The sequence below is a fragment of the Stenotrophomonas sp. genome (assembly GCF_059505245.1).
The window spans coordinates 186,142-238,554 of sequence record NZ_JCACKF010000037.1 but is presented as its reverse complement, the minus strand read 5'-3'; the positions used below and the strand labels follow the sequence as shown (position 1 = coordinate 238,554).

Here is a 52,413-nt window from a genome sequence, read left to right as displayed (position 1 = left end):
CTCGACCAGGAGGATCGGCCGCAGGTCCCTCATGGGTGATCTCCTGTGGAACGGGGTAGGGTGAAATGGATCGTGGCGCCCTTGCCGGGTTCGCCCTCGGCCCAGGTGCGGCCGCCGTGGCGGCCGATGATGCGGCGCACATTGGCCAGGCCGATGCCGGTGCCTTCGAATTCCTCGACGTGATGCAGGCGCTGGAACACGCCGAACAGCTTGTCCACGTAGCGCATGTCGAAGCCGCAGCCGTTGTCGCGCACGAAGAAATGATCTTCGTCGTCGTTGCGTTCGTGGCCGACCTCGATAACCGCCTGCTCGCGCTCGCGGGTGAACTTGATCGCGTTGCCCAGCAGGTTCTGCCAGACCAGGCGCAGCATGGTCGGATCGGCCTCGACTTCCGGCAGCGGCGCCAGCGTCCACTGCACCTCGCGGCCGGCATAGTCCAGGGCCAACGTCCTGCGTACGTCCTCGGCCAGCGCAGCCATGTCCAGCCGCACCCGGCCCACCGTCGAGCGGCCCATCTGCGAGAAGCTGAGCAGGTCATCCACCAACGTGCCGGCCGATTTCGCCGATTCCACGATGGTGTCGAGGAAGCGGCGTTCGGTGTCGTTGAGGCGCTCGCCCGCAGAGCTGCCCAGCAGCTCCGAGTAGCCGACGATGTGGCGGAAGGGAGCGCGCAGGTCGTGGCTGACCGAATACGAGAACGCTTCCAGTTCCTTGTTGCTGCGCACCAGCTGTTCGTTCAGCTCCGCCATTTCCTCGGCCTTGCGCAGCACGATGTCGACAATGGCGGTGCGCATTTCGTGCGCGGCATCGCAGTCGGCATCACTCCACGGCAGGCTGCGCTGCTGCACGGTCTCCTTCCACGCCTCGAACGAGTTGCGCGGCGACAGGGCCACGCCGGGTGCCTCGGTCTTGCGCGGGTCGCCCCCCCAGCGCACGGTGCGCACGACCTCCGGCCGGAACCACATCAGGTAGCTGTGATGGAGCTGCGAGATCGACACCGCCAGCAGGCCACTGGCCACGTCGGTCAGGCACGCGGCAGGCGACCAGTCGGCGGCGAGATGATCGGTGCAGTACATTTCCTGCCCGGCGTGCTGGTTGGCCAGCCAGTCGGCCAGGGCCAGCACCTCGCTGGGGGGCGGGCACTGCCCCACGCGCATGCAGTCCCCCTTGTGCACGATGGCCGCGCCGGCCGCGCCGGTCAGCGACAGCAGGCTGGCCTCATCGTGGCGCAGCGCCGCCATGAACTCTTCGTCCCCGGCCATGCGTGCCAGCAGCTTGACCAGCACCGAGCGACGGGCCACGCGTTCCTCGATCGCGCGCGCGCGCTCCTTCAGCGCGATCTGCAGTGACAGGATCTGGCCCATGAACTCACAGGCCGTACGCACGTGGTACGGCAGGCGGCGCGGCTGCACCGCGTGGCAGGACACCAGGCCCCACAGCCGCCCTTCGTGCACCAGCGACACCGACATTGATGCCCCGGTGCCCATGTTGCGCATGTACTGCAGGTGCACGGGCGAGACGCTGCGCAGCACGGCCAGGCTAAGGTCGGTGGGAGGCGCGTCGCGATGCGCTTCCGCGCGCAGCAGCGGTGCAGGGGTGTAATCGCTGTCCGCAATCAGGCGCACCCGGTTGCGGCGGTACAGCTCACGCGCCTGGGCGGGGATGTCCGATTCGGGGAAGCGCAGGTCCAGATAGGATGGCAGCAGGCCGTTGCCGTCCTCGGCCACCACCGTGCCATTCCAGCCTGCATCGAACTGGTAGACCAGGGTGCGGTCGAAGCCGGTGAGGCGTCGCACATGCGCGGCGGCCAGCCTGCACAGGTCTTCCACCGTCGTGGCGGTCTCGATGCCGGACATCAGCTCGCGGATCGCCGGGTACAGCTCTTCCAGCGAACCGGGCTGGCCCGGAACCGGCGCCTCCAGTTCAACCAGAAGGTCGGTTGCAGACCGGTGCACGAGCAGCTGGTGGCGGCCATGGCCATCCAGATGCACCGCGCCCACGTGTGCGCTGCTGCCAACCGTGGCCTGCTGCAACACCGCCTGGAACGGCGCCAGCACGCCACCCATCACCTCGGCGACGTGTTGCATCAACGGCTCGCCGAACTGCTGCAGCAGGGCGGGGTGGCTGATGGCGCGCTCACGCACCTGCAGCGAGTGCGGTTCCACCACCAGAAGCACACCGTACGGCTGGATCGCGCCGGGGGTATGGATCGGTTCGCGCGCGCAACGCGACAGGGGAGCGTCGTGCGTGGGCTCAGCAGAAGGCATCAAGGGCGGGACTCATGATTCGTGAAGGGCAGGAACGACCCAGCGGTGTATCCGGTAACCATGGATGGTGAAGCAAAAGAGCGTATCCGCCTACCTCCCTGTGCATGTGGCGTGTCCTCCATCTGAAACTGAATTCTTCATACAAGCAGCGATGCGCATGCGGCAGGCGTCTCTGCCGGCTTCGCGGCCAGTGCATCTGCGCTGCACGCCGGCTCGACAGCGGCTGCCCTAGGGTGGCTCGACTTCCGTCGGATACCACGCCCGTGAACCTGCAGACCCTGCCTTCTACGCCGTACCGCATGCTGGCTGACAGTTGCCAGTTCGAACTGCTGGATGTGGATGCCCTGCAGGACCCCGCCAGTGGCCGGTTGCTGCACCTGTATTCGCTGGTGGCCCGTTGCCTGTCCTGCGAGACGGTGTTCAAGGCCGAAGAAGGACAAGGGCTGGTCAGCCATTCGTCGGCGCGTGTGGTGCGTTGCCCCACCGGCTGCGGGCAGCAGGCGTTCAAGCCGGCGCTGTTGAGGAACTGGCGCCCACAGGTCGTGGCCCAGGCGTAAGCGATGCGGCGCGCTATCACAGCAGCCCGGGGTTGGCACGCCAGACTGCGAAGTTGAGCGCCGAGGCGAAGCAAATCCAGGCCAGATAGGGCAGCAGCAGTACGGCTGCCATCGTGCGGACGCGCACGAACGCGAGCATCGTCGCGCACACCAGCGCCACCAGCACCAGGATGTCGGCGAAGGCGAGGGCGCCCAGCTTCCAGCCGAAGAACAGCCAGCTCCACAGTGCATTGATGGCCAGCTGCACCAGATAGAGCCACAGCGCAGGCCGCGCGCCGCGCCAGCCGCGCTCCCGCCAGACCAGCCACGCCGCAATCGCCATCATGGCGTACAGCAGGGTCCATGCCGGGCCAAACACACCGGCAGGCGGCGCCCATGCAGGCAGGACGAGGGTGGCATAGAAGCTGGCGGCGGACGTCGAGGCCCACGCGCCCAGTGCGGCGGCGGCGAAGGTGATCGCCACCCATCCCAGAAAGCCATAGGCCTGTGTGCGCTTGTTCATTGCGTGCAACTCGTCAATTGGGGCGTCGGTGTATACGCACCGGGGCCGGCAATGGATGCAGCCGCTTGCCTTCAGTGCGACGAGCCTGCAGCTCCCGTGCCCTGGCCCGCTGGCAGCAGCGAAGGCTGCTGGTCAAACCACTCGCGTGCCTTGACCAGATGCCATTGGCGCTGGTCGCCGTCCAGCTCGATGCCCGCACCCAGCAGCCCCCACCGTAGATAGAGATCACCGCGCTTGCGCTGTTCCAGCAGATCCAGCCGCGCGCGTACCGACAGGCGGTCGTTCTCGGCCTGCAGGCCATCGATGACCAGATGGCCAGGGCGCCAGCGCAGCGTCGCCTGCGCCTGTACCTGTCCGGAATCCAGCAGGGACAAGGTCCAGCGCGGGTAGTCGGTGCGCTCCGCGAACAGCGCCAGCAACGGTCGCGCATCGCTGAGATCGAGGTCCGTGGTGGCATCCACCTGGAACGGCGACTGCGCATCGATGCGCCCACGCCTGAAGTCCACGCGGCCTTTCCATGCCGTCGAGCCCTGCGTGCCCGCCACCTGCACGTTGCGCAGCTCGACCGTGGTGCCGGACAGATCGAAATGACGCTGGTTGAAGTCTCCCCGGCGCAGTGTTGCGTTCACGTCGATATCGCCGCCCATGTCCAGCCCTGCCACCTTTGCACTGGCGTTGCGCCCCAACAGCCGGGCCGTGCCATGGCCGACGCGCCCGTCGGTATCGAGGGTCGCATCACCACTTACGGTGCCGGTGCCACGGAGCAGTCGCACCTGGGGCGAGCCCAGGTAACGGTTGTAGGCGGTCAGATCAGGGATGGTGGCTTCACTGAAGCGCAGCTGCGCGCGGACGCCTTTGCGCAGTTCCTGCAGGCGGCCATCGCCGGTCAGGTCCAGGGCCAGATCCCGGCCGTCGAACAGGCGTACGTCCTTGGCATCGCCTGGCCGCGCGGTGAAGCGGGGCAACCGGACGGCCAGCCGCGCCTGGCTGGGCGTGCCGGCCTTCAGTTCGCCGTGGGCACTGGCCGTGCCCGCCAAGCGCACACCCGCCACCTCGGCCACGGCTTCGGCTGCAGGAATGTCCACGGTGCTGCCTTCGGTCAGCTCGCCGTTGCGAAGGCGCAGGTCCGCCTTCAGCGTGCCGCCGCCATCCAGCTGCAGCCACGGCTTGCGCAGGAACAGGGCAGGGATCCAGTTGAGCGAGGTGAACGTCCATTCGCCGCGCACTGTGCCAGAGCTGCGTTCCAGCAGCTGTGCGGGCTGTTGGAAGGGAATGTCCCGGCCACTGATATGCAGATCGGCATCCACCTCGCTGCCTGAACCGGACTTTGGCGGCAAGCGGGCCTGCAGGCGCATGTCCTTGGCCACATTGAGTTGCAGCGCCAGCATGCCGCGATCGGGGGCGCCGTCGCCCAGGTAGAGCGGCACCTGCCACAGCGCGTGGTCGCCGGGCTGCAGTTGGCCATCGATCAGGTGGAGTGCTGCCTGCAGCCGTCCGGGCACTGGTGCGCTGGAGATCTTCGGCGTTGTGGCATTGGTGTCCATGCGCAGGCCCTGGCTGCGGGCATCGACCTCGAGCTGGGCATGCAGCAGCTTCAACTTGGCCAGGCCGGGCGCCTGGTCCCGATAATGGCGCGGATAGCTGAAGCGCGCGGTGAGATCCATGTCGCCCAACAGCTGCACGCCGTCAAAACTGGTGTCCGCATCGCTGAATGCAACCTCGGATTCGAACAGTTCCGACGGCCCGCCGCGCAGCTGCTTGAGGAAGCCCACCGTGCCCTGGCCCTGGCCGATGATCAGCAGCTTGCCGAAACGTACGCTGCGGATACTATCGCTGTGGATGGCGTCGAAGCGCAGGGTCCAGCCCCGGTCGCTGCGCGGCGGTGGCGGGATGGCCTCTTCCACGCGGCTGATCTCGGCCGAAACCCCGGTGGCCTGCAGCCGGGGCACCCGCACCTCGCGCTGGAACAGGGGCAGCACCGCCAAGCGAGCGCTGGCGCGGTCGGCGTGCAGCACGTAGACCGTGTGGTTCACATGGCCGCGCATGTGCACGTTCCAGGCGATGACATGGCCTGGCAGCACGGTAATGGCCGGCCCAGTGGTCATCACGAACTTGTGCGGCTTGCGGTTGGTGACCTGGTCAAACAGCGGTGTGTTGAGGAAGATGTTGCCGGCCAGCAGGTACAGCAGGTAGATGCCCAGCAGGACGCAGGCAGGAACACGCCACCGTCGAAGCCGGTGCGGGATGTGCGCGGAAACAGGGGGCATCTACTGCTCTGAAGGCCGGAATATCTGCAACTATTGCCGAGCCGATGGCGGTGGCGCGTGAAGCAGCTACGGAGCAGGCGTTGGATTCTGGTAGTGTCCGGCCTGGTCACCACCACAGATCTGCAGGAGTCGCATGGATATCCGGCCCGCCCGTGCAGGCGATTTCGACGTGATGTGGGGCATGTTCGAGCAAGCCATTGCGACGCAGGATGCGCTGCCCTTTGCTGGCTCTTTCGCTGTCGAGACGTTTCGCGCGCATTGGTTCCAGGCCCAGGCACCTCATGTAGCTGTGCTGGAGGGCCGGGTTGTGGGCATGTACAAGATGGGCCCGAATTTCCCTGACCTTGGGGCGCATGTGGCCAGCGCCACGTATGTGGTCGACGCCGCGACACAGGGGCGGGGCGTGGGCCGAGCCCTGGTGGAACACAGCCTGGAGCGGGCGAGGGCGGAAGGGTTCCTGGCCATGCAGTTCAATTACGTGGTCAGCACCAACGGCCCGGCGGTGGCGCTGTACCGGAAGCTGGGGTTTGCGGTGGTTGGAACGCTGCCAGAGGCCTTCCGGCATGGCAGGCGCGGGTTGGTCGATGTCTTCGTGATGCACAGGTTCCTGTAGTGCCGTCGCCAGGTCGGCCGCATCAATCAGCATTCTTCGGGAGTGTGATGACGAATGAGGTGCGGCCATCACGCCATCGTCCATGGACAGTGCCGCGGTGCGCGTGGCAGATTTCCCGCACCAGGAACAGGCCGAGGCCAAGGCTCGCGTGTTCTCCCTGTGACGCGTTGTGCGAGCCTCGGCGCAAGGGATCGAACAGGCTGTTGAACGCTTCGTCCGACAGTTCGGCCCCCGTGTTGCTCACCGTGATCAGGATCTGGTCGGCGAGGCCCTCAAGGCTGATCCGCACATCGGTGCCGTGTTCGCCGTACTTTGCGGCGTTGGTCGTGAGGTTGTGAACCGCCTCGCGCAACGAAGAGGCATCGAAGCAACCGCGGGCATCGCCTTCAACCTCATACGTGATAGGGACGTGGGGCAGGGCAGCGCGAAGCAATTCGACTTCCTCGCCAAGCGATTGGGCAAGATCGCAGTCCACCGGATGAATGGCCATCCCATCGCCCAGCTTGCTGCGGCTGTAAGCCAGCAGGTCGTCCAGCAGCTTTTTCATGCGCATGCTGCCGTTGATGATCCGCTCGACCTGCTTGGCCAAAGCTGGGTCCTGCAGCCCACTGGCCAGGGTGTCTGCCGAGAAGATGATCGCTGCCAAGGGGCCTCGGAGATCATGCCCGAGCGCCGCGAGGAAGATCTGCCGCCAGGATTCGACCTCGGCAGAGAACTGAGCAAGGGATTCGGCCACCGCCTGGTCGATGGCCTCATTGAAACGAAGGATGTCATCGATCGATGAAGTGACCAGCCGCTGGTCGGATGCCCATCGCCGAAGTACCGAAGCCCGAAGCGCTCGATACTCAGCCACCATCTGGTTGAGGCCAAAGCCGGCGATGGCGCGGGTTCGGCCATGATAGGACGCGGCGGACTCGGGGCCGGGTTTCAACGGTGCAAGCCCGTGGGACTTTGCGAGCTGCTGGGAGTCTGTCTGCGGCGATCTGAGATCGTCTATGACCGCCTGAAGAATCTGGGGAAGATGATTCCGAAGTTGCTTTGCGCTGAACTCGACGGTATCGGGTGCCTGCGTTTCGGCGAATGCCACCGCGTCGTCGAGGATTTCCCGCGCATTCCGTTCGATAAAATCAGCCAGGCGCATCGCCAAACCCGTCCTTAAGTGGTGCGCCGAGCCTACACGAGGGCGTTTGGATACGGGGTGAGAAAGGCTCGGCGTGTGGGGCGCGGTTCTGCCGGTGTTGGGGCGGCCATTTGAAGGGGGAGCCTGCAGCGCGGGTTGGGCCCGGGCGGCCGGTCGCCCGGGCCAGTCTGGCTAGAACATAATATACATTATGCGAAATGACGTGTCGGGCTGTTGCGGCGTTCGTCTCCTCTGCGTGGCAATGGCTGGGCCTCTGGCTCGGCTCTTGCCTGCGCCCTCAATCCCCGGCCAAGGATGAGATCGCGGCATGATTGAGTTCGACCCGCACCACCGCATTGACTGACCGGCCCTTGGGCTGGATTTTCTGTCCTCGGTGATCGTCTGATCACGCCCGAAGGCCGCGAGCTGCTTCCCGAATATCTGGCCTCGCTGTCGCTCACCGCCTGCCAGGCACAAGAGCGGCTTACTCCCTTACGCTCTCGATGAGCATATGGCGAATAGTCCGATTCTCCAGCTTAGAAACAATGGGGCTACTGTCATCTACGTTTTCGTGAACGTGCATGCCCTCGTTGTAGATAATTCCCAGGAGGTAGATCGTGTCGTCAACGTCGACGCCGTTCTCGACGGCAAAATCCAGCTTCTTCTTCGTCATGAACTTGTCGAGGAAATCCGCTTTCCGAGCCTGACCTTGGATCGCGTCATGGGTAATCTTCTCAATTCTGACACGAACAAAGCAGCAGACGGCAAATGGATCATAGTTGTCCGATTCGTTGACGTACTTGTTCCACTCCGCTTCTGTGTAAGCATGAAATGCGATCGAATCTCCCCAGGACTCCTTCAGGCCAAGAGCCTGGAACTGTGCCGTTACGTCAACCGGCGACGGATCATAGTGCAGATAATGGCGGCCAATGTCTTCTTTAATGGATGGATCTTCACGCTTTGCGATAAGGGCGCGAAAGTCCTTGTTGATGGTCGGTTTGGACTTCTTTAGGAAATAGATCTTCTGACTAGCGAACGTGAAGTTCTTAAAGTAGTAAGGATTCAGGTGCGTAAGAATCAATGGATACATGTTCCTTTGTTTCTCGCGGACCTTCTTGATAAGCCTGGTGATGTAGTACTGAACCGCTACGAGATTGGCGTCGTCCAGGTAGTCAAACACCTCGTCAATAACGAGGATGATGTCGCGCGACGAGATGGATCGCTCAATCTTCCTCAGCTCCGCCGCAAAGCACAGAGAGTCACGCTGGCCATTAGATATATGCAGGGCTGGCGGGAAGGAGACGACGAGACTCCCATTGCGCTCAGCAGGCCTGACCCTCTTCCATGTGGAACCGAACGCCTTGATGATGTCCTCAAAGCTCTCCTTTTCGTTGACATACGAGAGATACTTGCACGCTTCCTTGAAGGCCTTCTTGTTACCCAGGTAGGTCAGCGCCACTTGCAGGCCCGAGAGCAGAGCGTCGATACGGGCTTGGGCGGGGCCGGCAGCCATTGCCAAGAGATCAGCCAACGCCTTGACGGCGTCGATCGCTTCAAGGCGTAGCGCGAGGGCATCACTAGCCCATGCTCGTATTTCGTCGACGGTTCCGGCCTGAGCCTGAAGCAACGCAGTTACCTCTTCTAGGTCATTTTGAATGCGGACACCCGTCATCTTGTCCATCACGCCATACAGATCAATCAAGCCGTCGGCTAGCGCTGGGTTCCCGAGTGTCTTGCTGAGGTTCTGGAAGGCCTTGCCGGATGGCCCAAAGCGAGTGCGCATCTCCGTTACGTCGTAGGCGTGTTTTGCCTTGGCGGGAATGGTCTGGACCAGCACCAAGTCGCTGATATCCAGTGACGCTGTTGCGGTCGTGAACCTGCCTAAGTTGTGCTTGGTGACCTTCGCCCGAAGCCGGCTGGCGATCACATGGACATCAAAGGATGCCGCAATTCCGTTGCAGCCCCCATCTGCAACGAGGGTGGAAATTTCGCCATTCTTCCTAATCGTGAGGGTCAGTTTTGGGGCGAGCGATTCATCTCCAAGGTGGAACTGATCTTTTGGAAGCTCTAACCTCTTGGTCTTGAGCGCGGCGAACGCCGCGGCAAGCGAGCTTTTGCCGAATCCATTTGGAGCGACAAGGAGTGAAGGCTTGTTAGGAATAATGTCGAGTTGAAACGTGGAGTCCTTGATGCCCCTAATGTTCTCTATGGCTACAGATTTAATCATCGCCCCCTCTCTGTGAATGACGTAAGCCTTCGGTCCAACTATCGCGTGTCAGGCCTTCATTGCAACAAAAGATAGCCAGAACGCGCCGCCATAAATTCCTCAAGGGCGCGATAGGCGCTCATCCCCAAAACGCCGATCGCCTCGAGCCCTCAGAGTGGCCTGTCTGCTACGGTTCGACAGAGCCCCTTACCTACCCCGATAGATCTTGCTAACCCCCTGCCCGGCCAGGACTTCCCTGCCCAGCTAAGAGCCTATTGCCTTAAAGGTGAGTAAAGAAGAGATGCTGCGGAGCAATGGCTAGGTGCCGTGCCACTCGCCATCAACGAGCGAAGTGAGTCACGTAGTCTTGCCTCTTCTCGTTCCACTCAAAGCTGATACTGGTGGCCGCAGACGATTCATCAGCAAATACGCTGAAGATGCATATAAGGTCTTCGATCAAGAATTCGTAGGCCCACTTGTGCCGCATGTAGTCGGAGAAGACGAGCATGCCCTTGAATTCAGTGCCCTCTGACCATGTCTGCATCCAGTAGTAGTGAATAAGCTGATTGCAAACATCGAGAACGCCTAGATCAACAGCCTCAGGGTTCGCAATATCAAATCCATCTTCCGGAAATCCTGCGCCTAAAAATGTGAATGGCTTGATGCCGATCTTCTTGTAGCGAATTGCAGGTAGTCGAACGCTTCGAGCACAATCGTTGACCTTGGGGCGCTCAAGCAAGGAGCGGACCTGGAAGGCTACTAGCATTAGACGGCGTTCATACAGGACCAGCTGCTTCTCGGACCATCTTCGATAATTTCGATGCCGCTTAAGCCACAGCACTTCTGCGCGCAGCTCTTGCCGCCAATAAGTTGACTCGATCATCCGTTTGAGGCCTGAGGTAGTTCCAGCTAGATTGTCACCCATTGCAGAGTTCATCAACGGGAAATGCCATCAGTCAGTGGCGTCGTCGGCCAAGTGCGATCTCAAGCCTTGATTCTGGCCTATTCCCCGTACCAGCGCAGTCGGCTTGAAACATGATGTCTTCGACACTCCCAATAAAATCCCCTATCGCGACTGAGCTGATTTGGCAGGCGGAACGGATTTTTGCGCAATCTCCAGCCTATTCACGTCTTCCACTGGCATAAGAACTGCAGCTTTCTGTACCGGGTCCCAAAGCACATAGCTATCACCCAAACGCCCCACTAGGCCCAGGCCGCCTTGCACATTCTCATCAATAGTCACATTGACCGTGTACTTGCTGCCGCCAGAAGTAATCGCCTTGGCGCGCTCGAAGCCAAGCCAGTTTGACGAGATCGGGACATAGACAATCATCACGAGCGCATAGACCAGCCAGGGCGACTCCTTCACGGCGGCCGGCAACACTGGAGACAGGCGTACTGCCATTGCACATATGCCCGTCAGCGCCACACCTATCAAAACGGGCCAGGCATTTGACCACCAAAGCAAGGCACCCATTCCAACAAGACAAAGAGTCAGGATCAGCCACATCAGCAGATTGGCTTGGGACGGCGTCGTTGTCACCTTCCCCTCGACCCACCCTCCAAGCAGCAGCGCAATCAGTATGAAGAACAACACCATGCCGATCCCCGCAAGCCCTGCCAGCGCAAGCTCACTCACCGCAACAAACTGAAAGGGATCCAGGCCGAAGTGGCCCCAATACGCCTTCAGGTAGAAGGCGCCTTGAATCAATCCAAACGTGACGAGCGCCGAACCCCATCCAGCAACATCAGCCATCGTTAGCGTCTTCTGCGTACGTTCCATGTATCCCCTTCCATCAATGCAGCCCCGCCACATAGTGGCATGCAGCGCTCCACCTCGCAGAACCCACCCTATTAACGTGACGCGTCACGCCCGATCACCCCGCCCATTGGCGCCCCACCCCACCCCCACTATAGTTCCACCCCTCACAAGGACGAGGCGGCACACATGCCCTATATCGGAATCGGACTCCACGTACTGGCGGCCATCTACTTCGCGGTACACGCCATCCGCTCGGGCCAGAGCCTCTATTGGCTCATCCTGCTCTTCTCCTTCCCACTGCTAGGCAGCATCGTCTACTTCCTGGCGATCTACTTCCCGGAAGCCCGCAACTCGCGCGGCGCGCGGCAGGCAATCCGCTCCGCCAAGCAGCTCATGGACCCGGGCCAGGACCTGCGCAACGCGCGTGCCGAACTGGCGCGTACGCCCACCGTGCAGAATCGGGTTCGCCTGGGCATGGCACTGCTGGCTGCCGGCCAGGCCGAGGAAGCCAGGACCCTGCTTGAGCAGGCAGCCAGCTCGCCGCTGGGCGACGATCCCTACATCCTGACCGGCCTTGCCCGTGCCCGCCTCGAGTCCGGGCAGCCCGCGCTTGCGGCGGAGACGCTGGACGGCCTGTTCGCCCGCCATCCGGATGTGCGCCGCAAGCCGGAACAGACCCTGCTTTACGCGCAGGCACTGGCGGCTGCCCAAGCGCCCGGCACCCGTGCCGCGTTCGAGCGAGCCGTGGAATGCGGAAACGATGCGGCCGCCCGTTGCCTGTATGGCGAGTGGTTGATGGCACAGCCGCAGCCCGACGATCGTGAGCAGGCCCGCAGCCTGTTCGCCAGCATCATCGATGATGCCCAGCACTGGTCGCGTCACGCACGCAGCCACAATGCCGCATGGCTGGAGCGGACCAAGGTCGCGTTGAAGGGCTACTGACGCCTGGCGGCCTTTGGCAACCCTGTCGCATCCGCCTCGTTCACGGCCTCGCCGGGCGGATGCCGACACTCGTCAGGCGTGCACCGCCGAAATCGCCGACAGCCTTGCGGCGCAAGGCTCCAGCGCCGTTGCGCCATATGCAACGATTCTGAAAATGTTGAATGTGGTGACGGCATCGGCCTTACTGCATTGGCATCGCGCACAGCCGGGCGTATTCCTCTCCGTGCCACCGAAAACAGGTGGCCGGGATTCGAAACCCCGGTAGTTCGCTGAAGTAAACGCTTGCCAGCCGGCATCACCCTGTGTGGTGCCGGCTGGCAATCCGTCGGCCGGCTATGGCGGGCGGTGCGTGGAGGCCTTGTGCCTGCCGGTTTAGCGAACACCGGGTTTCGAACCTCGCACCGTCCGCCACCTTTATCGGTGGCGGCTTCTGCATGCACGCAAGGAGCCCAGCCATGACCCAGCCCCACTCCCCTGCCCCGCACCCGATCCACGACGCGTGCGCGAACAGCCCCGCGCTGGACCCGAACACGCTCATCGCCCTGCTGCACAGCATCGGCGCCGGTGTCGCCTCCGATGGTCAGCCGTGGCCGGAACGCCATCAGATGCCCGGCCGGCGCATCGCCCTGGCGGACACCGATTGCTCGCTGGCCGGCCTTCGGGTGGTGCTGGAGATCCTGCTGGCCGCGCAGCGCGCCCGCGAGAACGGCGAACTGGAACAGTACGTTGGCCCGCGCGTCATGGAGGGCCTGATCATGGCCGGAATCGGCCTTACCGCACACGCCAGTACCCGACTGCATCCGGAGGGCTGAGTGGCGTGGTGCCGCTGGGCGGCCAACGCGCTCTGTCTTGTGGTGGTGGTTGCGGCACAGGCGCAGTGGCCGGCGACGCCGGCGCCCTCGCCTGTCGCGTTCCAAAGCATCAACGACGATCGATTCTCACAACTGCGCCGCCAGGCGATGCAGTTCGTGGACTCTCGGCCACGACAGGGCTTCCAGTTCGTCGAGCGGCGCCGAGATGCCGAGTTCCAGGTTCATTGCCGGGGCATACCCGTGCTGTGGCTGGAGGGGCGCTCGCACCATCTGCTGTTGCAGGTCTCACTGGACGCGGAGCAGCGGGCGCCCGCCATTGTGCAGCTTGGTACGTTGCTTCAATGGCAGCTGGAGCCGGTGGGCTATCTGGAGCAGGTGCTGGCTGACGTGCCGGAACCTGTTCTGTTGGATCGGGTGCTGCAGATGTTCGGGGGCGAGGTGCCTGAGGGCGCGCGATGTGGCCCGCACTGGTCACCTGCGCGACAGGCATTGGCCAAGTGACCATGCGGGTCACCTCCCGGCATCGATCCAGCCCGCATCGCGCGCACGCGCAAGATCTTCTGGCGTATCAATATCCAGGCCCAGTTCCGGTGCCTGCAGGACATGCACCGTATCGACAGGAAGTTGCCGCAGGCGCGCTCCGAAGCCGCGGTCACCGGATGCACCGACAGGGGTGAACCAGGCGCGCGGCACGACTGCGGGAACGCCAAGCGCATTTCCGTGGCGGGTGCCCGCGCACGTTGACGCTGCGGCGCGGGCACCGGAAAGCAGCGCCTGCAGATGGGAGCGCTCGATTGCGGGCTGGTCGCATGCCACGATCATCACCGCGGTCACCGTGGGCAGCAGGTGTGCGCCGGCAACCTGCAGACTGCTCGCCAGGCCACGCTCCCAGTGGTGATTGGTTACCGGAGTGGCATCCAGCCCGGCAATGCTGGATGTCACGCCCTGTGCGTTCGCGCCCACCACGACCAGGACCTGCGCTGGCGCGAGCTCCCGCGCTAGCCGCACTACGCGGTGTACCAGGGTCTCGCCCTGCCGGGTCAGAAGCTGCTTGGGCTGGCCAAGTCGGGTGCTCCCGCCGGCAGCAAGCACGATGACCGCATGCGCGTCAGTCACCTGCCGTGCGCGCTTCGCCATTGCTGCAGCTGCGCGGCGATGCTGAGCGAAATCGCCTCTGGCCCTCGGCCGCCGATGTCCAGGCCGACCGGTGATCGAAGTCTGGGGGAAAGGCGGTGGCGCTGATCCGGTGTCAGCAGCTTGAACAGGTCCTCGCGCCTTCGCCGCGGCCCCAGAAGTCCAATGAAGGCAACCTCGGTATCGGTCAGGGCCACCAGTGCCTCGCGGTCCAGCTCGAAGTCGTGGTGCATCACCAGTACCGCGTCGCACGGGTCGGCATGAAGGGCCTCGGCCGGGCTCACCTGGAGCTGTGCATCGGCGCCCTGCCCCGCTGAGGACCAGCGCGCTCGTCGTTCGGCCACGCTGACCCGCCATCCCAGTCCCCGCAGCAACGGAACCAGGAAGGGCGTTTCTGGACCGCCACCCAGCACCAGAGCCCGCGGAAGCCGGGGCAACGGCAAACGCCATGCGCCCTCGCCAAAGGGCTGCGCCCCGTCCATCGGATGCAGCTGCCATGCCTGCTCGCAATTGCCGGCGCGGAAAGCGACCTGCCCCGACGTGCGAAGGTCGCGCTGGAGTGACACGCCCTCGCGGAGCCAGACCTCGATGACGTTGTCGATGCCGGCCATGGCACGCAACGGCAGCAGCGCAATCCGCAGCCGGCCGCGGCAGCCGAGCGCGGACCCGCTCAACAGGTCGTCGTCACTGCGGGTGTCGATCTCGATCCAGTCGACCCGCCCTGCCGCGCTCACCTGCTCCGCGCGTCGCGCGAGCTCGGGCTCCAGGCATCCGCCGCTCAGCCAGCCGACCTGGCTGCCGTTGTAGAACAGCACCATGTCGCCGGCACCGGCGTAGGTGGAGCCATCGGTTTCCAGCACCAGCGCGAGCACGGCGTGCTCCCCCGCGCGCATGCGCGTCAAGGCCGTCTCGAGTACGCCGCGCGGGCTGCCCTCGGTGAGGAAGCCCGGCGCTGCGGACAGGTCCTCGGCAAGATCGCCGGGCTCCCCTCCGCCTGCGGCGGAGACCTCCAGAGTGGGCGAGGCTACGGGTCGGTCCATGCGCAACGTCAGCCTATGTCGGGCAAGCCGGGCAACAGCTTGTCCAGGGTGATGGGATAGCTGCGCACGCGCACGCCGGTTGCGTTGTAGATCGCATTGGCGATCGCGGCGCCAACCCCGCAGATGCCCAGTTCACCCACACCCTTGGCCTTCATCGGCGAGATCACCGGATCCAGCGTGTCGAGGAAGACCACCTCCTGGTACGGGATGTCGGCGTGCACGGGAACCTCGTAGCCGGCCAGGTCGTGGTTGATGAACAAACCAAGCCGTTTGTCGACCACCAGCTCCTCCATCAGGGTCGCGCCCGCACCCATCACCATCCCGCCGATGACCTGGCTGCGTGCGGAGAGCGGATTGAGGATCCGGCCGCCATCGCATACGGCAAGCATGCGGCGAATGCGCGTTTCTCCAGTGTAGGCATGCACGGCGACCTCGCAGAAATGCCCTGCATAGGTGCCGACGTCGTAGCCTTGTTTGAAGTCGCCGAAGGCAATGCCGTCCTCCGCCGACAGCGTGCCCGCCTCCGCCAGCTTGATGGTCCGCCCACCCGCCTGGATGCGGCCATTGGCGAAGTCTGCGGTGTCGCCGTCGAAGCCGAGTTTCTCGCCCACCTTGCGGCGCAGGCTGACGCACGCCGCGTACACGCCCGCGGTGGAGCTTGCCGCGCCCCACTGGCCGCCGGAACCGGCGGAGGCGGGATGACGGGAGTCACCGAGGGTGACCTGGACCTGGTCCAGCGGCACGCCCATGGTCTCGGCTGCCGTCTGCGCGATGATCGTGTAGGAGCCGGTGCCGATGTCGGTCATGTCGGTCTCGACAATCACCCCGCCCTGGCCGTCAAGCCGGACCCGCGCCGCCGACTTCATCGTCGGTGCGCCACGATAGCCCGCGGACACGCCCATGCCGACCAGCCAATGCCCTTCCCTGACCTGCGCCGGCCGGGCGTTGCGCTTGTTCCAGTTGAAGCGCTCCGCGCCTTCGCGCAGGCAGCGCACCAGATTGCGGTCGGAGAACTTCTTGGACGGATCGCCGGGCACGACCTCAGGCTCGTTGAGGATGCGGAACGCGATCGGGTCGAGACCCAGCTTCTCGGCCATTTCGTCCATCGCCACTTCCAGCGCCATGTGGCCCGGCGCTTCGCCCGGTGCGCGCATCGCATTGCCTTCGGGCATGTCGAGCGTGGCGATGTAGTTGGCTATCAGACGGTTGGCGCCTGCATAGAGCTTGGGCGTCTGCAGGGTGCCGTTTTCGCCATCCTCGCCGTTGATGTTGCCCGACCAGTTCTCATGGGCGATGGCGGAGATCCGGCCATCCTTTCCGCAGCCGATCCGCACGCGCTGGAGGGTGGCGTGCCGGTGCGTGGTGTTGTTGGGCATCAACGGGCGTTGCAGCGCGATCTTCACCGGTCGCCCGACCTGCTTGGCCGCCAACGCGGCCAGCACCGCGTCCGCACGGATGAACAGCTTGCCGCCGAAGCCGCCGCCGACATAGGGCGAGTCCACGCGCACCTTGGCAGGATCGATGCCGAGGATCGCCGCCATGCCCTGCCTGGCCCAGTCGATCATCTGGTTCGCCGTCCACAGCGTGAGCGTGTCACCCTCCCAGGCGGCGATGGTGGCGTGCGGCTCCATCATCGAATGACTTTCGTCGGAGGTGTGATAGGTCTCGTCGAGCTTGACCGCGGCGCTCGCGTAGGCGGTGTCGAAATCGCCCAGCGCCTGCCGGTCGGGCTTGCCGTCACGCCCCTTTGCCAGCGGCGCGGTCGGTGCCAGGGCCGGGAAATCGAAGCGGCCCTTGCTGCGCTCGTAGCGGGTGCGGATCAGCGCCGCGGCGGCGCGGGCCTGCTCGAAAGTCTCTGCCACCACGCAGGCGATGGCCTGGTGGTAGTGGGCCACTTCGGGTCCGCCGAACAACGGCGCGTTGTTCCAGTTCGATTTGCCGACCGGCTTGGTTTCCGGTGCGGTGATGACCGCCAGTACGCCGGGCGCGGCACGTGCGCGGGAGGCATCCATCGAAATGATGCGCCCCTTGCCGATGCCCGCACCGACGATGTAGCCGTAGGCCTGGTTCGGCGCCACGTCATGGCGCTCGTAGGCATAGGGGGCGGTGCCGGTGGTCTTGCGTGGACCGTCGATGCGCGGCGTCGACTTGCCGACGACCTTGGCCTTGTCGAACAGGTTGTCGCCGGCGGGGGCGTTGAATTCAAGGGGCATCAGCGCTCTCCTTCCACCAGCACGGCTGCGAGGGTGCGCTCGGCGAGCGCGATCTTGAACGCATTCTCCCGCGTGGGACGGGCACCGGCGAACACCTGCAGGGCCGCGGCCTTTACGCCGTCGCGCAGCAGCGGTTCGGCTGCCTCGACGCGCCACGGCTTGGGCGCAACTCCACCGAAGGCGAACCGCGCCGAGCCGTCTCGCTGCACGACCGCGGCGACCGACACCAGTGCGAACGCATAGGACGCGCGGTCACGTACCTTGTGGTACACGTGCCGACCGCCCAGGGGCTTCGGCAGCGTGACGTGGGTGATCAGCTCACCGCGCTGCAGCACGTTGTCCTGCTGCGGCCTATCGCCGGGGGAACGATGGAAATCGGCAATCGGGATGCTGCGCGTACTGCCGTCACCGCTGACGGTCTGGATCGAGGCGTCCAGCACCCGCAGGGCCACCGCCATGTCGCCCGGATAGGTCGCGATGCAGCTGTCCGAGGTGCCGATCACGCCCATCTGCCGGGAGAATCCCTCGAGCGCGCCGCAGCCTGATCCGGGCAGGCGCTTGTTGCAGGGCAGATGGGGGTCGTAGAAATACGGGCAGCGCGTGCGCTGCAGCAGGTTGCCGCCGGTGGTGGCTTTGTTGCGCAGCTGCCCGGAGGCGCCTGCCACTATCGCGCGGGTCAGCACCGCGTAGTCGCGGCGCACGCGCTCATGCGAGGCCAGCGCGGTATTGGTGACCAGCGTGCCGATGCGCAGGCCGCCCTCGTCGGTGGTTTCGATCCTGTCCAGGCCGATGTCCTGCACATCGACCAGGTGCGCTGGCGTCTCGACCTCAAGCTTCATCAGGTCGAGCAGGTTGGTCCCTCCGGCCAGGAACTTCGCGCCCTCGGTACCAGCGACGGCCTTGGCGGCCTCGGCTGGGGATTTCGCGCGTTCGTAACTGAAGGCCCTCATGAGCGCCTCCCTGCAGAGGTCACGCCAGCGACCTCTTCCATCGCCTCGGCAATGTTGGAATAGGCACCGCAGCGGCAGAGGTTGCCGCTCATGCGTTCGCGCATTTCCATGTTGGTGGCGCGGGGCCGTGCACTGACGTCTGCCTGTACATGGCTGGGGACACCCCGCTTGATCTCGTCCAGTACCGCCACCGCCGAGCAGATCTGCCCCGGCGTGCAGTACCCGCACTGGTAGCCGTCATGCTTGATGAAGGCGGCCTGCATCGGATGCAGGTCATCGGGGGTTCCGAGGCCTTCGATGGTGGTGATGGCATCACCCTGGTGCTGCACCGCCAGGCTGAGGCAGGCATTGATGCGCTCACCGTTGACCAGCACGGTACAGGCACCGCATTGACCGTGATCGCAGCCCTTCTTGGTCCCGGTCAGCTTCAGATGTTCGCGCAGCGCATCGAGCAGCGTGGTCCGGGTGTCGAGCTCAAGCTCCCGCCGCTTGCCGTTGACGGTCAACGCCACCGTGCTGATGACCGGCGGCCTGGGCGGCGGGGGCGTCGCCAGTTCGGCGGCGAGCGATGACGCCCCCGGTGCGGCGGACATTGCCACGGTCGTGACGCCGCCGGCGATCACCTGGCGACGCGTCAACTTCATTCCTTCATCACAACTTGGCACAGTGACCTCCTGGCGTTCGGGAAAATCCCGTGGCTGGATGGACGCGCTCACACTACCCAAGGGGCACTATGCCCATCTGCGGGGTACAGGCCTGTGAAGTCGGCGAAATGTGCGACCCTGCCAAGGCAGGCAACCGCGACTTTTACTCTTCAGCGCGGCACTCTTGAACCATGCGCATGCCTCATTGGATGGCTCACAGTTCTGCTTGTCTCTCACGGCGCTGGCTTCGAGGGTTCGGGCTCGTGGACGGAGCCCTCCAACAAGGCAACGTAGGTATCCAGCCGGGTGCGAAGGCCGATCAGCATCCAGCCCAGCAGGTACAGCAGCACCATGGCGAAGATAAGCAGTGCGCCTAGCAATCCAACATCGAAAGCGCCCGCCCAGTCGCCCCATTTCCATCCGCGGAACTGCAGGTAGAGGGCAATCAACAGCGGGAATGGCCCGAGCCGCTGCAGCCCGCCATACATCATGCCCATGCGCTCAATCATGTTTGTGCGCAGGGTGCTGACGAATTTGAGTCGCCGCTCGCGCTGGACGCGCGGGAATCCGCGAAGCTCGGTCACCACCGATTGCCAGTGAGCGAAGTCTTCATCCATCTCCCGGGCGTGCGAGAGCCGCGGTTGGCTGAACTGGCGGATACCTCTGCGGGCGGCCAGGACGCCACCGACAATGAACCCTCCGATTTCGATTGCCAGGCAGGCAACAACCACCTGAAGCACTGCGCCAACAGGCAGCCATCGATCCGGAAGCTGGCCAGTGAGAATGCCGATGACCGCCGCCCCCATGCCGATGCGGAACGCCCACGTCTCCACCCTGCCCGCCTTCGGGTAGATGCTGTGCTCAACCAGCCCCTGCACCCGCTGATAGAGCCAGTGGAATGTCAGTTCCTGCGAATCGGTCGTTGCCGGCGGATCGACGCCGCCCCCTGCCTGCATGTCCATTGCACCCCTGCCCCGGCCGGCGCAGATGCCGGCCGCCCCATCGTACCTGAGCACGCTTCGAAAGGCGCCCCAGCGGGAATCACATGCCCAGCTCCGACAACCCCGGGTGATCATCCGGGCGACGCCCCAGCGGCCAATGGAACTTGCGGTCGCTTTCCTTGATCGGCAGGTCGTTGATGCACGAGAAGCGGCGCTGCATCAGGCCGTCCTCGCCGAATTCCCAGTTTTCGTTGCCATAGGAACGGAACCAGTTGCCGGAGTCGTCGCGCCATTCGTATGCGTAGCGGACCGCAATGCGGTTTTCGGTAAAGGCCCAGAGCTCCTTGATCAGGCGGTACTCGAGTTCCTTGTTCCATTTGCGTGCCAGGAACTGCCGGGCTTCCTCCCGGCCGTTGGTGAATTCGGCACGGTTACGCCACTGGGTGTCGAGCGAATAGGCAAGCGACACCTTGTCGGCATCGCGGGAATTCCAGCCATCCTCGGCAAGGCGCACCTTCTGCGTGGCCGATTCGAGGGTGAACGGAGGAAGCGGCGGACGGGGTTGTTCTGCGGACACGGGGAGACCTCCAATCGAAATGGATACACGGGTTGCTTCAAAGGATCTGGCGTACCCAGGCGCTAACGCTTGGCCTGTTCCAACAACAGCTTCGCGACATCCTTCGCGGTGTCTGCGGCGTCGAGATCACCCATCACGCGCGACAGGGTGATGGCGCCTTCCATCAGGATCAGCAACTGGCGGGCCAGGTCCGCCGGCTGCTCCACATCCAGTTGTTCGGTAAGTTCCAGCGTGTAATCGAGCAGCTTCTGCTTGTGATTCCGCGCGATCTGCCGGATCGGATCGGCCGGATCGCCGACCTCCCCCGCGGTATTGATGAACGCACACCCGCGATAGCCCTCGGACTGGAACCAGCTCTTGAGCGCGGTGAACATGCCGAGGATGCGCGCTTCCGGGCTGTCGGCCTTGTCGCACTCCTGCCGGAACCAGGCCAACCAGCGCACGTCGCGCGCCTTCAACGCGGCGGCGGCCACGTCGTCCTTGTTCTCGAAGTGGCGGTAGATGCTCTTGCGCGCCACGCCCGAGGTCTTCACCAGCAGGTCCATGCCGGTGGCATGGATCCCGTTCTGGTAGATCAGCGCCTCGGCCGTGGCCAGGATCTTCTGTTGGGTGTCGGTGGTGACCTTGCTCATGGCTGCAAGGTAGAACGGTCGTTCTACACTGTCAACAGACAATCGCGAGCGATGGGGGCGCGCACATCCATGCAAGACGATCTATCAAGAAATCCGGACACTTCATCACCCGGGCGCCTGATCACAGGCGCAAAGTACGTCTCACCACCCACCCATGAGAGTTCCCGCATGAACACCTTCGCCCGTACGCTGGCGGTTGCCGCCCTCGCCCTCTCGGTCCAGGCCGGCCTGTCCGCGCAGGCCGCCGAACCGGCCAAGCCGGCCCCGGTCACCACCATCGCGCGCACCGCCAGCTACATCACCACCGCCGACGGCGTGCAGCTGTACTACAAGGACTGGGGCCCGAAGGACGGCCCGGTCGTGACCTTCAGCCATGGCTGGCCGTTGAATTCGGACAGCTGGGAGTCGCAGATGATCTTCCTGGCCAACCATGGCTACCGCGTCATCGCGCATGACCGTCGCGGCCACGGGCGCTCCAGCCAGCCATGGGACGGCAACGACATGGATCACTACGCCGATGACCTGGCCACGGTGATCGATACGCTGGACCTGCACGATGTGACCCTGGTGGGCTTCTCCACCGGTGGCGGCGAAGTGGCGCGCTACATCGGCCGGCACGGCACCGGGCGGGTGAAGAAGGCCGTGCTGATCAGCTCGGTGCCGCCGTTCATGCTGAAGACCGCCGACAACCCGAACGGCCTCCCGATCGAAGTGTTCGACGGCATCCGCAAGGCACAGATGGAGAACCGCGCGCAGCTGTACCGCGACATTCCGTCGGGCCCGTTCTATGGCTTCAACCGCCCAGGCGCGAAGGTGTCGCAGGGGCTGATCGACGCATGGTGGGCGCAGGGCATGCAGGGCGGCCACAAGAACACCTACGACTCGATCGCCGCGTTCTCGGCCACCGATTTCCGCGCCGACCTGAAGAAGTTCGATGTTCCTACCCTGGTGATCCACGGTGACGACGATCAGATCGTGCCGATCGATATCTCAGGCCGCCAATCGGCAAGGCTCATCAAGGGCGCCAGGATGATTGTCTACCCGGGTGCGCCGCACGGCCTGACCGACACCCACAAGGACAAGGTCAACCAGGATCTGCTGGCGTTCCTGCAGGAAAAGTGAGTGACCGGGGCTCTGTTGTGATGGCAGAGCCCTTCCTTCCCAGAAGCAGGGCTGGCACCGGAGAAGCGCCAGGTGCCGCGTCAGTGCACGATTGCGGGCGTAGGATTTCAGGCCAACGATGGAGCGTGTTCCGCACTTTGATGAAGGGTTAACCTCCAACGGAGGACACTGCGCCCTCACGGCTCTTCTCCGGCGCAGAATCCTTTGCTCCCGTGTCCAGCCCAAGACGACACGGCCATGCACCCTCCCAATGCCTTCCGGATCCATGCGATCCAGCCCCTTCTTGCGCGCAATGGCGCCATCGTTCGCCTCGATCAGTTGCGATCCACCTGCAAGAGTTGCGGCTTGCGCTCATCAATGACTCAGGACGAGGGCATCAAGACGAGTCCATCGGGCACGACGCTCACGTGCCCAGCGTGCGGTGCCACGGGGCTGATGGACGAGGTGGAGATATGGCACCACTGGCTCGAACAGTGCCGGCGTGAGCGGATGCTGGCGCTCTTCGATCCCGCGCCTGACGAACCACTGGAGCCTGGTGTCCCCGAATGAGAGCGGCTGTCATGGACTCTTCGGCCGGCGCCTCAGCGCCGCGCCTCAGCCGTCGCCCGGGTGCCGCCCCGCCAGGCTGCCCATCGTGAAGGCGTAGCCGGCCTCCTCCAGCAGCGCTCTCATGCGCAGCTCCACGCGCCTGGGTGAAAGCAGGCTGTTGGGCGCATACAAGGCGTAGACGTAGCCGGCGCCGTCGATGATTTCACGGCGCACGGCGCAGTCGTTGGATTCCGCCGCCTCGGACCAGACAGACATCAGCCTGGCCGGACTGATGGACTGCCCGTTGCGAAGGCGAAAGAACAGCCAGCGCACTCCCAGGGAATGGGCTGGATTCAACCTAGCCACTGAGAGCCTCCAATGCGCCGGAAGAGATCCGTGAGAACCTCAGGATCCAATCGTGGATGCTCGTCTTTTGAAGATCGCGGAAGGTCAATGCGCGCGGCACCCTTCACCAGTGCAGGCAGATCGGACTGAAGGTCGATCCACCATCCCGCAGGCAGCCGGAGCCCTGTGCCCGTTCTATCGTAGATGCAGATCGGAAAAGTCATCGCGTTGCTCCTGAATGACTCGAGCATACGCCTGCGCGATGTCAGGTCCGGATGCGACGCCTAGGGAGATGCCACATCGGCGCGCTTTGCGCATTCGAATACGTGTGCTTCGTCCTGCTGGACCCTGCGGAACGATTCCAGCCAGCCGAACGCTGCACCACGATTGTGAATCGTATCGCCGAGCCTGCCGGTCAGGCACCGTGCGCACTCCATCCCGCCAGGGCTGGGCGCGTGGCAGCAACGGCATTGCGCCATTGTTGTGGTTTTCTCCGGGCGACACTGGTACATGATCTTGGTCATCAGGCTGATCGCCTGGCTTTGTGCGGACATGCACGCTCCCTGTCTGCTGCGGAAGCAGCCGCGCGGCGCGCGGCTCCTCCTGTTCCTCAGCGGCGGGTATCGCCGCCGAGACCGCCCTTCTTTTCATCCGCTGGCTTCGGGCTCTCGCGATCCTTGTTGTCCTGCTGCTGTTGCTGTCCTTGCTTGCCGGGCTCCTCCCCGCCGGGTTCGCCCCCCTCGCCCTGCCCCTGCTGTGCAGGCTGTTCTGCTTCAGCGGACGCGTTGGAGCGGTCATTCCTGTTCTGTTCGGGGACGCTGTTCATTTCGATTCTCCGCCGCAGCAAGTCTGCTGCCGATTGACTGTGGGCGTGTCACCGTTACGGGAACGTACGGGGACGCGTCCCATATGAACAAGGGTCATGAACAGGCCCGCAGCAACAAGCGTGTACAGTGGAGTTTCGAAAAGGGGTAACGCCATGATCCATGGAAGAAGCAAGCACGTTGTCGACGTCGAGCGCGAGCTGGCCCACTGGAAAATCGCGTTCAACCTGGGCGCCCTGCCCGCGATGAGCTTCCGATATGAAGTGGCGCCCGTTATCCGGCTTGCCTGCGATATCTATGTGAGAGATCCGCATGGCACCCGGTCGGCATGGATCGACGATCTGCAGGGCAGGCTTGCGAAGCGATCGAGCCTGCGCGGCCATCCTGGCGCAGCGGAGATTGCCGATCGGTGCTGGTCCCTGCTTGGCTGCGCCTAGGCGCGGCTGGCTGCGTGATTCCGCTCGCGCATCAACTCATCATTCAGTACGTGGACAATGGACATCACCGCGTCGGCAAGTCCACGGGAATCGCTTATGGATCCGTAGAAGTAGATCCTGGCGCCTTCAATGCGAACATCCGCCAGCTGGAGCTGGGACGCCAGTGCCCTGCACTTGATGAGGAACATCTCTGTCCAGCGAGCGCCCGGCGCCACATCCAGCAGCGCGGTGATGGCTTCGTCGGTGGATGCGTCTACACGGTCATGCAACAACGGGACATCGAAGCCGACGATTCTTGGGAGCATGGAAGCGTTCACCTGACCATCCTCTCGCTGATGGGCGCTGCGAGTACTCCCACAGTACAACAGAATGCACGCAGCCCCGGATGAGATGGCGTCAGCTGGCCTGCCCCAGCTCGCGCGCAAGGAACGGCGCAGTCCTGCTTCCCTTGGCGCGGGCCACCTGTTGCGGCGTGCCCTTCGCCACGATGGTGCCACCCGCGCCGCCTGCACCTGGCCCGACATCAATCACCCAGTCCGCCTGTGCGACAGAACGCATGTCGTGCTCGATCATCACCACGGTGTTGCCAGCCTCCACCAGCCGTTGCAGCTGCGCCAGTAACCTGTCCGCGTCAGATGCATGAAGGCCGGTGGTGGGCTCATCCAGCACATACAGCGTGCGCCCGCGCTGGCTGCGCTGCAGCTCGGTCGCCAGCTTTATGCGCTGTGCCTCACCGCCTGAAAGCTCGGTGGCCGGCTGGCCCAGCCGCAGGTAGCCCAGACCGATTTCCTGCAGCAACTGCAGCGGGCGGGCAATGGCGTCTTCTTCGGCGAAGAACGCCTGCGCCTGGTCCACCGTCATCTGCAGGACCTCGGCGATGGTGCGACCATTCCACAGCACCTTCAGGGTGGCCTCGTTGTAGCGGGCGCCATGGCAGGTGGGGCACGGCGCATAGACGCTCGGCATGAACAGCAGTTCGACGCTGACGAAGCCCTCGCCTTCGCAGGTTTCGCACCGGCCCTTGGCCACGTTGAACGAAAAGCGGCCCGCGTCGAATCGGCGGCGGCGCGCGTCGGGTGTCGCGGCGAAGAGCTTGCGCACGTGATCGAACAGGCCGGTGTAGGTGGCCAGATTGGATCGTGGCGTGCGGCCGATGGGCTTCTGGTCTACCTGCACTACGCGCTGGATGGCGTCCACGTCGCCGGCCAGCTGGCCCCGCGTGGCTTCGATCACGGTCGGCCCATCCGCGGGCGTGCTGTCGGCGCTGTCGTCCACCGGCTCATGCCCCAGGTGCAGCAGCATCAGCTCGGGCAGCGCCTGCGCCATCAGGCTGGACTTGCCCGACCCGGAAATGCCGGTCACTGCGGTCAGAAGCCCCAGCGGCACCTGTGCGTCCACGCCCTGCAGGTTGTGGCGGTGGATACCCTTCAGCTCCAGCCAGCTGATGACACTGCGCTGCCGGCTGGCGGGCGCAGGCACCTGGTCGAACAGGTACTGCGCCGTGCGCGAATCCTGAACGTCGCGCAGGCCATCGGGCTCGCCACTGTAGAGAACGCGTCCGCCATGCTCCCCTGCCTGCGGGCCCACATCGACCAGCCACTGCGCGCGGCGCATCAGCTCCAGATCATGTTCAACAACGAACACCGAGTTACCGCCGTCGCGCAGCCGTTCCAGTGCGTCGTACAGCGCCTGGCTGTCGGCCGGATGCAGGCCGGCCGAGGGTTCGTCGAGCACGTACAGCACGCCAAACAGCAACGAGCTGAGCTGCGTGGCCAGCCGCAGGCGCTGCAGTTCGCCGGCCGACAGCGTGGGCGTGGCGCGATCAAGTGATAGATAGCCCAGGCCGAGCTCGCGCAGTTGCCGTACCCGCGACATGACCCCGCCCGCCAGGCGTTGTGCCGCCAGGCGCTTTTCCTCAGACAAGGCTGAGGTCAGGCGCACGTCGGGTGCGCCTTCGTGGGTCGCGCGGTCACTTGCTGCCCGCTTGGCGCGATCGCGGGGCGTTGCACGCCTGCTGGAACGCGCGCCGTGGCTGTGTGCACTGAAGTCGCCCCGCGCGATGGGCTCGAGCAACGCCGCCAGCTGGTCCAATGGCAGCCGCATGAACTCGCCGATATCCACACCGGCAAAGGTGACCGAAAGCGCCTCCGGCTTCAGGCGCTTTCCGTGGCAGGCGGGGCACAGCTTGCCTTCCATGTAGCGCGACACACGCTTGCGCATCAGGGCGCTCTGGGTGTTGGCAAAGGTGTGCAGCACGTAGCGGCGTGCGCCGGTGTACGTGCCCATGTAGCTGGGCTCCTGCTTGCGCTTGAGTGCGGTACGGGTCTCGGCCGGCGTGAAGCCGGCATAGACCGGCACGGTGGGCGTCTCCTCGGTGAACAGGATCCACTCACGGTCCTTCTTCGGCAGTTTCTTCCACGGCACATCGATGTCGTAGCCCAGCGTGACCAGGATGTCGCGCAGGTTCTGGCCATGCCATGCCGGTGGCCAGGACGCGATGGCGCGCTCGCGGATGCTCAGCGACGGGTCCGGAACCATCAGTGCTTCAGTCACTTCGTAGACATACCCCAGCCCATGGCAGGTGCTGCAGGCGCCCTGTGGGGTGTTGGGCGAGAAGTCTTCGGCGTACAGCATGGGCTGGTGGGCCGGGTAGGCTCCCGCCCGCGAGAACATCATGCGCACCAGGCTGGACAGCGTGGTCACGCTGCCCACCGAGGAGCGCGCATTGCTGGCGCCGCGCTGCTGCTGCAGGGCGACCGCCGGGGGCAGCCCGTCGATGGCATCCACATCGGGCACGCCCGCCTGGTCGATCAGGCGGCGCGCATAGGGTGCGACGGATTCGAAGTAGCGCCGCTGCGCCTCGGCGAAAACCGTGCCGAAGGCCAACGAGGACTTGCCGGATCCCGACACGCCGGAGAACACCACCAGTGCATTGCGCGGAATGGAGACATCGACATTCTTCAGGTTGTGCTCGCGCGCACCGCGGACCTCGATGCAGCCGCTGGCTGCGGCAGCACATGACGACTCGCCATAGGGGGTGTTGGACATCTCAGCATTCCTGCAATCGGTGGGCGGCTCGCGCATGGTGCGCCCGGTAGGCCATTCTCGCTGTTGCGGGGTGAATGGCGTGAGGGGGTGCGCAACCACGTGCCGCATCAGAACGCCATGGCCGACGCAGACCGCGCCGCCGCGCTGATTGTTAACGCGTATTGCCTGAAGGTTTGACATCACGTTGCCCCGCCCTTGATGGGGCCGCTCACAGCGCATTCCTATGCTGGGCCCGCCACCTGCGAGGTGGTGATCAACCTGGAGATGCACCATGCAACGCGACCAGAAAGACCTTCCCCATCCGGACCCGGAGGCGCAGCGCCCCGATCCTGTCAGTCCGCTGCAGGCGACGCTGCACAACCGCCGCAATCATGACGAGGCGCTGCAGGAAACCTTCCCCGCCAGTGACCCGATCTCCCCCTTCGTCGCTGCGCCCACGCCGGACGAACAGGCCAAACGCCTCGGGGAGCGGGTCAAACTGCCAGACCGTCACACGGATGAGGAGGCCGCGGGAGGTGACCAGTGATCCGGCGCGGTTTCGCCCGCGTCGCGGCGGCGACGGCGCGATTGTCCGGCAGCCTGGGGGCATTTGTCGCAGCGCTGGGGGTGATCATCACCTGGGCTGCCAGCGGGCCGGCCTTCCACTTCAATGACACGTGGCAGCTGGTGGTGAATACAGGAACCACTATCGTGACCTTCCTGATGGTGTTCCTGATCCAGCATACGCAGAACGCCGATACCGCTGCGTTGCACATCAAGCTGGATGAACTGATCCGGGTGAGCAAGGACGCCAACCAGGAGTTGTTGAACCTGGAGTCGATGGAGCCGGCCCATCTTGAAGAGATACGCCAGCGTTACGAGGCACTGGCGAAGACCGCTGCAGACATCAAGTCCAAGAAGGAGCGCTGCATGCCCTGCGATGCGGATGCAGCCGCCGAAGCCTGAGGTGGATGCCTGCGCCTACAGCTGTTCTGGTGTGAGGCCCTGTCTGGCAGGGCCTTCCAGCAGCGCTCCGGTGGCGGAAAAGCGGCTGCCGTGGCACGGGCAGTCCCATGTGCGTTCATGGCCATTCCATTGGACGACGCACTTGAGGTGCGTGCACAGCGCCGACATTGCGTGCAGCTGGCCATCATCATCGCGGTAGATCGCGGTGCGCTCTCCGCCCACGTCCAGCAGCGCACCGCACCCGCGGCCCAGCTCGCTGGGAGCGCGCGACGGCGCGGTTCCAAGGCGATCGCCCACCATGTGCCGCGCAACCGTGGCGTTGGTGCGGGCCCAGCCTGCAGCCGAGCGCAGCGGAGTAAAGCGCATGGGGCTGAGCAGCTGCTCGATCTCGCTGGTCGTTCCCGTGATTCCCTCCGTGATCGCGCGCGCGGCCACGCCCGCCCAGTTCAATCCGTCCGGCCCATAGCCGGTAGCGACCCATACATTGTCGTGCGCGCTGCTGCCGATGTAGGGCAGCTGATCCGCGGCCCGGAACTGCTGCGCGGACCAGCACAGCGGCTCGCCCTGCACGCTGAAGTTGCGACGCGCGTCGGCGACCAGATGCTGGGCCGGATCCATCGCCGGGGTTTCGCCAGTGCGATGTGTCTCACCGACCAGCACCAGCCAGTCGCGGCCATCAGCGCCATGCACCCCGCGCAGCGAGCGGTGCCGGTCGGCGATCCAGTGAATCCCTGCCGCTGGCGGATTGGCCACCGGTACCGCTACGCCGTATTCGCGGTACACCTCCATCTCGGCCTGCACCAGGTTGAATCCTGCTGGCGAGTGGGTGGCCAGCACAAAGTGCCTGGCATGGATGCGGGCACCAGGGGCCGTCGCCACTCCGGCTGAAGCCTCGATGCGGGTGATCCGGGTCCAGTCGTGGATGCGCACGCGGCCCACCAGATGACGGGCCAGTTCCCTGCAGAACGCCGCCGGATGCAACTGCGCCTGGTCGGGAACGCGGAAAGCGTGGCCCAAGGTGAACGGCAGCCCGGATTGGCGGTGCTCGCAATGCAGGCCAACGCGTTGGTAGGCCTGCAGCTCGCGTTCGAACTGCGCCGTGGCCTCGCGCGAACGCTCCTGCACGCCGTACTGCATGGCCACGCGCTCGAAGCCACAGTGCAGATCGTAGCGGTGGACCAGTGTTTCGATGGAACGCACCGCGTGTTGCCGCCACTGCACGACACGACGTGCCGTGTCACCGCCCCAACGCGCGATCAGGTCTGCCAGCCGGGACACGGGAGCGTAAAGATTGCCGGTTGACATCACCGTGTTGCGTCCGCCGATGGGGCCGGCATCCACCACCACCACATCCAGGCCGCTGTCGGCCAAGCGGGCGGCGGTCAACAGGCCCGTCATGCCTGCACCGACCACGAGCACGTCCGCGCGCGTGGTCCCGGCGAGCGGGCGGAAGCCGTGCGGATCGGAATCAGCTGACCATAAGCTGGCGCGCGGGGAAGGGTCGGCCATGAAAAGGATCCTTGCAGGTTCAGCGGAGAGCCTTCCCCGATACGCCCTGCCGGGTGAAACGGCGGTGGCGTGTCCGTGCAGGAAATGCTCACGTGCGTGGCACTGCCGCGGTGAGGATCAAGACGGGGTGAGTGCCGCATGGACACGATGCCAGCGTCGCCTGTGCGAACCGCGACCCTTTGCTTGCAGCGTGATTGCTAACGTGGCTGCATGGAGGGCCAGGCAGTGAGCACGCATCTGGAAATCGACCTGATGATCGCGCAACTGGAGGAAATGCTGCCGACCTGGGCGGCGTTCTATCCCGAGCCGCAGTTCATCCGCATGCTCGCCGAGGCGCTGGACTACATCGCTGCCAGTGCGGACCCGGATGCCCGCCTGCACTGCGTGATGCGCACCGGGCACCTCGATTCGTGCAGCGGCGAGATCCCCTGGGCGGCGCGCTATGGAGGCCGCTAGGCCGATCGATCACGCTGCGACGGCATGGGGTTCCACCAACCTGGCCAGGACATCCATCGCCGTCTCGGTTGGCACATCGTCACCGGTCCGCTGGGCGAACCCTGACCAGTCCGCGCGGGCAAGACTCTTCAACTGCTCGGGTTGCGTCGGCAGCCAGCGCATCGGCCAGAACGGGAGACGCCGGTTGCCTACCCTGCCGCGCTGCAGCTCGATCAGTCCCGTGTGGCTTGCAGCACCGAGTACCCGCGAGTACGCCACGTTCAAGCCATCTTCGGGTCCTTCCATGTACTGCAGGAACCGGGCGCCATCGAACAGCAGTACGCCGGTAACGCCGGCATTCCGGTTGAAGCGGGCGGCATCATCGACCAGGTCGTCCAGCTTCCCGCTGCGCAGGCCCAACGGGTCACCGGCAACGGCCGGGCCCGCCTCACTTATGTATGCGACTGCCCTGATCGGCATTGGCTGCTCCTGTAGCGAATCCCCCCAGATTCCGTACCGCAAGCATAGGCCAACCGCGCCGACGATATGTTCCGGCCCTGTGTATTCTGCGAATCAGTTGGGTTCGGGCTGACAGACGGTACGCAGCACGGGCCTGGGCTACGGGTCTGCCCGGGCCCATCGGGCGAGATTCTGCTTCACTTCCGCGATGCCGGCCCAAGGGTCCTTGCGGCGACGTCTGAGCTTTGCGGGCACGTCCTTGATCGTGAAGGCGTTGGCGCGCTTGAGTTTCGCCAGATCACCCCAGGCGATCGGCAGTGCCACCGGCGCGCCCGGCCGGGCGCGCAACGAATAGGACGCAACCGCCGTCGCACCGCGCCCATTGCGCAGATAGTCGACGAAGATCCGCTTGTTGCGCAGGCTCTTGGTGGCGGTTGCCAGGAACCGCTGCGGTTCGGACTGTGCCAATGCATCGGCGAAACCCTTCGCAAAACGCTTGGTCAGGTCCCAATCGCACCCTGGGTTGAGCGGCACGACCACGTGCAGGCCCTTTCCGCCGGAGACTCGCAGGAACGATTCCAGCTCCAGCTGCGCCAGCAGTTTCCGGATATCGGTTGCCGCTTTCTTGACTTCGGCAAAGGGCACATCCGGTCCGGGATCCAGATCGAACACCACCCGGTCGGCCCTGTCGGGCGCCTCGGCGTGGCTGCCCCAAGGGTGGAACTCCAACGCGTTGAACTGCACCAGTTCCAGCAGGCTGGCTGCGTCCCGCACCACCAGGTAATGGGCGTTGATGCCGCTTTCCTCCTTCAGCCTTACCGAATCGACCAGCGCCAGCCCGGCCGTATGGTGTTTCTGGAAGAAGCAGGGCTTTGCGGTGCCGCTGGGACAGCGGATGATCGACAGCGGACGATCCACCACCTCGGGCAGGAGGTGCTCCATCACTGCTGCGTAGTAGTCCCACACGTCCTGCTTGGTGTAGCCGTCGCCGGGAAACAGGATCTTGCCTGGGGACGACAGCACGGGGGGCGCGCGATCCGTTGCCGGCGCCCTTTCCACCCGGCGCCCACGCCGCGCGGGCGCTTGCGACCGCGCTGCGGCCGGGGCCGCTCCGGCGCGATCGGAATCGGCGAGGTCGGCGATATCCTTGTCCGCCCGCACCGCCTTCAGCGACGCCTGGCGCAACAGTTGCTGCCCACCGATTCCGCGGTAGAAGACCTCCACCACGAAACGCGGTTCGAACCAGGTCGCGGCGCGCAGATCGGTGTCCTGCGTGGGCACGTACGCGGTTGGCTTGCGGCCGCCGCCGCCCTTGATGCGCTTGCTGATGTCGCCAATCAGTTCATCCGAGAACCCGGACCCGACGCGGCCTGCGTAGAGCCAGCCATGCGTTGCGTCTGGCCGGGCCAGCAGCAGCGAACCAAAGCCGGTGCGGCTGCCTTTGGGTGCGGTGTAGCCCACCACCGCGAACTCGTCGCTGGCCAGCTGCTTCGTCTTGCGCCAGTCCTCGCTGCGGCCGCTGTGGTAGCTGCGATCGGCGCGCTTGGAGATGATGCCCTCGAAGTGCTGCTCACCGGCCAGACGATAGGCCTGGTCGCCATCCCCCTGTACATGCGAACTGAAGGCCAATGGGCTGCCCTGCCCCTCCAGCACCGATTGCAGCAGGGTCTTGCGCTCAAGCAGGGGCGCATCGGCCACATCCACGCCATCAAGATGCAGCAGATCGAACAGTGCATACGTCAGGACGCCCTGCCGCTCGCCGGAAAGCGTGGCCTGCAGCAGGTTGAAGTCTTCCTTGGTGCCGGCGCCGGCGATCAGCTCGCCGTCCAGTGCCGCCGAAGTCAGGCCCAGGGCCGCGATCGCGTCACGTATTTCGGGAAGTTTGGCGGTCCATTCCAGCGCGTTCCGTGACCACAGCTGCACGTTGCCCTCAGCCACCGTAGCAAGGATGCGGTACCCGTCCCATTTGATCTCATGCGTCCACTGCCCGCCCTGGGGCGGCGCTTCGCCCAGCTTGGCCAACTGCGGCTCAAACGGCCCGGACGGCGCTGCGGCCCTTTTCGCCTTGCTGAGCGCCAGGGCCTTCTTCGCCCAGTTCTTTCGCCGGGCGCGTCTGGCAGGTACCGCCGTCAGCCGCTTCTTCGCGGCCTTGCCAGCGCCGGCACGCTTCAGATCCTCCGGTGGCGCTTCAGCGACGTCCCCCAGCAGATCGTCTGCCTCGATATCGCTGGCAAATTCGTCGTCGTCCTTGAACAGCAGCCACTGTGGCTGGCGCGCGGGCTTTCCCGACCGGACCAGATGCCAGCCGCCTTTCAACTTGGTACCGAACAGCTCGAAGCGCAGATGGCCCTTGGCGAGCTGGGCTTCCGGATCGCCCTGCGTGGCCCATACACCATGGTCAAACTGGGCGACATGGCCGCCGCCGTACTGGCCCTTGGGAATATCACCCTCGAACGCCGCGTAGTCCACCGGGTGGTCTTCCACTTCCACCGCCATGCGCTTGACCTTCGGGTCGTAACTGGGGCCTTTGGGCACCGCCCAGCTCTTCAGCGCATCGCCAACCTGCAGGCGGAAGTCATAGTGCCTGCGGCTGGCATGATGCAGCTGCACCACGAAAATGGCGCGCTGGCCTTTCGGCAGCGCCTTGCCCGGCTCGGGCTCCTTGGTCTGGTCAAAACGACGCTTGCGGCGATACTCGACCAGGGACATGGCCAGCTCCGCGCTATTTGCCCAGGTGCTTCCGGACAGCAACCGCCGTGGGCCCGACTGCCGCGACGGCCGCGCGAAGTTCGTCGGCGGACACGCCCAGCGTCGTGGTCCAGTACCGCAGTTCGTAATCCTCATTGACGTTGATGCGGTCCCGGTCCGGGCTGCCGGCGTTGTTCTTGTCATCGCTCATGGGAGTCTCCAGCGTGATCGGGGGTGAACTGACCGTACCGGCCATTCCATGGGCACGGAGCGATGCCACTGTGAAGCCATGGCGAAGGCCGCCGGCACGGCGTCTTGCCGATGCGCGAAAGACGCTGCTTCGTGAAGGCAGCGCGCAGGGTCCGCGTGGGAATTCACATGCCGCCTTCACTCCTTCCCCGCCTGATCGCAACCGGACGGGACCTACTCTGGGCACTCCATTCACAGCGGAGCCCAGCATGGCTATCAAGACGGCGGAAGATCTGTTCATCCACGAGCTCTCGGACATCTACAGCGCCGAGAAGCAGCTGACCAAGGCGCTTCCGCGCCTGGCCCGTGCGGCCGAGAATCCGGATCTGGCCGCAGCGTTCGAAACGCACCTGGAAGAAACCCAGGGGCAGATCGAACGCATCGACCAGGTGGTCGAGGTGCTCGGCATCCGCCTGAAGCGAATCAAGTGCGCGGCGATGGAAGGCCTGGTCGAGGAAGGCAAGGAGGTGATCGACAGCATCGACAAGGGGCCGGTGCGCGACGCTGCCCTGATCGGTGGCGCGCAGAAGGTCGAGCATTATGAAATAGCCTCCTACGGCACCATCGCCGCGCTGGCCAAGCAGCTGGGCTACAAGGATGCCCTGCCGTTGCTGCTGGAGACGCTGGAGGAAGAAAAGGCGACCGATGAGAAGCTGACCCTGCTGGCCAAGGGCGGCGGCAATGCCAAGGCCGCGCAGGCCGCCTGAGTCGAATCGCATGCCCCTCGGCCGCCATGGAAGGCGGCCTCAGGGTGGGTAGAGTACCTGATCGTTTGGGCAGAAGAACGTGCGTCGCCGCGTCGTACCCATGTACAGCTTGCTGACCGGGCCACCGCAGAGCGGGCACACCTTGCGCGTATGCACCTGCCAGTGCTTCTTCAATTCGAAGCGCCGTTTCCATTCCAGGAAGTCGAAGCTGTAGGCACGGGCCTGGGTGATCAGGGCGGTGAGCTTGCGCGGTGGCAGGTCGCCCAGTCGCGTGGCCGGATGCACGCGGATGCGGAACAGCACCTCGTTCTTGATGATGTTGCCGACGCCGGCGAAGATCGTCTGGTCCAGAAGCGCATCACAGACCAGGGTGTCCGGCAGCGCCTTCAGCTTGCGCCGGGCCAGTTTTGGATCCCAGGCGTCGTTCATCACGTCCGCCCGCCAGTCGTAGACGTCGTCCAACGGCTGGTCGATCAGCCGGACGGAACACGCATAGAAATTCAGTTCCCCGTTCTCGAATGCCAGCGACACCCGTGCAGGAACTGGCTTCCGTTCGTCGATGCGCCAGCTGCCGAACATCATCAGATGGATGCGCAGCGTGTGGTGGCTGAACTCCAGCAGGAAGTGCTTGCCCCAGCTGCGAACCGCCTTGACCCTGCGTCCCTGCAGCGGTGACAGGTCGATGCGGCTGTTGCCGGAGACGCCGCGCACGACGTGACCCTTGAAGCGGCTGGCGGCTTCGCGCAGCAGGACAATGGACGGACCCTCAGGCATGCGCGTTCTCCTGCAGCAGTGCCTGCAGGTGCAGGGCGTTGCCGGTCGCGTGGCCCAGCGCGGTGTTGTCCAGTACGCACCAGGCGCGGCGCTGCGCAGCGGCTTCACGCTGCAGGTGCTGGGCCAGCCCCGCCAGCGCCTGTTCGCTGTAGGGGCTGCAATAGATCTGCGGCTGCCCGTGCCAGCGCCAGTAGCTCCACGTGCGGTCACCGCCCGGGACAGCTGCTGCCGGTACCCGGGCCGGGTCAGCCGCGACCCGTGCGATGCCATGGTCGCTCAGCAGCGTATCGACGTCCGCAGTGAACCAACTGGGATGGCGCGGTTCGCAGGCGACATCAACCGAGGTGCGTGCGCGCAGTCCGTGCAGGAATGCCTTTACGGTTGCCGGCTCATACGCCAGGCTGGGCGGCAGCTGGAGCAGCAGCGGCCCCAGCCTGTCCCCCAGCGCGATCACGCCATCAAGGAACAGCGCCAGCGGCTGCATCGCGTCGCGCAGCCGGCGTTCATGGCTGATCACGCGCGGCAGTTTCACCGCGAAGCGGAAACCCGCGGGCACGCTCGCCGCCCACCGGGCGTAGGTCGCCGCCTGGTGGGGGCGGTAGAACGAGGAATTGATCTCGACCATCGGCAGGCGGGTGGCATAGCGCTGCAGTACGCTGTCGCCTGCGCCGAACGCCGCCTGCGCCGCGCGCGACAGCGACCAGCCTGCGCAGCCGATCCGTACATGTCCTGGCGTGCCCGGGGCGTCGGCTGCGCTCATCGTGCTACCGGTCCGTCCGGCTCCAGCAACCGGCCATCGCTGGCGCCTGGCGGCGCCTGCGCCACCGATTGCAGTCGATCAAGCGCACTGGTGCCAGGAGCGAGCGCGGAGGCGCTGCGCACGAAGCCGGTCCAGTCGGAGATCGCGATCTTTCCCAGCGCCAGCTCATCCACGCGCACGCTGTGCATGCGCCAGTGCGGGAACTGCCGCCGCCCCACCCTGCCCCGGTTGAGTTCGACCAGACCGTTGTGGCTGCCGGCCGCCAGGATGCGGGTGTACGCCGCGCTGACACCGGACTCCGGGCCTTCGAGATATTGCAGGAAGCGCGTGCCGTCGAACAGGAGGACGCCGGTCACATCAACCGACTCGTTGAACAGCATCGCGTCCGCGACAAGCTGCTGCAGCCGTTCTGCAGTCAGGTTTCGGGTGGCTTCACTTACATATGCAATGGCACGAAGAGGCATGACAGCACCGGGTTGTTGCAGATGGCTCTACCTTAGCGGTGCGGATCAAACGCGCGGTGACACCGGCGTGGAGGCGGCGTTGAACCTGTACGTGCCAACGGCGCGCTGCGTTGACACCCGGCTCGAGCACCACGACCGGCATGCCGTGTCTTCCGCCGATGGATTTGCTTTCGTGGAGAATGCATGAGGAAGCGCGTGCCTGCGCATGACATCACGTTGGCAGTGGTGCCACCGCCGTCTAGCGGCGGATCTGGAAGATGGTCGCTGCCGCCAATCGGGCGGCTCACTCCAAGGAGACTTTCCATGGCCAACCAGAACCAGAACCAGGGCAGCAGCAACCGCGGCTTCGCTTCGATGGACGAAGACAAGCAGCGCGAGATCGCCGCCAAGGGCGGCCGCGCCGCGCATGAGTCGGGCAACGCCCATGAATTCAGCTCTGAAGAAGCGCGCGAAGCCGGTCGCAAGGGCGGCGAAGCGGTGAGCCAGGATCGCCAGCACATGGCCGACATCGGCCGCGAAGGCGGCCAGAACAGCCATGGCGGCGGCAACCAGGGTGGCAACCAGGGCGGTCGGCAGCAACAGCAGGAACGTGGCGGCAACAACAACCGCGGTGGCCAGCAGCGTTGATCGAGACTGACCGGTTGCACCCCATGTGGGCGGACAGCGTGTCCGCCCACTTTTTTTTCACGCGAAACGTGGGGCGGAGGCCCGCCCCGGCCTGTCCCGCGTCAAGGCTCCCGTGGCGGCAGGTCGAGCGCACCGGCGCCCGGCCCGGCGCCCAGTTCGGCACCGGTTGTCGGCCGTGCTTCGGGATCGGAAAGCGTTCGCAGGGTCATGGCCTGCACCGCCGCCTGCTCGCGTGGGTCCAGGCCCACCGTGGCGCTGCCGTCACCGCCGTCCACAGCGGCCTGGGCCTCGCGGTCGCTGACCCGCTCCCACAGCTCGCCGCTGTTCCAGCTGCCCAGCAGGTCATCGGCGCCGTCGCCCTGCGACATGTCCATGTACAGGTCGGTAAAGGCGGGGTCACCCGGCTGCTTGCCCGGTGGGAAGTTGGGCTGGATGCTGTGCAATGCCTTTTCGAAGGACTTCTGGTGGGCGATTTCGCGCGTCATCAGGAAGCGCAGTGCGTCCTTGATGCCTGGATCATCGGTCACCGTGATCAGTCGTTCGTAGACCAGCTTGGCGCGGGCTTCGGCGGCGATGTTCGAGCGCAGGTCGGCGGTGGGCTCCCCGATCGAATCGACGTAGGCCGCCGTCCACGGCACCCCGCTGGAATTGACCAGCGCCGGGCCGCCCCCATACAGGATCTGTTCGGTATGGCTGGTGCTGTTCTGGCCCAGCAGCCGCATGTCCTCGGCTTCGGCAAGACCCTCGGACTGGATGGCCTTCGGGCCGCGGTTGAGCATGGCGATGATGGTGCCGATGATCTCCAGGTGGCTGATCTCTTCGGTGGCAATGTCCATCAGCAGGTCCTTACGGCCCGGATCGCATTCACCGAGTCCCTGGGTGAAGTAACGCATTGCAGCCGCCAGTTCGCCTTGCGGGCCGCCAAACTGTTCCAGCATGAGGCTGGCAAGCTGCGGGTTGGATTCGCGCACGCGCACGGTGTACATCAGTTTCCTGTGGTGAAAGAACATGGGACTGTCTCCTGTGTATGGCAGGCGGGATCGGGATCAACGCTTGGCTTGGGCGCCAGGCGTTTCGTCACGGTTGAGGAAGGCGCCGACCAGGCTGTCCTGGTGCTCTTCCAGCCAGCGCGCCATGGCGATCTCTTCCTGCAGGATCTGGCCGCACACGGCCGCGATATCCGGCGCGGCGGCCCGCTCGGCCGCGATCACCAGTGCCCGGTAGGTGGCGATCTCGGTGTTCTCGAAGCCAAAGGAGATGCCGATGCTCTTGACGACCTCGTCCTCCATCAGGGTGTTGCCGGCGGCGTGGATCGCTGCGGTCATGCTCGCGAACAGCCCCTTGGCGGTGGGCACGCTTCCGCCGAGCGCTTCAATGCACTCGCGCAGGGAGGCGGCCTGCTGCTGCGTCTCCAGCACGTGCTGGCCGATGCGTGCGGCAAGATGGGGATAGTTCTGGATGCGCGAAGCCATGGCCTTCATCATGGTCTCCGCCTCCTGCTCCATGGCGTAGGCATCCTGCAGCCATTTCAGCAGGCGCTCGCTGCGGACGGTGTTCTGGTCTGCCATCACGGTCTCCGGTAGTGGGGCGACATGCCTCCGGAGACCATGGTGGCGAGGCAGCAATCACTGCCTCGTCGGCCGGCGTGAGCCGGCGGGCGTGCGCGCTGCACCTGGCGCTGATGCGGTCATAACATCCGCGGGCGACTGGCAACGCCGACCGTACGGTCAGGCGGGCATCGCGCCGGACACTACAGCGCTGCCGGCGTCGCGACGGGGGCTTGCTGCGGGTGCGCGCGCGCCTGCGGACGCCTTCAACGCCTGGATCACCCGGTGCTGCGCACGGTGCGCGCCACCTTCCACGCCCACCACGTAGACAAAGCGGCCATCGAACTTGGCCTGGGCACCCTCCAGCACGTCATCTTCCTGCAGGGCGCGCTTGAGCGATTTCATCCATGCCCGTTCGGGGGTGCGATCCAGCTCCACGACGATCGCAGCGCCGCCGCAATCCAGGGACATGCACTCCACGCGCAATGCGCAGGGGGCGGTGGGGTCGGTGGCGGATCGAGGCATGGTCATGGCTCCAGTGCTGGGGGACGGCGGCAGTATCCATGGCCGCCGCCAACGCGCCGTCAAAAAAGGCGCACCGCCTTCCACGCCGCATCGACGGCACCGGGTGCGCAAGGCGGCTTCGCGCTGGGCTGACACGGCCCACGCGCGCCGTTGATGCAATACAGCACACACTGCAGTTCCCAAGGCAACACAGGCATGCGCGCATGCAATCGGAAATGAACCAGCGCAGGTGCAACCTGCTGCTGGTTGAAGACCAGCTCGATCTGGCTGCACTGATGGAACAGGCGCTGGAAGACGGCGGCGGCCGGGTGACCCATGCCTACAGCGTGTTCGATGCGCTGGGGCTGCTGGATACGCAACGTTTCGATGGCGCGGTTCTGGATGTGGAGCTTCGCGACGGCGTGGTGTTCCCGGTGGCCGATCGGCTGGCGGAACTCGGCATTCCCTACCTGTTCGTGTCTGCGGTCTATGACCAGCTGGTGCCGCTGCGCCACCGCCGGGCAACCTTCGTGGCCAAGCCGTTCCACATCGACCGGTTGCAGGAAGCCGTCCAGCAGGTCGTGGGAGACGCCTGCGCGCCCCCTGCCACGCATTGAGCGGCAGACGCCGGGATTATGCCAGGTGTGGGGCTACCACCTGGCCCAGCTGGCGCAGCGCACCACCACGGGAGAGCCCGCTCCAGTTGCCACGAGCGACGCTGCGGATGTCGGCAGGGTCGGTCCAGAGCAGCCGCATCGACCAATAGGGAAAGAACCGGCCGGACACCCTGCCCCGGCCCAGCTCAAGCAGTTCGCAATGGCTGCGGGCACCGAGGATGCGGCTGTACACCACGTTGATGCTGTCTTCCGGTCCCTCGATGTACTGGAGGAAGCGGTGCCCATCGTAAAGAAGCACACCCGTCACGCCTGCTTCGAAGTTGAAGCGGGCAGCGGCCCTGGCGAGGTCGTCCACAGGGTCCATGGAAAGCCCCGGTATCGCCTCACTTGCGTAAGCGATTGCGCGGAGGGGCACGTTGATTCCTTCTGACGCAGGAAGTGTCCTGCCCTTCCATGATGCCGCGCTTGCCGTAGAGCCAAATGAGGCGGTTCACAACCTGCCTCGCTCCATCCTCTCCCCTGCGGCACACTGCAGTAACAGGTTTCCGGCTCAGGCGGCCTTTGCGTAGGGCTCGACAATCAGCAGCAGCTTGCCCATCGCCGTGGCATCGGCCTGTTCGGTCGCTGCCCGCTGGATGAAGCTGGTCCAGTCGGCACAGGCGATCTCGCGCAGCTCATCTGCAGTGACGGACAGGCAACGCATGGGCCAGAACGGCAGCCGCCGCTGGCCGACACGCCCCCGCGCAAGTTCGATCAGGTGGATGTGACTGCTGGCGCCGGCGACACGGGAGAAGGCCACATCCAGTCCATCGGCAGGGCCCTCCATGTACTGCAGGAAGCGTTCGCCGTCGAACAGCAGCACCCCGGTCACCCCTGCGCCCCGATTGAAGCGCGCGGCATCGTCCATCAGCGCTTTCAGACGTTCCGGCGAGAATCCACTGACGGCCTCGCTGACGTAGACGATGGCTCGATTCGGCATGGTGCCACTCCTGCTTCCCAGCGCTTCACTCTAGGACGGGCATCGTGGCGAAACCGTAAACGCCGGCCGGGAAAACATCACATCATGCCCAATTCAGCGTGGTTTTCGAGGCGCTTCCAGCTCCCACCTTCCGCCGATCTGCCGCCGTGGCGGGGGCGCGCACCCTCCATTCCGGCCAGGTAGGCCGAGAACCCTCCGGTCGCGCGTCCCACCAGGCGGGCACTGGTCATGACGATGGGAGCGCCGGCCCACCTTACGTCAGCGCCGAGGCGTTGCAGGCTCCTCACCAGTGCAACATCCTCTCCACAGCGCAGGGGAGCAAATCCCCCGGCCGCCAGATAGGCCTGGGCGGAGACGCCGAAATTGGCACCGTGGATGCGCCCATGATCGTCGCCCCACTGCTGCCGTTTCTGGAACGCGCGTCGCAGGCGCTTCTCCGTCCTGGAGGTGGTTGCTATGTCCACCAGTCCGCAGAAGGCGTCGCACCGGCCCTCAAGCTGGGCAACCAGCCATTCGGGAGGTACCTCGCTGTCGGCATCGGTGCTCGCCAGCCATCTCGCACCGCGTCCGAGCAGCTCAGCGGCGGCCGCTGCCCTGGCAACGCCGACGCAGCGTGCTTCCAGGCGCACCGTATCGACCCGCTGCTGCTGGCAGATGGACGCGGTGGCATCCGAGCAGCTGTCCAGTGCAACCACCACCTGCACTGCTTCGCCGTGCAGCCCGGGATGCAGGGCTGCCCTTCGGATCGATTGCAGGCAGCGCTCCACGCTGGCTGCCTCGTCATGGGCCGGAACCAGGATGCCGATCATCGCAGGCCCTCGTTGCGGGCCAGCGATAGTGCGCTGCGCGTCCAGCCCTGCAGCACGAAGTCCGCATCACGATAGTGGAAGGCTTCGTGCAGGCCTTGGCCAAGGCACCGATGCACGACGTCGGTGCGACTTGCGCGCCCATGGAACGAAGGCAACCAATGGCAGGCGACCAGCAGTCCGTCGTCGCGAAGGGCCGAATCGATGCCGGCGCGCAGCTCGTGTAGCGCTGCTGCACCCAGGTAGTAGCCCATTTCCCCGCAGACGATCAGGTCGAAGCGGCCCGGCGGCCATTGCTCGGGATGGCTGGCGCAATGGACCTGCACATGCGGCAGGTGGGCCAGGTTGCGGCGGGCCCGGAACGCTGCGCGTGGGCTGATGTCGGTGGCCAGCAGGCGCTCGCAGCGGGCGGCCAAGGCCTCGGTCAGCACGCCGTTGGAGCATCCCAGCTCCCAGCCCCGAATGAACTGGCGCTGGCTCAGGCTGGCCAGCAGCAGCGCACGCTTGCGTTCTTCATACCATCGGCTGCGATAGCCGAAGGGATCCTCCTGCTCATGCAGTTCATCGAAGTACGGTTGCGCGCTCATGCCAGGAATACCTCGTAGTTCCGGAAGAATCGGGTCAATACATGTGCGGGCAGCACCGGCGGGCTGTTCAATTCCGGCACCTCGCCGGTCTGGGTCCGGAAGTGCGCGATGGCGTTTCGTTTTGCGGCAGCCACTGCTGAAATGTCGATCAGCCTGGGAACCTCCCACGCCATGTGTGCGCAGGCGGGGTCAAGCCAGTGCCAGCCCCACACCGGGTACTCCAGGCGTCGGCAGCCCACTGTCCGCACCGCCCTGCAGGCAGCACGCCCTGCGGCTTCATGATCGGGATGCCCATCAAAGCGCCAGGGTGCCAGGACCAGGTCGCTCGGCTGGAGGTGCTGCTGCAGCCAATCTTCCAGGCCCTGTTCGTGCGCACTGACCGCGCCGTCGGCGATGCCGAGATGAAACGCGGATCCAGGCCGGATACCGAGTTCGCCCAGCGCTGCGGCAAGCTCGGCGCGTCGCGCCGAGCGCAGGCGTTCTGGCGTCCACCAGTGCTCGTCCGGATAGCACGCTTCGCCATCAGTCACGGCGACGACGCGTACCTCCATGCCCTGCTCCGCAGCGTGACGGAGCAGTCCACCACAGCCGAGGATCTCGTCGTCTGGATGGGGTGCGACCACCACGACGCGATCATGGCCGGCGCACAGGGCATTGGCCGATGTTGCCGGCCGCTGCCACAGCCAATCGCAGCGCAGCCATGCCTGCTCCTGCGTTCCTTCCCCCTGCAGGGGTGTCCTGGCTACAGCGCCCATGTCGCCTCCTGGCTCGCCCGCTGGCCGCCCAGCCATTCCCAATCGCGATCTGCGTGGCTCTGCCGAAGGAACACGGTCAGGTCCGCGCAGCGACGGGCGTGGGCATCTTCCAGGCACATCGGCGCCGGGCCCAGTGCGCGCCCCGCCAGATCCAGGACACGCGTCGCCGCGCGCTCGACCACGCAGCGCAGGCGCACGACCTCTTCGCGGTGCGCCGATTCCGGCGCGGCGTCGATGCGCGCCGCCACTTCGCGAAGCAGCGCCGCCGCCGGGCCCAAGGCGAGGTCCACTTCACCCAGTAATCGCGCGCGATTCCCCTCGGTGCAGGCTGGCCGCATGCGCTCGGCCAGGGCGGCCGCCGCGCCGAACCAGACTGCCGCGATGCCCGCACCGCCGTGCCAGAAACCCGGTCGCTGCAGGTACTCATCGCGCGTTCCCAGAAGCGCCATCGGTGCGCCGTCGAACCGCACCGTGGTGGACGGAACGCCGGCCATGCCAACGGCCGGCCAGGGCTCATCTGCAAGCGTGCGCCAGTGCTTCGCTGCCACCTGGCACAGCCACACGCCCTGCGCGTTGCGGACGGTTACCAATGCCGCATCCACCCACGCGCTGCCGGAACACCAGGGCTTGTCACCATGGAGCTGACCGTGAACATCGAAGCGGAGTGTGTTGGCTGGACCTTCCGCGGCCCAGACCGCCAGTAGCTGGCCTTCAGCCAGGGCGGGCGCGTTCAGTTCGGCAATGATCGCTTGGGCGTCGTAGTGCGCCTCAAGCACTTTGGCCAGGCACAGGTCTTCCGCCCCCCATGCCGCCAGCGCCTGCCACCGCCGCAGCGTGAGGCCGCTTCCGGGCAATGGCAGGTCGGGCCGCTGGACCACTACCTCGCGAGCGCGGCTCTCCAGCGGGGATGGCGGCGTCACATGCTGCATGAAGGGGCCTGAAATGGAGAGACATGTCGAACGTAGGCGGCAAGCGGTCACATCACTGTCTGGGAGGCGTAGCCGGCGCATGAATTCTCTGCGCGATGATCCTCACGCGCTCGCTTGCCCGCGCTGCCGTCGTGCGCGCAGGCACTGCAGCAGCTCCCACAACCATGGCAGCACGACCACGCCCAGCGCCGGCAGCAGGACCAGCCACCAGACGCCCGGTGCTGCAGGCTTCACTTCGAGCGACCACCGGGGGTGGACCTGCCAGCCCACCCAGCCCAGCAGGACCCACGGCGCGGCATCGAGCACGCTGTGCACATGCTGCTCTGCCGGGCTGATGCGTCGTCTGCCGTCCGCGCTGACGGTGTCGAAGTAGCCGGCGATTGCGTGCGCGAGGACCAGAAGTGCCAGAAACGTGACGAGCGACAGCGTGTTTTCCAGCAGGAGCCATGCGAGCACCCCGCTTCCGATCAGCAGCAACTGCACCCCATGCAACAGGCTTTCGCGCATCGCAGAGGTGTGTGGAAGGTCGGTCCGCCGGTGAAAATGGAAGTCCAGCCAGCCGGCAGCCAGCCACAGTGCGTAGACACCGGCGGCAATCGCGCTCATGGCAGCATGCTCAGGGTATCAGCACGATCTTGCGGCAGTCGTCATCCTTGGCATCGAATATCGCGTAGCCCTGCGCAGCGTCGGCCAGGCGCATCCGGTGCGAGATGATGTCACCCGGATCCAGCTTTCCTTCCATGATTGCGTCAAGCAGTTCCGGCATCAGCCCCTGCACATGGGTCTGGCCCATCTTGAATGTCAGACCTTTATCGAACGCATCACCCAGCAGAAAACCATGGATGAAGCCGGCATAGACGCCTGGAATGCTGACCACGCCGCCACGGCGCGTTGCCGCGATGCATTGCCGTATCGCCACGCCACTGCTGCCTTCCAGCTTTACAGCGGTCAACGCTGACTCCAGCGCACTGCCCTCGGCCTCGAAGCCTACGGCCTCGATGCAGGCGTCTACGCCCCGCCCACTGGTCTGGGTAAGGATGTAATCGGCCGGGTCTTCTATCTCCTTGAAGTCGATGGGGGTCACGCCGTAAGCACGGCGTGCATAGTCCAGGCGGTAACGAAGGTGGTCGACCATGAAGATGGTCTCTGCTCCCAGCAGTCGGCAACAGGCCGCGCTCATCAGCCCAACCGGACCGGCGCCGAAGATGGCCACCGTCGAGCCGGGCTTCACACCCGCGTTCAGCGCGGCCTGATAGCCGGTCGGGAGAATGTCAGACAGGAACAGCACCTGCTCATCGGCCACGCCTTCCGGAATGCGCAACGGGCCCACGTTGGCCTTCGGCACGCGTACGAATTCGGCTTGGCCACCGGCTACGCCGCCATACAGATGGCTGTATCCGAACAAAGCAGCTGGAGGCAGCAGCCCTTTCGGGTTCAGCGCCGCGCCCTTGCCAGGATTGGTGGTCTCGCATGCGGCATATTCGGCCAGCCTGCAGTGGAAACACTCGCCACAGGCGATCACGAACGGAATCACCACGCGATCGCCCGGCTTCACCTGGGTCACGCCGCTGCCGACCTCTTCCACCACGCCCATGAATTCGTGGCCCAGTACATCGCCATCGTGCAGATCAGGAATCTTGCCGCGGTAGAGGTGCAGGTCCGAACCGCAGATGGCGGTGGCGGTCACCCGCAGTATCAGATCGTCATCCGCCGCCAGTACCGGGTCGGGCACAGTCTCGACGCGCACATCCCTGCGGCCGTGATAGGTCAATGCCTGCATCGTGCTGCTCCAGGAGCTCGGGTCTTCAGCATCGCAAGGCCGCCATCCGGCTGCAGTGACATCCCGGTGTGCGCGGCGTTCATTCTGCAGCGTCGTGGCGTTAACCCGGCGCGGCGCAGGCTTCACTCTCTCGCCGCAGGAGCTGCCCATGAACGACAAACTGCCCTTCAATCCAACGACGGATGTGGACGATCAGTCAAAAGCGCACACGCCGGACAAACGGCGCAACGATCGAGCCAGATGGAAGGAGCACGACATGCCCGACGACGGCGACGGCCCCAAGGCGGTACCGGAGGACTACGAGCGCCCTGATCCCGATCCGACGGGAAAGCGTTGAGTCCGCCTCACATCCCGGATGCGCAGCAATCACGAGGCATGGCCCTTTGCCCACGCAAGCTTCATGGACGATCTTTGGAACGGCCTGAACGAGGTGTTGCATGTGGAAACGCAACGGTCTCTCGCTGGTGCTGCTTGCGCTCACGTTGGTGTTCATTGTGGGCCAGGCAGTTGCGGGGCATCACGTGCACAACCAGGAACTGGTCGAGCACGGACGCGTGCCGATCGATTTCTGGCACTACCTGGCTACCGGGCACTTCGTCAGCGCCACGTTCGAGAACTGGGAGAGCGAGTTCCTGCAGATGGGGATGTACGTTCTGCTGACGGTCAGCCTGCGCCAGCGCGGTTCGGCCGAATCGCGGCCGCTGGACCCTGCGCAGGAACAGAATCGCATCGAACCCGGCCGCACGCCCTGGCCGGTCAGGCGCGGTGGCCTGTGGAAGGTTCTTTACGGTCATTCGCTGGCGATTGCGTTCGGGCTGTTGTTCCTGTTCAGCTTTACGCTGCATGCATTGGGAAGCTGGCGCGCCGAGGAGGCCGAACAGCAGTTGAAGGGATTGCCGCCGCCAGGCTTTGTGGAGCACCTCGCCAGCAGCACATTCTGGTTCGAATCCATGCAGAACTGGCAAAGCGAGTTCCTGGCCGTGCTGTCTCTGGTGGTGCTGACGATCTTCCTGCGCCAGAAAGATTCGCCGCAGTCCAAGCCGGTCGAGGCGCCGCATACCCAGACAGGAGATTGAACCATGGCAGATGATCCGTCGACGGCCTTGCTGATCATCGACATGTTCAGCCGTTTCGATTTCCCGGGCGCGCAGGAGCTGGCGCCCGCGGCAGAGCGGGCGGCCCGGCAGATCCGGCGCCTGAGGGATCACTTCGACGAACGCGGGTGGCCGGTCATCTACGCCAATGACAATTTCTCGGATTGGAAGCGCGATTTCCGCCAGCAGGTGGAACAGTGCCGGCGCGACGGCGGTCCGGCGGGACGAATTGCCAGCCTTCTCTCGCCCTTGCCCGGTCATTACTTCGTGCTCAAGCCCAAGCACTCGGCGTTCCTGGCCAGTCCCTTGCCAATTCTGCTGGCCAAATTGAGCGTGCGCCGCCTGTGCCTGAGTGGCATGACGGCCGATTCGTGCGTTCTGGCCACCGCGCTGGATGCCAACGCCAGAGAGTTCGACGTCGTGTTGGCACCGGAGGTCGTGGCGGGGCTGCCTTCCCGGAAGCGGCGCGCACTGGCGCTGCTGACTGATTCGGGCGCAGCCCGGATCGCGCGGCTTTCTTCGCTTGTCTCTGGGCAGGAAGCAGGAGGGCGCTGAAGGCAGCTCAGGCCCGGTCGGCTATACCCTGTACGCCGGCATGACCGGCGCAATGTGCACAGCAGAAGATCTGGCCATTTCCTTCAACGCCATGCCCAATGACCGCGCATTTGCAGTGTGCGCAGCGGGGTGCGAATGCGTGGATCGCGCACTCGAACGAATCGAACGTGCCGCTGCGCCCGCCCTGCTGCAGGGTAAAGCTCTTGTCGTAGTTGTTGCCGCAGACATCACAGGTAGCCATGGGGCACCTCGTGCTGTGGAAGGAACATGCAGTGTGGCGAGCGCGAATGTCGGTGGCCGTGAATGCACCGTGTCGCGAGGGTGTAGGACGTCCGCATCGTCGCCAAGCGGGCGCGGCGTGCTTCATTGGCCATTGCCGGGCTCGGCACTGTTGCCACGTGGTGTGCCGCGACCACAGGGAAACGCCGTGCGCAGCCCTTCGACAACCAGTGGCGACGCATCCTGCTGCAATCGCTCGCGGGGCAGTTGCCGGAGATGGGAAGACACATGGTCGACCAGTTCATGCGGAAGGATCTGGCCCTGCCCGCACCACTGTCCGCGGCTGGCATCGGCGACGCCCAGGATATAGCCGCTGGCGCGAGCGCTGGACAGGCTCCGGCACTGTTCGCCGTCGCAGAACCCGTCATCGCCTTTCCCCTGGAGGAGGGTGATGAGTTCCGTGCCGCTGACAAGCCAGGTCCGTGCCGGCTGCGTTGTTCCGGCCACGGTGGACCCAGCCAGCGCGCAGAGGCCAAGTGCGAGGAGCCGAGGCATGACGCGGCGCGCCTGGGGTTGGTGATGTCCCTTCATGTTGAGGCCCTGGCTGTTGCTTTCATGGATGCCACGCGGCAGAGGTCAAAGCCGATCAAGCTGGCCGAGAAACGCGGTGAGATCGTAGAGGCTTCCAGAATACGTCGTATTGGCCGTTTTCCATGCGCCACTGCCCGGAGATGCCTCGCCAGTCGGACCAACGGGTTGATGAAGGCACGGGCGCTGCCAGCCATCTGGACAGATCGTGATGGATGCCTGCAGGCGGAGCAGTGCTGAATATGGCTCTGACACGGCGGTGCTCCCTGTGCCTGCGTACGGATGGCTTGTAGCAGACAACGCATGACCCGCCAACACCTGGCGGCTGCTTCATGGACTGCCGCAAGCAGGCGCCGGACTATCGCCCAGCCGTCGACCCTCTCACCACGCACCTTCCCGTCATCACCAGCCTGCGCACGGGCAGCTCCGGCATGCGCAGGCGTTCCAGCAACAGCGACATCGCAGCGCGCCCCATGTCTTCAACCGGCTGCTCGACCACGGTAATGCCAGGTTCGACCAGCTCGGTCCAGCGCTCGTTGTCGAACCCTGCCAGCGCCAGCTCCCCTGGAATGGCGAGACCGGCGCTGCGTGCCGCCTTCAATGCACCCATGAGCAGCAGGCTGTTGCTGGTGACCAGCGCGTCGGGACGCGAAGGGCCGGCCAGCCATTGGTCGACCGTTGCGATGGCGGCCTCGGCCGTTGGCTCGACTTCACGGTAATCCGGCTCCAATCCGTGCGTGCGCATCGCAGCAAGATAGCCGTCGCGGCGCTCGGCCGCCGTGGTGCTGGTGCTGCCGAACAGGCCGCCGATGCGGCGATAGCCACGCTCGACGAGATGCTCGACCAGCGCGCCCATCGCCGCGGGATTGTCCAGCACCACGCTGTCGATCGACCCGCTGGCCGCGGCGCGGTCCACCAGTACCGTCGGGAAGTCCAGCGTGAGCCGTTCCAGCCGCCCCACCGTGGTCCGTGTGGGCGCAAAGATCAGTCCACTGATGCGCTCCTCGTGCATCAACTGCAGGTACAGCGCCTCGCGCTCGGGGTCTTCGTCGGTGTTGCAGAGCGTGACGCGCAGGCCTTCGCGATAGGCGACCTCCTCCACCGCACGGATAAGCGCAGTGAAGAACGGGTTGCGGATATCCGCAACGATCAACCCGATGATGCCGGTGTGCCGGGAGCGCAGCCGCCTTGCCTGCAGGTTCGGCCGATAGCCGGTCTGGCGGATCGCCACCTCGACCCGGCCGCGAACCTCTTCGCTGACCGGGCCGCCCCCGAGCACCCGCGACACGGTGGACTTGGATACCCCCGCTACACGCGCGACGTCATTGATGCTGATACTCATTGGAAACGTTCCCGGAAAAGTGCGCCTGCCATGGCCCGGCGGCTGTTCAGGACAATGCTAACGCCAAATAGCTATTGGCATTTTGTGCAGTGCACATTGAAATAGGCAGTGGGAACGTTCCCAATATGCCCAGCCATCCTTTTGCCGGAGCCGCCCTTTGTCGCCCCAGACCTTCCCCTCCCCCGTCAGCCGGGAACTGATCCGCCTGGACGCGCGGGCGCAGGACAAGACCGATGCGATCGCCCAGGTCGCGCAGATGCTGGTCGCGGCCGGCTGCGTGGCGCCGGGGTACGAGGCCAGCATGGGACGGCGCGAAGCGCTGGCCAACACCTTCCTCGGCCATGGCGTGGCAATCCCGCACGGGCTTGGCGAGGACCGCCATCTGGTGCGCCGCGATGGCATTGCCGTGCTGCAGTTGCCGGAAGGCGTGGAATGGAATCCGGGGCAGGTCACCCGTCTGGTGGTTGGCATCGCTGCCCAGTCCGATACCCACATTACCCTGCTGCGCCGCCTGACCCGGCTGATCCAGGATGAGGCAACGCTGCAGCGCCTGTTTGCGACCACCGATGCGGGTGAGATCGTCAACGCGCTGACCGGCGACATTGCGATCACGGCCGCCCAGGTACCGGCCACCGATCTGGCCGAGCGCTTTGACTGGACCATTGCCTACCCCAGCGGCCTGCACGCGCGCCCGGCCACGCGCTGGGCAGAGACGGCGCGCCGCTTTGCGGCCCGCGCCCAGGTGCGTGCCGGCGACCAGGCAGCGGACGCCAAGAGTCTGGTCGCGCTGCTGCAACTTGGCCTGCGTCATGGCGATGCCGTCAGCGTGTCTGCCGAGGGGGCGGATGCCCCTGCCCTGCTGACCGCGCTGCGCAGGGTCATGGAGGACCTGATGGCACAGGAAAAGGCCGACGCCGAACGCGCAGCACAACGCAAGGCCACGCCGGTGGCAGGCTGGAATCCGCCCGAGGCACAGGCTGCCATCGTCGGCATCGGTGCCAGCCCTGGGCTGGCAATCGGCCCGGTGCATGTATTGGCCAGCACGCAGGCCGAGGTCGCCGACCGCCCGGCCCCGCTCGGCGAAGGCGGGGCGTGTCTGCAGGACGCGCTCGCCCGTACCCGCCAGCAGTTGGCCGCGCTGCAGGATGACACCCAGCGCCGGCTTGGCGCCTCGGACGCCGCCATCTTCAAGGCCCATGCCGCGCTGTTGGACGACACCGACCTGATTACCCGTACCTGCCAGCTGATGGTCGAAGGCCATGGCGTCGCATGGTCCTGGCACCAGGCCATCGAACACATCGCCTCGGGCCTGGCCGCGCTGGGCAACCCGGTGCTGGCCGGGCGCGCCGCCGACCTGCGTGACGTTGGCCGCCGAGTGCTGGCGCAGCTTGATCCGTCGGCCGCCGGTGGCGGCCTGGCCGACCTGCCCGCGCACCCGTGCATCCTGATCGCGGCGGACCTTTCGCCGTCCGACACGGCCAACCTCGACACTACCCGCGTGATTGGCCTGGCCACCGCGCAGGGCGGGCCGACCTCGCACACCGCCATCCTCTCGCGCACCCTCGGCCTGCCGGCGCTGGTCGCCGGGGGGGGCGAGCTGCTCGCGATCAGCGCCGGTCGCGAGGCGATCATCGACGGCAGCAGCGGGCGGCTCTACCTGTCTCCGTCCGAGGCCGACCTCGCCTCGGCGCGCGCGTGGATCGCCGAACAGCAGCAGATCCGCGAGCGTGAAGCGGCGCAACGCGCGCAGCCGGCACAGACGCCGGACGGCCACCGCATCGACATCGGCGCCAACGTCAACCTGCCCGAGCAGGTGCCGCTGGCACTGGAGCAAGGTGCGGAAGGCGTCGGCCTGATGCGCACCGAATTCCTGTTCCTTGAACGTGGCAGTACGCCCAGCGAGGATGAGCAGTACACCACGTATGTGGCGATGGCCAAGGCACTCGGCGGCCGCCCACTGATCGTGCGTGCGCTCGATATCGGTGGCGACAAGCAGGTGGCGCACCTGGAGCTGCCGCATGAGGAAAACCCGTTCCTGGGCGTGCGCGGCGCGCGCCTGCTGCTGCGCCGGCCGGACCTGCTGGAACCGCAGCTGCGTGCGCTGTACCGCGCGGCGAAAGACGGCGCGCGCCTGTCCATCATGTTCCCGATGATCACCTCGGTGAGCGAGCTGGTCGCACTGCGCGCCATCTGCGAGCGCCAGCGCGCAGCACTGCAGGCGCCCGGGGTACCGATCGGCATCATGATCGAAGTGCCGGCCGCTGCGGCGCAGAGCGATGTGCTGGCCCGCCACGCCGACTTCTTCTCGATCGGTACCAACGACCTGACCCAGTACGTGCTGGCGATCGACCGCCAGAATCCGGAACTGGCCGCCGAGGCCGACAGCCTGCATCCGGCTGTGCTGCGCGCGATCCGCGCCACGGTGGAAGGCGCACGACTGCATGGGCGCTGGGTGGGCGTCTGTGGCGGGCTGGCCGGCGATCCGTTCGGCGCACTGCTGTTGGCCGGCCTGGGCGTGGACGAACTGTCGATGACCCCGAACGACATCCCGGCCGTGAAAGCACGCCTGCGTGGCAGCGCGCTGGCCGATCTGCGAACGCTGGCTGCGACGGCGCTGGACCGCGAAACCGCTGAGCAGGTGCGTGCGCTCGATGGAGCGCGCGCATGAGTTCCCGCGCCGTCACCATTACCCTGAACCCGGCAATCGACCAGACCGTGCGGCTGGCGAACCTGCAACCGGGTCACGTGCATCGCGCCCGCAGTTCCCGCGACGACGCCGGCGGCAAAGGCATCAACGTGGCCGCCTGCCTGGCAGACTGGGGCGTGCCGACCACTGCGCTGGGCGTGCTCGGCGATGGCAACGACGGCGTGTTCAGCGCACTGTTTTCCGATCGGGGCATCGCAGACGCGTGTCTGCGCATTCCGGGCCGTACCCGCACCAACATCAAGCTGGTGGAAGACGCCAACGGCGAGACCACCGACATCAACCTGCCCGGCCTGTCACTGCGTGA

62 protein-coding genes (2 of these 62 cut by a window edge) are annotated in these 52,413 nt (G+C 65.3%); 20 read left to right on the top strand and 42 right to left on the bottom strand.

Going from position 1 to position 52,413, the window contains the following annotated elements; all coding sequences use genetic code 11:
- Positions 1-33: the 5' end (the start) of a response regulator gene (locus tag AC5JLE_RS14525; protein ID WP_046430516.1), read on the bottom strand. Its footprint begins 435 nt before the window's first position; 33 of the gene's 468 nt are visible here — the first part of the coding sequence; its start codon is at positions 31-33; its stop codon lies beyond the left edge, outside the window.
- Positions 30-2,267 (bottom strand): ATP-binding protein, encoded by a 2,238-nt coding sequence (locus AC5JLE_RS14520; protein ID WP_262217310.1) that lies wholly within the window; start codon positions 2,265-2,267, stop codon positions 30-32. Before AC5JLE_RS14520 ends, AC5JLE_RS14525 begins: the two co-directional genes overlap by 4 nt.
- Positions 2,268-2,530: 263 nt before the next feature.
- Here AC5JLE_RS14520 and AC5JLE_RS14515 point away from each other — a divergent pair, with 263 nt between their 5' ends.
- Complete coding sequence (locus tag AC5JLE_RS14515) at positions 2,531-2,824, top strand: hypothetical protein (RefSeq protein WP_014647137.1); 294 nt, start codon at positions 2,531-2,533, stop codon at positions 2,822-2,824.
- Between the two features lie 16 nt (positions 2,825-2,840).
- Here AC5JLE_RS14515 and AC5JLE_RS14510 read toward each other — a convergent pair whose 3' ends face one another.
- The gene (locus AC5JLE_RS14510; RefSeq protein WP_164109227.1) at positions 2,841-3,326 is read right to left on the bottom strand and encodes a TspO/MBR family protein; all 486 of its coding nucleotides are present in this window, start codon (positions 3,324-3,326) and stop codon (positions 2,841-2,843) included.
- A 71-nt stretch (positions 3,327-3,397) separates the two neighbouring features.
- Positions 3,398-5,593: a hypothetical protein gene (locus tag AC5JLE_RS14505; protein ID WP_262217311.1), complete on the bottom strand. Its 2,196-nt coding sequence runs from the start codon at positions 5,591-5,593 to the stop codon at positions 3,398-3,400.
- A gap of 133 nt (positions 5,594-5,726) precedes the next feature.
- On the opposite strand from AC5JLE_RS14505, the gene AC5JLE_RS14500 reads away from it, so the two are divergent.
- Positions 5,727-6,206, top strand: a complete 480-nt coding sequence (locus AC5JLE_RS14500) for a GNAT family N-acetyltransferase (protein WP_014647140.1) — start codon at positions 5,727-5,729, stop codon at positions 6,204-6,206.
- A 22-nt stretch (positions 6,207-6,228) separates the two neighbouring features.
- On the opposite strand, the gene AC5JLE_RS14495 is transcribed toward AC5JLE_RS14500, so the two are convergent.
- Complete coding sequence (locus tag AC5JLE_RS14495; protein WP_262217312.1) at positions 6,229-7,347, bottom strand: sensor histidine kinase; 1,119 nt, start codon at positions 7,345-7,347, stop codon at positions 6,229-6,231.
- A gap of 339 nt (positions 7,348-7,686) precedes the next feature.
- Here AC5JLE_RS14495 and AC5JLE_RS14490 point away from each other — a divergent pair, with 339 nt between their 5' ends.
- Positions 7,687-7,833 (top strand): DUF3653 domain-containing protein, encoded by a 147-nt coding sequence (locus tag AC5JLE_RS14490; RefSeq protein WP_496065436.1) that lies wholly within the window; start codon positions 7,687-7,689, stop codon positions 7,831-7,833.
- On the opposite strand, the gene AC5JLE_RS14485 is transcribed toward AC5JLE_RS14490, so the two are convergent.
- The 3 genes from AC5JLE_RS14485 to AC5JLE_RS14475 all read right to left on the bottom strand — a co-directional run bounded on the left by AC5JLE_RS14485 (position 7,811) and on the right by AC5JLE_RS14475 (position 11,315).
- Positions 7,811-9,553, bottom strand: coding sequence for a hypothetical protein (locus AC5JLE_RS14485; protein ID WP_496065418.1), 1,743 nt, complete (start codon positions 9,551-9,553; stop codon positions 7,811-7,813). The genes AC5JLE_RS14490 and AC5JLE_RS14485 overlap by 23 nt on opposite strands.
- Positions 9,554-9,872: 319 nt before the next feature.
- Positions 9,873-10,469: a hypothetical protein gene (locus tag AC5JLE_RS14480; RefSeq protein ID WP_262217323.1), complete on the bottom strand. Its 597-nt coding sequence runs from the start codon at positions 10,467-10,469 to the stop codon at positions 9,873-9,875.
- Positions 10,470-10,598: 129 nt separating this feature from the next.
- Positions 10,599-11,315, bottom strand: a complete 717-nt coding sequence (locus AC5JLE_RS14475) for a hypothetical protein (RefSeq protein ID WP_262217324.1) — start codon at positions 11,313-11,315, stop codon at positions 10,599-10,601.
- A gap of 165 nt (positions 11,316-11,480) precedes the next feature.
- On the opposite strand from AC5JLE_RS14475, the gene AC5JLE_RS14470 reads away from it, so the two are divergent.
- The 3 genes from AC5JLE_RS14470 (at position 11,481) to AC5JLE_RS14460 (ending at position 13,549) form a co-directional block, all read left to right on the top strand.
- Positions 11,481-12,236, top strand: a complete 756-nt coding sequence (locus tag AC5JLE_RS14470; protein WP_262217325.1) for a tetratricopeptide repeat protein — start codon at positions 11,481-11,483, stop codon at positions 12,234-12,236.
- A gap of 455 nt (positions 12,237-12,691) precedes the next feature.
- Positions 12,692-13,048, top strand: a complete 357-nt coding sequence (locus tag AC5JLE_RS14465; RefSeq protein WP_164109244.1) for a hypothetical protein — start codon at positions 12,692-12,694, stop codon at positions 13,046-13,048.
- Positions 13,049-13,549, top strand: coding sequence for a hypothetical protein (locus tag AC5JLE_RS14460; protein ID WP_164109246.1), 501 nt, complete (start codon positions 13,049-13,051; stop codon positions 13,547-13,549).
- 9 nt (positions 13,550-13,558) lie between these two features.
- Here the strand turns inward: AC5JLE_RS14460 and AC5JLE_RS14455 are convergent, their stop codons facing one another.
- From AC5JLE_RS14455 to AC5JLE_RS14420, 8 genes are all read right to left on the bottom strand, one after another.
- Complete coding sequence (locus AC5JLE_RS14455; protein WP_496065417.1) at positions 13,559-14,185, bottom strand: nucleotidyltransferase family protein; 627 nt, start codon at positions 14,183-14,185, stop codon at positions 13,559-13,561.
- Positions 14,161-15,222: an XdhC family protein gene (locus tag AC5JLE_RS14450; RefSeq protein WP_496065416.1), complete on the bottom strand. Its 1,062-nt coding sequence runs from the start codon at positions 15,220-15,222 to the stop codon at positions 14,161-14,163. Before AC5JLE_RS14450 ends, AC5JLE_RS14455 begins: the two co-directional genes overlap by 25 nt.
- 8 nt (positions 15,223-15,230) lie before the next feature.
- Complete coding sequence (gene paoC, locus AC5JLE_RS14445; RefSeq protein WP_496065415.1) at positions 15,231-17,435, bottom strand: aldehyde oxidoreductase molybdenum-binding subunit PaoC; 2,205 nt, start codon at positions 17,433-17,435, stop codon at positions 15,231-15,233.
- Positions 17,435-18,385, bottom strand: a complete 951-nt coding sequence (locus AC5JLE_RS14440) for an FAD binding domain-containing protein (RefSeq protein ID WP_241883865.1) — start codon at positions 18,383-18,385, stop codon at positions 17,435-17,437. Before AC5JLE_RS14440 ends, paoC begins: the two co-directional genes overlap by 1 nt.
- Positions 18,382-19,029 carry an aldehyde dehydrogenase iron-sulfur subunit PaoA gene (paoA, locus tag AC5JLE_RS14435; protein WP_014647154.1) on the bottom strand — a complete coding sequence of 216 codons (648 nt, stop codon included), beginning with the start codon at positions 19,027-19,029 and terminating at the stop codon, positions 18,382-18,384. The genes AC5JLE_RS14440 and paoA overlap by 4 nt, the downstream gene beginning before the upstream one ends.
- Positions 19,030-19,262: 233 nt before the next feature.
- Entirely contained in the window at positions 19,263-19,991 is a 729-nt protein-coding gene (locus tag AC5JLE_RS14430; RefSeq protein ID WP_197561100.1) for a hypothetical protein, read from the bottom strand.
- A gap of 79 nt (positions 19,992-20,070) precedes the next feature.
- Positions 20,071-20,547 carry a nuclear transport factor 2 family protein gene (locus tag AC5JLE_RS14425; protein WP_064238549.1) on the bottom strand — a complete coding sequence of 159 codons (477 nt, stop codon included), beginning with the start codon at positions 20,545-20,547 and terminating at the stop codon, positions 20,071-20,073.
- Between the two features lie 62 nt (positions 20,548-20,609).
- Positions 20,610-21,179 carry a TetR/AcrR family transcriptional regulator gene (locus AC5JLE_RS14420; protein ID WP_103282336.1) on the bottom strand — a complete coding sequence of 190 codons (570 nt, stop codon included), beginning with the start codon at positions 21,177-21,179 and terminating at the stop codon, positions 20,610-20,612.
- Positions 21,180-21,347: 168 nt separating this feature from the next.
- Between AC5JLE_RS14420 and AC5JLE_RS14415 the strand changes: the two genes are divergently transcribed.
- Together AC5JLE_RS14415 and AC5JLE_RS14410 are read left to right on the top strand one after the other, a co-directional pair.
- A complete protein-coding gene (locus AC5JLE_RS14415) occupies positions 21,348-22,301 on the top strand; it encodes an alpha/beta fold hydrolase (protein ID WP_197561101.1) in 954 nt (317 codons plus the stop codon).
- Between the two features lie 237 nt (positions 22,302-22,538).
- On the top strand, positions 22,539-22,850 hold the full coding sequence (locus tag AC5JLE_RS14410; RefSeq protein WP_010485735.1) for a hypothetical protein: 312 nt from the start codon (positions 22,539-22,541) through the stop codon (positions 22,848-22,850).
- A 45-nt stretch (positions 22,851-22,895) separates the two neighbouring features.
- Here the strand turns inward: AC5JLE_RS14410 and AC5JLE_RS14405 are convergent, their stop codons facing one another.
- From AC5JLE_RS14405 to AC5JLE_RS14395, 3 genes are all read right to left on the bottom strand, one after another.
- Positions 22,896-23,195 carry a hypothetical protein gene (locus AC5JLE_RS14405; RefSeq protein ID WP_012480275.1) on the bottom strand — a complete coding sequence of 100 codons (300 nt, stop codon included), beginning with the start codon at positions 23,193-23,195 and terminating at the stop codon, positions 22,896-22,898.
- 263 nt (positions 23,196-23,458) lie between these two features.
- Positions 23,459-23,728 (bottom strand): hypothetical protein, encoded by a 270-nt coding sequence (locus tag AC5JLE_RS14400; RefSeq protein ID WP_012480276.1) that lies wholly within the window; start codon positions 23,726-23,728, stop codon positions 23,459-23,461.
- Positions 23,729-23,784: 56 nt separating this feature from the next.
- Entirely contained in the window at positions 23,785-24,000 is a 216-nt protein-coding gene (locus tag AC5JLE_RS14395) for a hypothetical protein (RefSeq protein WP_044570206.1), read from the bottom strand.
- A gap of 153 nt (positions 24,001-24,153) precedes the next feature.
- On the opposite strand from AC5JLE_RS14395, the gene AC5JLE_RS14390 reads away from it, so the two are divergent.
- Positions 24,154-24,435: a hypothetical protein gene (locus AC5JLE_RS14390; protein ID WP_010485730.1), complete on the top strand. Its 282-nt coding sequence runs from the start codon at positions 24,154-24,156 to the stop codon at positions 24,433-24,435.
- On the opposite strand, the gene AC5JLE_RS14385 is transcribed toward AC5JLE_RS14390, so the two are convergent.
- On the bottom strand, positions 24,432-24,752 hold the full coding sequence (locus AC5JLE_RS14385) for a hypothetical protein (protein WP_496065414.1): 321 nt from the start codon (positions 24,750-24,752) through the stop codon (positions 24,432-24,434). The genes AC5JLE_RS14390 and AC5JLE_RS14385 overlap by 4 nt on opposite strands.
- Before the next feature lie 79 nt (positions 24,753-24,831).
- The gene (locus AC5JLE_RS14380) at positions 24,832-27,483 is read right to left on the bottom strand and encodes an excinuclease ABC subunit UvrA (RefSeq protein ID WP_197561102.1); all 2,652 of its coding nucleotides are present in this window, start codon (positions 27,481-27,483) and stop codon (positions 24,832-24,834) included.
- Positions 27,484-27,754: 271 nt separating this feature from the next.
- Between AC5JLE_RS14380 and AC5JLE_RS14375 the strand changes: the two genes are divergently transcribed.
- Positions 27,755-28,009, top strand: a complete 255-nt coding sequence (locus tag AC5JLE_RS14375; RefSeq protein WP_049481227.1) for a hypothetical protein — start codon at positions 27,755-27,757, stop codon at positions 28,007-28,009.
- Positions 28,006-28,428 carry a low affinity iron permease family protein gene (locus AC5JLE_RS14370; protein WP_019336571.1) on the top strand — a complete coding sequence of 141 codons (423 nt, stop codon included), beginning with the start codon at positions 28,006-28,008 and terminating at the stop codon, positions 28,426-28,428. Before AC5JLE_RS14375 ends, AC5JLE_RS14370 begins: the two co-directional genes overlap by 4 nt.
- 15 nt (positions 28,429-28,443) lie before the next feature.
- Here the strand turns inward: AC5JLE_RS14370 and AC5JLE_RS14365 are convergent, their stop codons facing one another.
- Complete coding sequence (locus tag AC5JLE_RS14365; protein ID WP_496065413.1) at positions 28,444-29,937, bottom strand: FAD-dependent oxidoreductase; 1,494 nt, start codon at positions 29,935-29,937, stop codon at positions 28,444-28,446.
- Between the two features lie 225 nt (positions 29,938-30,162).
- On the opposite strand from AC5JLE_RS14365, the gene AC5JLE_RS14360 reads away from it, so the two are divergent.
- The gene (locus AC5JLE_RS14360; protein WP_241883868.1) at positions 30,163-30,393 is read left to right on the top strand and encodes a hypothetical protein; all 231 of its coding nucleotides are present in this window, start codon (positions 30,163-30,165) and stop codon (positions 30,391-30,393) included.
- 9 nt (positions 30,394-30,402) lie between these two features.
- Here the strand turns inward: AC5JLE_RS14360 and AC5JLE_RS14355 are convergent, their stop codons facing one another.
- The 3 genes from AC5JLE_RS14355 to AC5JLE_RS14345 all read right to left on the bottom strand — a co-directional run bounded on the left by AC5JLE_RS14355 (position 30,403) and on the right by AC5JLE_RS14345 (position 33,730).
- Positions 30,403-30,852, bottom strand: a complete 450-nt coding sequence (locus AC5JLE_RS14355) for a BLUF domain-containing protein (RefSeq protein ID WP_496065412.1) — start codon at positions 30,850-30,852, stop codon at positions 30,403-30,405.
- A gap of 138 nt (positions 30,853-30,990) precedes the next feature.
- On the bottom strand, positions 30,991-33,540 hold the full coding sequence (gene ligD, locus AC5JLE_RS14350) for a DNA ligase D (protein ID WP_496065411.1): 2,550 nt from the start codon (positions 33,538-33,540) through the stop codon (positions 30,991-30,993).
- A 13-nt stretch (positions 33,541-33,553) separates the two neighbouring features.
- On the bottom strand, positions 33,554-33,730 hold the full coding sequence (locus AC5JLE_RS14345) for a DUF3606 domain-containing protein (RefSeq protein WP_014647169.1): 177 nt from the start codon (positions 33,728-33,730) through the stop codon (positions 33,554-33,556).
- Positions 33,731-33,977: 247 nt separating this feature from the next.
- Here AC5JLE_RS14345 and AC5JLE_RS14340 point away from each other — a divergent pair, with 247 nt between their 5' ends.
- Positions 33,978-34,475 carry a YciE/YciF ferroxidase family protein gene (locus tag AC5JLE_RS14340; protein WP_005416567.1) on the top strand — a complete coding sequence of 166 codons (498 nt, stop codon included), beginning with the start codon at positions 33,978-33,980 and terminating at the stop codon, positions 34,473-34,475.
- Positions 34,476-34,514: 39 nt separating this feature from the next.
- Here AC5JLE_RS14340 and AC5JLE_RS14335 read toward each other — a convergent pair whose 3' ends face one another.
- Genes AC5JLE_RS14335 through AC5JLE_RS14325 form a run of 3 tightly spaced genes read right to left on the bottom strand, consistent with a single transcriptional unit; the run spans position 34,515 to position 36,473 of the window.
- Complete coding sequence (locus AC5JLE_RS14335) at positions 34,515-35,249, bottom strand: DNA-formamidopyrimidine glycosylase family protein (protein WP_032962431.1); 735 nt, start codon at positions 35,247-35,249, stop codon at positions 34,515-34,517.
- Complete coding sequence (locus AC5JLE_RS14330; RefSeq protein WP_496065410.1) at positions 35,242-36,009, bottom strand: DUF72 domain-containing protein; 768 nt, start codon at positions 36,007-36,009, stop codon at positions 35,242-35,244. The genes AC5JLE_RS14335 and AC5JLE_RS14330 overlap by 8 nt, the downstream gene beginning before the upstream one ends.
- On the bottom strand, positions 36,006-36,473 hold the full coding sequence (locus tag AC5JLE_RS14325; RefSeq protein ID WP_496065409.1) for a BLUF domain-containing protein: 468 nt from the start codon (positions 36,471-36,473) through the stop codon (positions 36,006-36,008). Before AC5JLE_RS14325 ends, AC5JLE_RS14330 begins: the two co-directional genes overlap by 4 nt.
- A gap of 303 nt (positions 36,474-36,776) precedes the next feature.
- On the opposite strand from AC5JLE_RS14325, the gene AC5JLE_RS14320 reads away from it, so the two are divergent.
- The gene (locus AC5JLE_RS14320; RefSeq protein ID WP_046430680.1) at positions 36,777-37,100 is read left to right on the top strand and encodes a KGG domain-containing protein; all 324 of its coding nucleotides are present in this window, start codon (positions 36,777-36,779) and stop codon (positions 37,098-37,100) included.
- Between the two features lie 101 nt (positions 37,101-37,201).
- Here AC5JLE_RS14320 and AC5JLE_RS14315 read toward each other — a convergent pair whose 3' ends face one another.
- The 3 genes from AC5JLE_RS14315 to AC5JLE_RS14305 all read right to left on the bottom strand — a co-directional run bounded on the left by AC5JLE_RS14315 (position 37,202) and on the right by AC5JLE_RS14305 (position 39,172).
- Positions 37,202-38,110, bottom strand: a complete 909-nt coding sequence (locus tag AC5JLE_RS14315) for a manganese catalase family protein (RefSeq protein WP_046430681.1) — start codon at positions 38,108-38,110, stop codon at positions 37,202-37,204.
- Positions 38,111-38,146: 36 nt separating this feature from the next.
- Complete coding sequence (locus AC5JLE_RS14310; RefSeq protein WP_046430683.1) at positions 38,147-38,668, bottom strand: ferritin-like domain-containing protein; 522 nt, start codon at positions 38,666-38,668, stop codon at positions 38,147-38,149.
- Positions 38,669-38,827: 159 nt separating this feature from the next.
- The gene (locus AC5JLE_RS14305; protein ID WP_100450505.1) at positions 38,828-39,172 is read right to left on the bottom strand and encodes a hypothetical protein; all 345 of its coding nucleotides are present in this window, start codon (positions 39,170-39,172) and stop codon (positions 38,828-38,830) included.
- 203 nt (positions 39,173-39,375) lie between these two features.
- Here AC5JLE_RS14305 and AC5JLE_RS14300 point away from each other — a divergent pair, with 203 nt between their 5' ends.
- Positions 39,376-39,768 (top strand): response regulator, encoded by a 393-nt coding sequence (locus AC5JLE_RS14300; RefSeq protein WP_103282327.1) that lies wholly within the window; start codon positions 39,376-39,378, stop codon positions 39,766-39,768.
- Positions 39,769-39,784: 16 nt separating this feature from the next.
- On the opposite strand, the gene AC5JLE_RS14295 is transcribed toward AC5JLE_RS14300, so the two are convergent.
- From AC5JLE_RS14295 to AC5JLE_RS14260, 8 genes are all read right to left on the bottom strand, one after another.
- On the bottom strand, positions 39,785-40,183 hold the full coding sequence (locus AC5JLE_RS14295) for a BLUF domain-containing protein (protein WP_032955963.1): 399 nt from the start codon (positions 40,181-40,183) through the stop codon (positions 39,785-39,787).
- 135 nt (positions 40,184-40,318) lie between these two features.
- Positions 40,319-40,747 (bottom strand): BLUF domain-containing protein, encoded by a 429-nt coding sequence (locus AC5JLE_RS14290; protein ID WP_049407359.1) that lies wholly within the window; start codon positions 40,745-40,747, stop codon positions 40,319-40,321.
- A gap of 77 nt (positions 40,748-40,824) precedes the next feature.
- Positions 40,825-41,556 (bottom strand): glycosyltransferase family 2 protein, encoded by a 732-nt coding sequence (locus tag AC5JLE_RS14285; RefSeq protein ID WP_496065408.1) that lies wholly within the window; start codon positions 41,554-41,556, stop codon positions 40,825-40,827.
- Positions 41,553-42,140: a class I SAM-dependent DNA methyltransferase gene (locus tag AC5JLE_RS14280; RefSeq protein ID WP_032955967.1), complete on the bottom strand. Its 588-nt coding sequence runs from the start codon at positions 42,138-42,140 to the stop codon at positions 41,553-41,555. The genes AC5JLE_RS14285 and AC5JLE_RS14280 overlap by 4 nt, the downstream gene beginning before the upstream one ends.
- Positions 42,137-42,895, bottom strand: coding sequence for a PIG-L deacetylase family protein (locus tag AC5JLE_RS14275; protein ID WP_032955969.1), 759 nt, complete (start codon positions 42,893-42,895; stop codon positions 42,137-42,139). Before AC5JLE_RS14275 ends, AC5JLE_RS14280 begins: the two co-directional genes overlap by 4 nt.
- A complete protein-coding gene (locus AC5JLE_RS14270; RefSeq protein WP_032955971.1) occupies positions 42,883-43,824 on the bottom strand; it encodes a hypothetical protein in 942 nt (313 codons plus the stop codon). The genes AC5JLE_RS14275 and AC5JLE_RS14270 overlap by 13 nt, the downstream gene beginning before the upstream one ends.
- Positions 43,825-43,926: 102 nt before the next feature.
- Positions 43,927-44,430: a hypothetical protein gene (locus AC5JLE_RS14265; RefSeq protein ID WP_014647185.1), complete on the bottom strand. Its 504-nt coding sequence runs from the start codon at positions 44,428-44,430 to the stop codon at positions 43,927-43,929.
- Between the two features lie 10 nt (positions 44,431-44,440).
- Positions 44,441-45,604: a zinc-dependent alcohol dehydrogenase gene (locus tag AC5JLE_RS14260; protein WP_496065435.1), complete on the bottom strand. Its 1,164-nt coding sequence runs from the start codon at positions 45,602-45,604 to the stop codon at positions 44,441-44,443.
- A gap of 148 nt (positions 45,605-45,752) precedes the next feature.
- On the opposite strand from AC5JLE_RS14260, the gene AC5JLE_RS14255 reads away from it, so the two are divergent.
- From AC5JLE_RS14255 to AC5JLE_RS14245, 3 genes are all read left to right on the top strand, one after another.
- Positions 45,753-45,941 (top strand): hypothetical protein, encoded by a 189-nt coding sequence (locus tag AC5JLE_RS14255; protein WP_014647187.1) that lies wholly within the window; start codon positions 45,753-45,755, stop codon positions 45,939-45,941.
- 100 nt (positions 45,942-46,041) lie between these two features.
- Entirely contained in the window at positions 46,042-46,680 is a 639-nt protein-coding gene (locus tag AC5JLE_RS14250; RefSeq protein ID WP_049407371.1) for a DUF6766 family protein, read from the top strand.
- A 3-nt stretch (positions 46,681-46,683) separates the two neighbouring features.
- Entirely contained in the window at positions 46,684-47,253 is a 570-nt protein-coding gene (locus AC5JLE_RS14245; RefSeq protein ID WP_414613823.1) for a cysteine hydrolase family protein, read from the top strand.
- Positions 47,254-47,260: 7 nt separating this feature from the next.
- On the opposite strand, the gene AC5JLE_RS14240 is transcribed toward AC5JLE_RS14245, so the two are convergent.
- From AC5JLE_RS14240 to AC5JLE_RS14230, 3 genes are all read right to left on the bottom strand, one after another.
- Positions 47,261-47,494, bottom strand: a complete 234-nt coding sequence (locus tag AC5JLE_RS14240) for a metallothionein (RefSeq protein ID WP_014647190.1) — start codon at positions 47,492-47,494, stop codon at positions 47,261-47,263.
- A gap of 122 nt (positions 47,495-47,616) precedes the next feature.
- Positions 47,617-48,063, bottom strand: a complete 447-nt coding sequence (locus AC5JLE_RS14235; RefSeq protein WP_414613822.1) for a Rap1a/Tai family immunity protein — start codon at positions 48,061-48,063, stop codon at positions 47,617-47,619.
- Between the two features lie 355 nt (positions 48,064-48,418).
- Positions 48,419-49,402 (bottom strand): LacI family DNA-binding transcriptional regulator, encoded by a 984-nt coding sequence (locus tag AC5JLE_RS14230; RefSeq protein ID WP_014647193.1) that lies wholly within the window; start codon positions 49,400-49,402, stop codon positions 48,419-48,421.
- A gap of 157 nt (positions 49,403-49,559) precedes the next feature.
- On the opposite strand from AC5JLE_RS14230, the gene ptsP reads away from it, so the two are divergent.
- Both ptsP and pfkB read left to right on the top strand, forming a co-directional pair.
- Positions 49,560-52,070, top strand: a complete 2,511-nt coding sequence (ptsP, locus tag AC5JLE_RS14225) for a phosphoenolpyruvate--protein phosphotransferase (protein WP_496065407.1) — start codon at positions 49,560-49,562, stop codon at positions 52,068-52,070.
- Positions 52,067-52,413: the 5' end (the start) of a 1-phosphofructokinase gene (gene pfkB, locus AC5JLE_RS14220; protein ID WP_496065406.1), read on the top strand. It continues 610 nt past the right edge of the window; only the first 347 of its 957 coding nucleotides appear in the window; the start codon lies at positions 52,067-52,069; the stop codon falls past the right edge of the window. The genes ptsP and pfkB overlap by 4 nt, the downstream gene beginning before the upstream one ends.

What these genes read in the sequence shown, in the direction of transcription:
- AC5JLE_RS14245 (WP_414613823.1), top strand. Translation starts at nt 46,684, where the DNA reads ATGGCAGATGATCCGTCGACGGCCTTGCTGATCATCGACATGTTCAGC.
- AC5JLE_RS14395 (WP_044570206.1), bottom strand. Translation starts at nt 24,000, where the DNA reads ATGAACAGCGTCCCCGAACAGAACAGGAATGACCGCTCCAACGCGTCC.
- AC5JLE_RS14340 (WP_005416567.1), top strand. Translation starts at nt 33,978, where the DNA reads ATGGCTATCAAGACGGCGGAAGATCTGTTCATCCACGAGCTCTCGGAC.
- AC5JLE_RS14270 (WP_032955971.1), bottom strand. Translation starts at nt 43,824, where the DNA reads ATGCAGCATGTGACGCCGCCATCCCCGCTGGAGAGCCGCGCTCGCGAG.
- AC5JLE_RS14505 (WP_262217311.1), bottom strand. Translation starts at nt 5,593, where the DNA reads ATGCCCCCTGTTTCCGCGCACATCCCGCACCGGCTTCGACGGTGGCGT.
- AC5JLE_RS14310 (WP_046430683.1), bottom strand. Translation starts at nt 38,668, where the DNA reads ATGGCAGACCAGAACACCGTCCGCAGCGAGCGCCTGCTGAAATGGCTG.
- AC5JLE_RS14390 (WP_010485730.1), top strand. Translation starts at nt 24,154, where the DNA reads ATGATCCATGGAAGAAGCAAGCACGTTGTCGACGTCGAGCGCGAGCTG.
- AC5JLE_RS14305 (WP_100450505.1), bottom strand. Translation starts at nt 39,172, where the DNA reads ATGCCTCGATCCGCCACCGACCCCACCGCCCCCTGCGCATTGCGCGTG.
- AC5JLE_RS14255 (WP_014647187.1), top strand. Translation starts at nt 45,753, where the DNA reads ATGAACGACAAACTGCCCTTCAATCCAACGACGGATGTGGACGATCAG.
- AC5JLE_RS14265 (WP_014647185.1), bottom strand. Translation starts at nt 44,430, where the DNA reads ATGAGCGCGATTGCCGCCGGTGTCTACGCACTGTGGCTGGCTGCCGGC.
- AC5JLE_RS14500 (WP_014647140.1), top strand. Translation starts at nt 5,727, where the DNA reads ATGGATATCCGGCCCGCCCGTGCAGGCGATTTCGACGTGATGTGGGGC.
- AC5JLE_RS14365 (WP_496065413.1), bottom strand. Translation starts at nt 29,937, where the DNA reads ATGGCCGACCCTTCCCCGCGCGCCAGCTTATGGTCAGCTGATTCCGAT.
- AC5JLE_RS14335 (WP_032962431.1), bottom strand. Translation starts at nt 35,249, where the DNA reads ATGCCTGAGGGTCCGTCCATTGTCCTGCTGCGCGAAGCCGCCAGCCGC.
- AC5JLE_RS14300 (WP_103282327.1), top strand. Translation starts at nt 39,376, where the DNA reads ATGCAATCGGAAATGAACCAGCGCAGGTGCAACCTGCTGCTGGTTGAA.
- AC5JLE_RS14380 (WP_197561102.1), bottom strand. Translation starts at nt 27,483, where the DNA reads ATGTCCAACACCCCCTATGGCGAGTCGTCATGTGCTGCCGCAGCCAGC.
- AC5JLE_RS14440 (WP_241883865.1), bottom strand. Translation starts at nt 18,385, where the DNA reads ATGAGGGCCTTCAGTTACGAACGCGCGAAATCCCCAGCCGAGGCCGCC.
- AC5JLE_RS14330 (WP_496065410.1), bottom strand. Translation starts at nt 36,009, where the DNA reads ATGAGCGCAGCCGACGCCCCGGGCACGCCAGGACATGTACGGATCGGC.
- AC5JLE_RS14320 (WP_046430680.1), top strand. Translation starts at nt 36,777, where the DNA reads ATGGCCAACCAGAACCAGAACCAGGGCAGCAGCAACCGCGGCTTCGCT.
- AC5JLE_RS14290 (WP_049407359.1), bottom strand. Translation starts at nt 40,747, where the DNA reads ATGCCGAATCGAGCCATCGTCTACGTCAGCGAGGCCGTCAGTGGATTC.
- AC5JLE_RS14465 (WP_164109244.1), top strand. Translation starts at nt 12,692, where the DNA reads ATGACCCAGCCCCACTCCCCTGCCCCGCACCCGATCCACGACGCGTGC.
- ligD (WP_496065411.1), bottom strand. Translation starts at nt 33,540, where the DNA reads ATGTCCCTGGTCGAGTATCGCCGCAAGCGTCGTTTTGACCAGACCAAG.
- AC5JLE_RS14315 (WP_046430681.1), bottom strand. Translation starts at nt 38,110, where the DNA reads ATGTTCTTTCACCACAGGAAACTGATGTACACCGTGCGCGTGCGCGAA.
- AC5JLE_RS14470 (WP_262217325.1), top strand. Translation starts at nt 11,481, where the DNA reads ATGCCCTATATCGGAATCGGACTCCACGTACTGGCGGCCATCTACTTC.
- AC5JLE_RS14235 (WP_414613822.1), bottom strand. Translation starts at nt 48,063, where the DNA reads ATGAAGGGACATCACCAACCCCAGGCGCGCCGCGTCATGCCTCGGCTC.
- AC5JLE_RS14450 (WP_496065416.1), bottom strand. Translation starts at nt 15,222, where the DNA reads ATGGACCGACCCGTAGCCTCGCCCACTCTGGAGGTCTCCGCCGCAGGC.
- AC5JLE_RS14495 (WP_262217312.1), bottom strand. Translation starts at nt 7,347, where the DNA reads ATGCGCCTGGCTGATTTTATCGAACGGAATGCGCGGGAAATCCTCGAC.
- AC5JLE_RS14285 (WP_496065408.1), bottom strand. Translation starts at nt 41,556, where the DNA reads ATGATCGGCATCCTGGTTCCGGCCCATGACGAGGCAGCCAGCGTGGAG.
- AC5JLE_RS14400 (WP_012480276.1), bottom strand. Translation starts at nt 23,728, where the DNA reads ATGTCCGCACAAAGCCAGGCGATCAGCCTGATGACCAAGATCATGTAC.
- AC5JLE_RS14355 (WP_496065412.1), bottom strand. Translation starts at nt 30,852, where the DNA reads ATGCCGATCAGGGCAGTCGCATACATAAGTGAGGCGGGCCCGGCCGTT.
- AC5JLE_RS14510 (WP_164109227.1), bottom strand. Translation starts at nt 3,326, where the DNA reads ATGAACAAGCGCACACAGGCCTATGGCTTTCTGGGATGGGTGGCGATC.
- AC5JLE_RS14415 (WP_197561101.1), top strand. Translation starts at nt 21,348, where the DNA reads ATGAACACCTTCGCCCGTACGCTGGCGGTTGCCGCCCTCGCCCTCTCG.
- AC5JLE_RS14420 (WP_103282336.1), bottom strand. Translation starts at nt 21,179, where the DNA reads ATGAGCAAGGTCACCACCGACACCCAACAGAAGATCCTGGCCACGGCC.
- AC5JLE_RS14430 (WP_197561100.1), bottom strand. Translation starts at nt 19,991, where the DNA reads ATGGACATGCAGGCAGGGGGCGGCGTCGATCCGCCGGCAACGACCGAT.
- AC5JLE_RS14250 (WP_049407371.1), top strand. Translation starts at nt 46,042, where the DNA reads ATGTGGAAACGCAACGGTCTCTCGCTGGTGCTGCTTGCGCTCACGTTG.
- AC5JLE_RS14240 (WP_014647190.1), bottom strand. Translation starts at nt 47,494, where the DNA reads ATGGCTACCTGTGATGTCTGCGGCAACAACTACGACAAGAGCTTTACC.
- AC5JLE_RS14485 (WP_496065418.1), bottom strand. Translation starts at nt 9,553, where the DNA reads ATGATTAAATCTGTAGCCATAGAGAACATTAGGGGCATCAAGGACTCC.
- AC5JLE_RS14230 (WP_014647193.1), bottom strand. Translation starts at nt 49,402, where the DNA reads ATGAGTATCAGCATCAATGACGTCGCGCGTGTAGCGGGGGTATCCAAG.
- paoC (WP_496065415.1), bottom strand. Translation starts at nt 17,435, where the DNA reads ATGCCCCTTGAATTCAACGCCCCCGCCGGCGACAACCTGTTCGACAAG.
- AC5JLE_RS14260 (WP_496065435.1), bottom strand. Translation starts at nt 45,604, where the DNA reads ATGCAGGCATTGACCTATCACGGCCGCAGGGATGTGCGCGTCGAGACT.
- AC5JLE_RS14280 (WP_032955967.1), bottom strand. Translation starts at nt 42,140, where the DNA reads ATGAGCGCGCAACCGTACTTCGATGAACTGCATGAGCAGGAGGATCCC.
- AC5JLE_RS14375 (WP_049481227.1), top strand. Translation starts at nt 27,755, where the DNA reads ATGCAACGCGACCAGAAAGACCTTCCCCATCCGGACCCGGAGGCGCAG.
- AC5JLE_RS14275 (WP_032955969.1), bottom strand. Translation starts at nt 42,895, where the DNA reads ATGGGCGCTGTAGCCAGGACACCCCTGCAGGGGGAAGGAACGCAGGAG.
- AC5JLE_RS14520 (WP_262217310.1), bottom strand. Translation starts at nt 2,267, where the DNA reads ATGCCTTCTGCTGAGCCCACGCACGACGCTCCCCTGTCGCGTTGCGCG.
- paoA (WP_014647154.1), bottom strand. Translation starts at nt 19,029, where the DNA reads ATGAAGTTGACGCGTCGCCAGGTGATCGCCGGCGGCGTCACGACCGTG.
- AC5JLE_RS14480 (WP_262217323.1), bottom strand. Translation starts at nt 10,469, where the DNA reads ATGAACTCTGCAATGGGTGACAATCTAGCTGGAACTACCTCAGGCCTC.
- AC5JLE_RS14475 (WP_262217324.1), bottom strand. Translation starts at nt 11,315, where the DNA reads ATGGAACGTACGCAGAAGACGCTAACGATGGCTGATGTTGCTGGATGG.
- AC5JLE_RS14345 (WP_014647169.1), bottom strand. Translation starts at nt 33,730, where the DNA reads ATGAGCGATGACAAGAACAACGCCGGCAGCCCGGACCGGGACCGCATC.
- AC5JLE_RS14455 (WP_496065417.1), bottom strand. Translation starts at nt 14,185, where the DNA reads ATGGCGAAGCGCGCACGGCAGGTGACTGACGCGCATGCGGTCATCGTG.
- AC5JLE_RS14325 (WP_496065409.1), bottom strand. Translation starts at nt 36,473, where the DNA reads ATGCCTCTTCGTGCCATTGCATATGTAAGTGAAGCCACCCGAAACCTG.
- AC5JLE_RS14410 (WP_010485735.1), top strand. Translation starts at nt 22,539, where the DNA reads ATGCACCCTCCCAATGCCTTCCGGATCCATGCGATCCAGCCCCTTCTT.